The organism is Mesorhizobium sp. WSM1386, from assembly GCF_055901595.1.
This window is the reverse complement of sequence record NZ_CM148373.1, coordinates 2,998,503-3,052,367: the sequence shown is the minus strand read 5'-3', so window position 1 is coordinate 3,052,367 and position 53,865 is coordinate 2,998,503. Positions and strand designations below refer to the sequence as shown.

At 63.9% G+C, this 53,865-nt stretch carries 59 protein-coding genes and 1 pseudogene (2 of these 60 running past the window's edge); 28 read left to right on the top strand and 32 right to left on the bottom strand.

The features are described 5' to 3' along the window. Positions 1 to 328: the end of a PleD family two-component system response regulator gene (locus tag AC0NIH_RS14970; protein ID WP_352709747.1), read on the top strand. It extends 626 nt beyond the left edge of the window; 328 of the gene's 954 nt are visible here — the last part of the coding sequence; its start codon lies beyond the left edge, outside the window; its stop codon occupies positions 326 to 328. A 765-nt stretch (positions 329 to 1,093) separates the two neighbouring features. Beyond that, entirely contained in the window at positions 1,094 to 2,053 is a 960-nt protein-coding gene (locus AC0NIH_RS14965) for a DMT family transporter (RefSeq protein ID WP_473465585.1), read from the top strand. A 100-nt stretch (positions 2,054 to 2,153) separates the two neighbouring features. On the opposite strand, the gene AC0NIH_RS14960 is transcribed toward AC0NIH_RS14965, so the two are convergent. The 8 genes from AC0NIH_RS14960 to AC0NIH_RS14925 all read right to left on the bottom strand — a co-directional run bounded on the left by AC0NIH_RS14960 (position 2,154) and on the right by AC0NIH_RS14925 (position 6,543). Then, entirely contained in the window at positions 2,154 to 2,303 is a 150-nt protein-coding gene (locus tag AC0NIH_RS14960) for a hypothetical protein (protein ID WP_352709751.1), read from the bottom strand. After that, positions 2,300 to 2,629, bottom strand: a complete 330-nt coding sequence (locus AC0NIH_RS14955) for a DUF2934 domain-containing protein (RefSeq protein ID WP_473465587.1) — start codon at positions 2,627 to 2,629, stop codon at positions 2,300 to 2,302. Before AC0NIH_RS14955 ends, AC0NIH_RS14960 begins: the two co-directional genes overlap by 4 nt. 103 nt (positions 2,630 to 2,732) lie before the next feature. Then, entirely contained in the window at positions 2,733 to 3,320 is a 588-nt protein-coding gene (locus AC0NIH_RS14950) for a BA14K family protein (protein WP_473465590.1), read from the bottom strand. A 186-nt stretch (positions 3,321 to 3,506) separates the two neighbouring features. After that, a complete protein-coding gene (locus AC0NIH_RS14945) occupies positions 3,507 to 3,764 on the bottom strand; it encodes a hypothetical protein (RefSeq protein ID WP_473465593.1) in 258 nt (85 codons plus the stop codon). Between the two features lie 306 nt (positions 3,765 to 4,070). Next, a complete protein-coding gene (locus AC0NIH_RS14940) occupies positions 4,071 to 4,595 on the bottom strand; it encodes a DoxX family protein (protein WP_473465596.1) in 525 nt (174 codons plus the stop codon). A gap of 121 nt (positions 4,596 to 4,716) precedes the next feature. Beyond that, complete coding sequence (locus tag AC0NIH_RS14935) at positions 4,717 to 5,196, bottom strand: tetratricopeptide repeat protein (protein ID WP_473465599.1); 480 nt, start codon at positions 5,194 to 5,196, stop codon at positions 4,717 to 4,719. A 29-nt stretch (positions 5,197 to 5,225) separates the two neighbouring features. After that, complete coding sequence (locus AC0NIH_RS14930) at positions 5,226 to 6,197, bottom strand: MBL fold metallo-hydrolase (RefSeq protein ID WP_473465602.1); 972 nt, start codon at positions 6,195 to 6,197, stop codon at positions 5,226 to 5,228. 130 nt (positions 6,198 to 6,327) lie between these two features. Further along, positions 6,328 to 6,543, bottom strand: coding sequence for a DUF680 domain-containing protein (locus tag AC0NIH_RS14925; protein ID WP_013894371.1), 216 nt, complete (start codon positions 6,541 to 6,543; stop codon positions 6,328 to 6,330). A 463-nt stretch (positions 6,544 to 7,006) separates the two neighbouring features. Between AC0NIH_RS14925 and AC0NIH_RS14920 the strand changes: the two genes are divergently transcribed. From AC0NIH_RS14920 to AC0NIH_RS14910, 3 genes are read left to right on the top strand one after another with little or no spacing between them, the layout of a single operon-like run. Continuing rightward, complete coding sequence (locus tag AC0NIH_RS14920; RefSeq protein WP_473465605.1) at positions 7,007 to 11,113, top strand: Pls/PosA family non-ribosomal peptide synthetase; 4,107 nt, start codon at positions 7,007 to 7,009, stop codon at positions 11,111 to 11,113. Positions 11,114 to 11,129: 16 nt separating this feature from the next. After that, entirely contained in the window at positions 11,130 to 11,588 is a 459-nt protein-coding gene (locus AC0NIH_RS14915; RefSeq protein WP_473465608.1) for a GNAT family N-acetyltransferase, read from the top strand. Next, positions 11,585 to 12,253, top strand: coding sequence for a 4'-phosphopantetheinyl transferase family protein (locus AC0NIH_RS14910; protein WP_473465611.1), 669 nt, complete (start codon positions 11,585 to 11,587; stop codon positions 12,251 to 12,253). The genes AC0NIH_RS14915 and AC0NIH_RS14910 overlap by 4 nt, the downstream gene beginning before the upstream one ends. Positions 12,254 to 12,280: 27 nt before the next feature. Here AC0NIH_RS14910 and AC0NIH_RS14905 read toward each other — a convergent pair whose 3' ends face one another. The 3 genes from AC0NIH_RS14905 to AC0NIH_RS14895 form a co-directional block, all read right to left on the bottom strand. Then, positions 12,281 to 13,381 carry a KamA family radical SAM protein gene (locus AC0NIH_RS14905; RefSeq protein ID WP_473465614.1) on the bottom strand — a complete coding sequence of 367 codons (1,101 nt, stop codon included), beginning with the start codon at positions 13,379 to 13,381 and terminating at the stop codon, positions 12,281 to 12,283. A 160-nt stretch (positions 13,382 to 13,541) separates the two neighbouring features. Beyond that, complete coding sequence (locus tag AC0NIH_RS14900) at positions 13,542 to 14,438, bottom strand: NmrA family NAD(P)-binding protein (protein ID WP_473465617.1); 897 nt, start codon at positions 14,436 to 14,438, stop codon at positions 13,542 to 13,544. Beyond that, positions 14,435 to 14,626, bottom strand: a complete 192-nt coding sequence (locus tag AC0NIH_RS14895) for a DUF1127 domain-containing protein (RefSeq protein ID WP_473465619.1) — start codon at positions 14,624 to 14,626, stop codon at positions 14,435 to 14,437. The genes AC0NIH_RS14900 and AC0NIH_RS14895 overlap by 4 nt, the downstream gene beginning before the upstream one ends. A 216-nt stretch (positions 14,627 to 14,842) precedes the next feature. On the opposite strand from AC0NIH_RS14895, the gene AC0NIH_RS14890 reads away from it, so the two are divergent. Further along, the gene (locus AC0NIH_RS14890) at positions 14,843 to 15,754 is read left to right on the top strand and encodes a transcriptional regulator GcvA (RefSeq protein ID WP_473465622.1); all 912 of its coding nucleotides are present in this window, start codon (positions 14,843 to 14,845) and stop codon (positions 15,752 to 15,754) included. Between the two features lie 186 nt (positions 15,755 to 15,940). On the opposite strand, the gene AC0NIH_RS14885 is transcribed toward AC0NIH_RS14890, so the two are convergent. Further along, the gene (locus tag AC0NIH_RS14885) at positions 15,941 to 16,153 is read right to left on the bottom strand and encodes a tautomerase family protein (protein ID WP_023767238.1); all 213 of its coding nucleotides are present in this window, start codon (positions 16,151 to 16,153) and stop codon (positions 15,941 to 15,943) included. Between the two features lie 85 nt (positions 16,154 to 16,238). After that, complete coding sequence (locus AC0NIH_RS14880) at positions 16,239 to 16,979, bottom strand: SDR family oxidoreductase (RefSeq protein WP_473465626.1); 741 nt, start codon at positions 16,977 to 16,979, stop codon at positions 16,239 to 16,241. A 104-nt stretch (positions 16,980 to 17,083) separates the two neighbouring features. On the opposite strand from AC0NIH_RS14880, the gene AC0NIH_RS14875 reads away from it, so the two are divergent. After that, positions 17,084 to 17,977: a LysR family transcriptional regulator gene (locus AC0NIH_RS14875; protein WP_473465628.1), complete on the top strand. Its 894-nt coding sequence runs from the start codon at positions 17,084 to 17,086 to the stop codon at positions 17,975 to 17,977. A gap of 186 nt (positions 17,978 to 18,163) precedes the next feature. Here AC0NIH_RS14875 and AC0NIH_RS14870 read toward each other — a convergent pair whose 3' ends face one another. Beyond that, positions 18,164 to 18,946, bottom strand: a complete 783-nt coding sequence (locus AC0NIH_RS14870; RefSeq protein ID WP_473465684.1) for an inositol monophosphatase family protein — start codon at positions 18,944 to 18,946, stop codon at positions 18,164 to 18,166. A 229-nt stretch (positions 18,947 to 19,175) separates the two neighbouring features. Between AC0NIH_RS14870 and AC0NIH_RS14865 the strand changes: the two genes are divergently transcribed. The 5 genes from AC0NIH_RS14865 to htpG all read left to right on the top strand — a co-directional run bounded on the left by AC0NIH_RS14865 (position 19,176) and on the right by htpG (position 25,497). Next, positions 19,176 to 20,231 (top strand): LacI family DNA-binding transcriptional regulator, encoded by a 1,056-nt coding sequence (locus tag AC0NIH_RS14865; RefSeq protein ID WP_473465686.1) that lies wholly within the window; start codon positions 19,176 to 19,178, stop codon positions 20,229 to 20,231. Between the two features lie 37 nt (positions 20,232 to 20,268). Then, a complete protein-coding gene (locus tag AC0NIH_RS14860) occupies positions 20,269 to 20,454 on the top strand; it encodes a hypothetical protein (RefSeq protein WP_473465631.1) in 186 nt (61 codons plus the stop codon). 120 nt (positions 20,455 to 20,574) lie between these two features. Next, positions 20,575 to 22,230: an acyl-CoA synthetase gene (locus AC0NIH_RS14855; protein ID WP_473465634.1), complete on the top strand. Its 1,656-nt coding sequence runs from the start codon at positions 20,575 to 20,577 to the stop codon at positions 22,228 to 22,230. A gap of 69 nt (positions 22,231 to 22,299) precedes the next feature. Then, the gene (locus AC0NIH_RS14850) at positions 22,300 to 23,187 is read left to right on the top strand and encodes a hypothetical protein (protein WP_473465637.1); all 888 of its coding nucleotides are present in this window, start codon (positions 22,300 to 22,302) and stop codon (positions 23,185 to 23,187) included. A gap of 423 nt (positions 23,188 to 23,610) precedes the next feature. Then, positions 23,611 to 25,497: a molecular chaperone HtpG gene (htpG, locus tag AC0NIH_RS14845; RefSeq protein WP_473465639.1), complete on the top strand. Its 1,887-nt coding sequence runs from the start codon at positions 23,611 to 23,613 to the stop codon at positions 25,495 to 25,497. Positions 25,498 to 25,539: 42 nt separating this feature from the next. Here the strand turns inward: htpG and AC0NIH_RS14840 are convergent, their stop codons facing one another. Continuing rightward, complete coding sequence (locus AC0NIH_RS14840) at positions 25,540 to 26,178, bottom strand: class I SAM-dependent methyltransferase (protein ID WP_473562698.1); 639 nt, start codon at positions 26,176 to 26,178, stop codon at positions 25,540 to 25,542. A gap of 215 nt (positions 26,179 to 26,393) precedes the next feature. On the opposite strand from AC0NIH_RS14840, the gene AC0NIH_RS14835 reads away from it, so the two are divergent. The 4 genes and pseudogenes from AC0NIH_RS14835 to AC0NIH_RS14820 all read left to right on the top strand — a co-directional run bounded on the left by AC0NIH_RS14835 (position 26,394) and on the right by AC0NIH_RS14820 (position 29,801). Continuing rightward, positions 26,394 to 27,932, top strand: coding sequence for a bifunctional AfsR/SARP family transcriptional regulator/alpha/beta hydrolase (locus tag AC0NIH_RS14835; protein WP_473465644.1), 1,539 nt, complete (start codon positions 26,394 to 26,396; stop codon positions 27,930 to 27,932). Between the two features lie 70 nt (positions 27,933 to 28,002). Beyond that, a pseudogene (locus tag AC0NIH_RS14830) lies at positions 28,003 to 28,158 on the top strand (aromatic-ring hydroxylase C-terminal domain-containing protein); the annotation flags it as partial. 317 nt (positions 28,159 to 28,475) lie between these two features. Next, positions 28,476 to 29,147 (top strand): glutathione S-transferase family protein, encoded by a 672-nt coding sequence (locus AC0NIH_RS14825; RefSeq protein WP_473465647.1) that lies wholly within the window; start codon positions 28,476 to 28,478, stop codon positions 29,145 to 29,147. A gap of 21 nt (positions 29,148 to 29,168) precedes the next feature. After that, the gene (locus AC0NIH_RS14820; RefSeq protein ID WP_473465649.1) at positions 29,169 to 29,801 is read left to right on the top strand and encodes a glutathione S-transferase family protein; all 633 of its coding nucleotides are present in this window, start codon (positions 29,169 to 29,171) and stop codon (positions 29,799 to 29,801) included. Positions 29,802 to 29,812: 11 nt separating this feature from the next. On the opposite strand, the gene AC0NIH_RS14815 is transcribed toward AC0NIH_RS14820, so the two are convergent. After that, positions 29,813 to 30,175 (bottom strand): hypothetical protein, encoded by a 363-nt coding sequence (locus tag AC0NIH_RS14815; protein ID WP_023780706.1) that lies wholly within the window; start codon positions 30,173 to 30,175, stop codon positions 29,813 to 29,815. A 275-nt stretch (positions 30,176 to 30,450) separates the two neighbouring features. Here AC0NIH_RS14815 and AC0NIH_RS14810 point away from each other — a divergent pair, with 275 nt between their 5' ends. Next, positions 30,451 to 30,891, top strand: a complete 441-nt coding sequence (locus AC0NIH_RS14810; RefSeq protein ID WP_023767223.1) for a lipid-binding SYLF domain-containing protein — start codon at positions 30,451 to 30,453, stop codon at positions 30,889 to 30,891. A gap of 3 nt (positions 30,892 to 30,894) precedes the next feature. Here AC0NIH_RS14810 and AC0NIH_RS14805 read toward each other — a convergent pair whose 3' ends face one another. Next, positions 30,895 to 32,517 carry an ABC-F family ATP-binding cassette domain-containing protein gene (locus AC0NIH_RS14805; RefSeq protein ID WP_473465653.1) on the bottom strand — a complete coding sequence of 541 codons (1,623 nt, stop codon included), beginning with the start codon at positions 32,515 to 32,517 and terminating at the stop codon, positions 30,895 to 30,897. A 365-nt stretch (positions 32,518 to 32,882) separates the two neighbouring features. On the opposite strand from AC0NIH_RS14805, the gene AC0NIH_RS14800 reads away from it, so the two are divergent. Beyond that, entirely contained in the window at positions 32,883 to 33,194 is a 312-nt protein-coding gene (locus tag AC0NIH_RS14800; RefSeq protein WP_473465655.1) for a hypothetical protein, read from the top strand. A 179-nt stretch (positions 33,195 to 33,373) separates the two neighbouring features. On the opposite strand, the gene AC0NIH_RS14795 is transcribed toward AC0NIH_RS14800, so the two are convergent. After that, complete coding sequence (locus tag AC0NIH_RS14795) at positions 33,374 to 33,973, bottom strand: YdeI/OmpD-associated family protein (RefSeq protein WP_473465658.1); 600 nt, start codon at positions 33,971 to 33,973, stop codon at positions 33,374 to 33,376. 184 nt (positions 33,974 to 34,157) lie between these two features. Here AC0NIH_RS14795 and AC0NIH_RS14790 point away from each other — a divergent pair, with 184 nt between their 5' ends. The 5 genes from AC0NIH_RS14790 to AC0NIH_RS14770 all read left to right on the top strand — a co-directional run bounded on the left by AC0NIH_RS14790 (position 34,158) and on the right by AC0NIH_RS14770 (position 38,079). Further along, positions 34,158 to 34,502 (top strand): VOC family protein, encoded by a 345-nt coding sequence (locus AC0NIH_RS14790; RefSeq protein WP_473465660.1) that lies wholly within the window; start codon positions 34,158 to 34,160, stop codon positions 34,500 to 34,502. A gap of 87 nt (positions 34,503 to 34,589) precedes the next feature. Continuing rightward, positions 34,590 to 35,201 (top strand): hypothetical protein, encoded by a 612-nt coding sequence (locus AC0NIH_RS14785; RefSeq protein ID WP_473465662.1) that lies wholly within the window; start codon positions 34,590 to 34,592, stop codon positions 35,199 to 35,201. Positions 35,202 to 35,312: 111 nt separating this feature from the next. Next, positions 35,313 to 35,924: a hypothetical protein gene (locus tag AC0NIH_RS14780; protein WP_473465665.1), complete on the top strand. Its 612-nt coding sequence runs from the start codon at positions 35,313 to 35,315 to the stop codon at positions 35,922 to 35,924. A gap of 209 nt (positions 35,925 to 36,133) precedes the next feature. Then, positions 36,134 to 36,862 (top strand): SDR family oxidoreductase, encoded by a 729-nt coding sequence (locus AC0NIH_RS14775; protein ID WP_473465666.1) that lies wholly within the window; start codon positions 36,134 to 36,136, stop codon positions 36,860 to 36,862. A 268-nt stretch (positions 36,863 to 37,130) separates the two neighbouring features. Next, positions 37,131 to 38,079 (top strand): IS630 family transposase gene (locus AC0NIH_RS14770; protein WP_352571196.1). Its coding sequence is split into 2 segments (ribosomal slippage): positions 37,131 to 37,466 and positions 37,468 to 38,079, totalling 948 coding nucleotides; the frame shifts between segments, so codons are not numbered across the junction. Here AC0NIH_RS14770 and AC0NIH_RS14765 read toward each other — a convergent pair. The 4 genes from AC0NIH_RS14765 to AC0NIH_RS14750 form a co-directional block, all read right to left on the bottom strand. Next, complete coding sequence (locus tag AC0NIH_RS14765) at positions 38,058 to 38,498, bottom strand: cupin domain-containing protein (protein ID WP_473467787.1); 441 nt, start codon at positions 38,496 to 38,498, stop codon at positions 38,058 to 38,060. The genes AC0NIH_RS14770 and AC0NIH_RS14765 overlap by 22 nt on opposite strands. Before the next feature lie 193 nt (positions 38,499 to 38,691). Then, a complete protein-coding gene (locus tag AC0NIH_RS14760) occupies positions 38,692 to 39,849 on the bottom strand; it encodes a sulfite oxidase (protein WP_473467785.1) in 1,158 nt (385 codons plus the stop codon). A gap of 317 nt (positions 39,850 to 40,166) precedes the next feature. After that, positions 40,167 to 41,126 (bottom strand): LysR family transcriptional regulator, encoded by a 960-nt coding sequence (locus AC0NIH_RS14755; protein ID WP_352714759.1) that lies wholly within the window; start codon positions 41,124 to 41,126, stop codon positions 40,167 to 40,169. A 22-nt stretch (positions 41,127 to 41,148) separates the two neighbouring features. Continuing rightward, entirely contained in the window at positions 41,149 to 42,054 is a 906-nt protein-coding gene (locus AC0NIH_RS14750) for a S1C family serine protease (protein ID WP_023780715.1), read from the bottom strand. Positions 42,055 to 42,278: 224 nt separating this feature from the next. Here AC0NIH_RS14750 and yghU point away from each other — a divergent pair, with 224 nt between their 5' ends. Continuing rightward, complete coding sequence (yghU, locus tag AC0NIH_RS14745; RefSeq protein ID WP_352714762.1) at positions 42,279 to 43,145, top strand: glutathione-dependent disulfide-bond oxidoreductase; 867 nt, start codon at positions 42,279 to 42,281, stop codon at positions 43,143 to 43,145. Positions 43,146 to 43,248: 103 nt separating this feature from the next. Here the strand turns inward: yghU and AC0NIH_RS14740 are convergent, their stop codons facing one another. Together AC0NIH_RS14740 and AC0NIH_RS14735 are read right to left on the bottom strand one after the other, a co-directional pair. Then, positions 43,249 to 43,551 carry a DUF1236 domain-containing protein gene (locus tag AC0NIH_RS14740; RefSeq protein ID WP_352714764.1) on the bottom strand — a complete coding sequence of 101 codons (303 nt, stop codon included), beginning with the start codon at positions 43,549 to 43,551 and terminating at the stop codon, positions 43,249 to 43,251. A gap of 597 nt (positions 43,552 to 44,148) precedes the next feature. Then, entirely contained in the window at positions 44,149 to 44,367 is a 219-nt protein-coding gene (locus tag AC0NIH_RS14735) for an exopolysaccharide production repressor protein (RefSeq protein WP_023767209.1), read from the bottom strand. Between the two features lie 244 nt (positions 44,368 to 44,611). On the opposite strand from AC0NIH_RS14735, the gene AC0NIH_RS14730 reads away from it, so the two are divergent. Together AC0NIH_RS14730 and AC0NIH_RS14725 are read left to right on the top strand one after the other, a co-directional pair. Then, the gene (locus tag AC0NIH_RS14730; RefSeq protein WP_473467781.1) at positions 44,612 to 45,352 is read left to right on the top strand and encodes a sulfotransferase family protein; all 741 of its coding nucleotides are present in this window, start codon (positions 44,612 to 44,614) and stop codon (positions 45,350 to 45,352) included. 109 nt (positions 45,353 to 45,461) lie between these two features. Further along, entirely contained in the window at positions 45,462 to 45,749 is a 288-nt protein-coding gene (locus tag AC0NIH_RS14725) for a hypothetical protein (protein ID WP_352714766.1), read from the top strand. Between the two features lie 573 nt (positions 45,750 to 46,322). On the opposite strand, the gene AC0NIH_RS14720 is transcribed toward AC0NIH_RS14725, so the two are convergent. The 3 genes from AC0NIH_RS14720 to AC0NIH_RS14710 all read right to left on the bottom strand — a co-directional run bounded on the left by AC0NIH_RS14720 (position 46,323) and on the right by AC0NIH_RS14710 (position 48,883). Continuing rightward, positions 46,323 to 46,538 carry a hypothetical protein gene (locus AC0NIH_RS14720; RefSeq protein WP_352714768.1) on the bottom strand — a complete coding sequence of 72 codons (216 nt, stop codon included), beginning with the start codon at positions 46,536 to 46,538 and terminating at the stop codon, positions 46,323 to 46,325. 257 nt (positions 46,539 to 46,795) lie between these two features. Next, a complete protein-coding gene (locus tag AC0NIH_RS14715) occupies positions 46,796 to 47,248 on the bottom strand; it encodes a hypothetical protein (RefSeq protein WP_352714770.1) in 453 nt (150 codons plus the stop codon). An 81-nt stretch (positions 47,249 to 47,329) separates the two neighbouring features. Next, on the bottom strand, positions 47,330 to 48,883 hold the full coding sequence (locus tag AC0NIH_RS14710; RefSeq protein ID WP_473467778.1) for a WD40 repeat domain-containing protein: 1,554 nt from the start codon (positions 48,881 to 48,883) through the stop codon (positions 47,330 to 47,332). A 159-nt stretch (positions 48,884 to 49,042) separates the two neighbouring features. On the opposite strand from AC0NIH_RS14710, the gene AC0NIH_RS14705 reads away from it, so the two are divergent. Further along, positions 49,043 to 49,141 carry a hypothetical protein gene (locus tag AC0NIH_RS14705; RefSeq protein ID WP_023767201.1) on the top strand — a complete coding sequence of 33 codons (99 nt, stop codon included), beginning with the start codon at positions 49,043 to 49,045 and terminating at the stop codon, positions 49,139 to 49,141. A 50-nt stretch (positions 49,142 to 49,191) separates the two neighbouring features. After that, positions 49,192 to 49,299 carry a hypothetical protein gene (locus AC0NIH_RS14700; RefSeq protein ID WP_023767200.1) on the top strand — a complete coding sequence of 36 codons (108 nt, stop codon included), beginning with the start codon at positions 49,192 to 49,194 and terminating at the stop codon, positions 49,297 to 49,299. 1 nt (position 49,300) lies between these two features. On the opposite strand, the gene AC0NIH_RS14695 is transcribed toward AC0NIH_RS14700, so the two are convergent. The 5 genes from AC0NIH_RS14695 to ku all read right to left on the bottom strand — a co-directional run. Further along, positions 49,301 to 50,494 carry a hypothetical protein gene (locus AC0NIH_RS14695; RefSeq protein WP_473467776.1) on the bottom strand — a complete coding sequence of 398 codons (1,194 nt, stop codon included), beginning with the start codon at positions 50,492 to 50,494 and terminating at the stop codon, positions 49,301 to 49,303. 141 nt (positions 50,495 to 50,635) lie between these two features. Continuing rightward, positions 50,636 to 51,406 carry an exodeoxyribonuclease III gene (locus AC0NIH_RS14690; protein ID WP_352714776.1) on the bottom strand — a complete coding sequence of 257 codons (771 nt, stop codon included), beginning with the start codon at positions 51,404 to 51,406 and terminating at the stop codon, positions 50,636 to 50,638. Between the two features lie 7 nt (positions 51,407 to 51,413). Continuing rightward, positions 51,414 to 52,058 (bottom strand): alpha/beta hydrolase family protein, encoded by a 645-nt coding sequence (locus AC0NIH_RS14685; RefSeq protein ID WP_473467774.1) that lies wholly within the window; start codon positions 52,056 to 52,058, stop codon positions 51,414 to 51,416. 228 nt (positions 52,059 to 52,286) lie between these two features. Next, a complete protein-coding gene (locus AC0NIH_RS14680) occupies positions 52,287 to 53,411 on the bottom strand; it encodes a tetratricopeptide repeat protein (RefSeq protein WP_473467772.1) in 1,125 nt (374 codons plus the stop codon). Further along, positions 53,408 to 53,865, bottom strand: partial view of a non-homologous end joining protein Ku gene (ku, locus tag AC0NIH_RS14675; RefSeq protein WP_473467770.1) — the 3' portion only. 448 nt of this gene lie beyond the right edge of the window; only the last 458 of its 906 coding nucleotides appear in the window; the start codon falls outside the window, past its right edge; the stop codon is at positions 53,408 to 53,410. Before ku ends, AC0NIH_RS14680 begins: the two co-directional genes overlap by 4 nt.

Sequence of the window (53,865 nt, the reverse complement as noted above, 5' to 3'; positions counted from 1 at the left end):
GCTCAAGCAAATCGCCCGCGTAATCCAGAGCGGTTCCGGGCGCTCCACCGACCTCGCTGCGCGGTACGGAGGCGAAGAGTTCGTGGTCGTGCTGGTCGACACTTTGTTGGAACAATCCAGTGCGATCGCAGAGCGGCTCGTCCAGGGCGTGCGGGAGTTGAACATACCCCACGGCCCGGACCGTGTGACCATCAGCGTCGGCGTTGCAACAGCGGTGCCCACCGCGGACGAGACGCCAAATGATTTCGTCAATGCCGCCGATTTGGCTCTGTTTCGTGCCAAATCGGAAGGACGAAATCGTGTTGCGCTTCATATATCCCGCAGCTAGAGACGCTCAAAGCACCTCCGAAGTGCGGGTGCGTAATTTTGAGCTAGGATGGGCCCAGAGCGGCACTCGATTTAGTAGGAGCCGGACAACAGGCTTGACGACTAGTTAGCCAAACGATTGGGAATGTCGGCGACAGTGAAGCGTGCTGCCTTGCTCACTCTCGGCTGAAGATCGAGCTCGTCGCTGATGACCGCTGGGCGTCGGTTCTAGGTGCAACGCACCGATTAGCCTGTTCGCTCGAATTTCCGCTTCTGGGATTCCCCTGGGGCTAGCTCAACGACTGACTTGGGGCGCAAAGCCGGCATTGTACTCAGCGGAGATAACCAGTCGCAGCAGGATGGTCCGTCACCATCGCGACAGCCAGAGACAAGCACGAAATCACGCCTCAATGCCGCTTGAAGTACTGCTCATGCTTCTCCCCGCCCCTCCGTATCGAACGTCCCCAGATTCCGCCTTTTCCCGGTCTTCTCATCCTTCTTGCGCGAATAAAGCCGGTATTTTCCACCCTTCAGTTTGCGGATCATCTCGCTCTCCCGATTAGGGCTGATCAGGATTTAGCGCGCTTTCTGGCCTTGAGGCTGCAGGCGGCTTGTTCGATTGCCGCTACGGTCGTCGCATCACCCTCGCGGGAAGAACCTTCCTGCTCCATCGAAAGACATATGGCGGCCGTGAGCAGATTCCTTTTCGGCCTTTCAAAACGGATGCACGACCCAACGACGCAAGCTATATTGCCCCCGTCGGGCGTCATCCAAGGGGAGGCATGACATGCAGGCAATGCCGATAGCGCATCACGCCGCGCAACCCGTGGCCGGCCCCGTATCCTCCCTGGCCGGCTATCCGGCCGCCGTCCTGTGCTGGCTGCTTTCGGCCGGTGTCTATATCGCGGCCAAATGGGTGGCGCCTGAAATGCCGCCCTGGGGCCTCTGCTTCTGGCGGCTGACGCTTGCCTGCGCCATCCTGCTGCCGATCGTGCACCGTCATCACGACGCGATGATCGGGCTTTTGCGAACGCGCGCCGTGGAGGTCGTCGCCGTGGGGGCGATCGGCCTCACGCTGTGCCAGGGTATGATCTACCACGGCCTCAACGACACCGATGCCACCACGGCCGGCATCATCATGGCGCTGTCGCCCGTCATGACGATGGTGCTCGCCCGTTTCGTGCTTGGCGAACCGCTCGGACTGTGGAAGTCGCTGGGCGCGCTGGTCGCGCTTGCCGGGATGATTTTCATCGTTGCCCACGGCAACCTGACGGCGCTGCTGCAACTCAAGGTCAACGCCGGCGAGTTGTGGATCGTCGGCAGCGCGTTCTGCTGGGGCCTCTACACCGTGCTTTTGCGCCGTGCCAAATTCGGCATCGAACTCCTGCCGATGGTCGTGCTGCTGCTTGGCGCCGGTGCGCTGGTCGCCTTGCCTTTCCATGTGTGGGAATTGTTCAACGACGAACGCTCCGCCATGGATGTCGACAGCCTTCTCGCGCTCGCCTATCTGGCGGGTCCCGGCGGCGCCTTGATGTACTATCTCTACAACAAGAGCGTGGAAACGCTCGGCGCGAGCCGGGCGAGCATGCTGCTCTATTTGCAGACGGTGTTCGTGGCCATGCTCGCCTATCTGCTGCTCGGCGAGGGCTTGCACGATTACGATCTGGTCGGTGCTGCCTTCATTGTCGCCGGCATCGTACTCGCCACCGTGGTCAAATCCAGGCCAGCTCAACCCCGCGTGGCGTAGAAATCCTGACGGGATCGGACGCAAAGCCGCCTTTGTATTCAGCGGAAGTAACCGGTCTCAGTAGCGTGTGGTCACCGTCGTGACAGCCATCAGCACCCCTTCAATGCCGCTTGAAATACTGCACCTCGCGCTCGTGCTTCTCCGCGGCCTCGCGCGTTTCGAACGTGCCAAGGTTCCGCCGCTTGCCCGTCTTCTCATCCTTCTTGCGCGAATAAAGCCGGTATCTTCCGTCCTTGAGTTTCCTGATCATTTCGCCTGGCCCTCCTGAGGCGTGCGCCGCCTTTTGAGACTGCGGGCGGCTTGTTCGATTGCCGCGCGGTCGTTGCCCAGGCGGTCGATCAGTTCCTGTGCCTCGTCGCCCGATATGCCGGTGCGCACCGCCAGTTCCTCGACCGTCAGCACGTCGGCACTGGCGATCTCGCGCGGCAACGCGTCACCGGCCGTCAGCGGCAGTGCCGCCTCGCGGTCGATCTCGGCTTCGGCCCGGTGCCAGTGATCCTCCGGATCGCCGCCGCATTCACGCTGCCAGATCTGGTATGCGCGCTGCTGGATCTTCTCGTGCCGGTCGTCATCCATGGTCGTTCCTCCTCTGGGCATTGAGGCCGATCCGAACGATCCCAGAAATCGCGCGGTCGCAATCGCTCCCGGCGGCCTTCGTCGTGCGCCAGGCCGCTGCCGGCTACTCGCATTGCCGTCTCGGCCCGCCGGAATAGGGTTGGTAGCTGTTGTCTTCCGGCCGGTAGGAGCGGTAACGGCTGAAGCAGGAGGCAACATGGTCGTCATCGCCGGCGGCCGCGTAGGCGCCCAGCCCCGGGCCCTCGGCATAGCTGGCCTCGGCGGCGGGCGGCGCGGTGCGGTCGGCGGCGAGATAGGGTGAGACGCAGGTGCGCTGCTGCCCGCTATAGGACATGTAGCTGTTGTCATCGGGATTGTAGGAGCGGTAGCGGTTGGCGCACCAGGCGAGATGCGGCGGCGGCAGTTCGGCCGGCGCGATGGCGCCAGTGACGGTGGGATCTGGCTGCTGCTTGGCTGGTTCCTTGGCGGCGATGTCGGCAGGCGCGGGCTGCTCGGCCGGCACCCGTTCGAGGTTCTGTGCCGCCTTGTCCACCGGCCGCGCCTTCTTGGTCCACAGTTCCGCCACGCTGACGGTGGGCCTTGCCTCGCGCGCCGGCTTGGCGGCGAGCAGCCAGGCTGCGAAAACCAACCCGCTGCCGAACACCGCAAGGGTCAGCACGAAGCCGCAGACCAGTCCCAAAAATGCTTTCACGCCACGCTCCTTGCGCCCCTGCTAATAGAATGCGGGACGTCAAGGCTTGTTCCAGAAAAGCACGCGCGGCAGGCGCATCGCTGATTGGCCGCTGGAGAAGGAATGGAGCGAACCATTCAGGCGGAGAAATGATCCAGGCGGCGAGTTGTCCCGCCGCCTGGATGCCGGCCATGGCCGCCGGTTTCGTTATCGATTGCCCCAGATCCCCTGGCCATAGCCCGGCGCAGGCATGCCGGAGTTCGCATTTCCTTCAACCGAGCTGCCGGTGATGCTCTTGGTGCCGCTCATGTCGGGCGCATCGCCGGACATCATCGAATGGGTCGTCGCGGTCGGATAGCTGCCGGCGGCCGGGACATAGTCCGTGCCAAAAAAATGGTCGCTGCCGGCAAAAGCCGTGCCGGAAGCAAACAGAACCGCGGCAATGGTAAGAACGGTCTTTTTCATTTCAATTCTCCATCTTTCCAAAGGTGATGACAGGACCTCAACGCGCCGCCCGCACCGCGTTCCCGAGGCTGTCTCTACATTTTCATCAGGCGAAACCGGCCAGCCGCTATCCCCACGGGATCCGCGGCGGCAGGTTGCTCAGCGCATGATCGTCTTGGGTTCGTCGTGCGCTGTTGCCGCTTCATAGGGCCGTGGTGTGTACGCCAGCGTGGTAGCCGGCGTGGTAAGAACCGCCGCAGCAGTGGAATTTTGCGTGGAATGCAGCCGGAAAGCGCTGCGCGCCTGGGCCGCGAGGGTTCGCGCGCCTCAAATCGGCAGCTTCACCTCGCCCACCCACATATGGTTCTCCACCGCCAGCAGCGCTGCCGTCATCTCCTTGTCGCGCTGTCGCTTGTGCAAATAGAGCGCCACCAGCCGGTCCAGCGAGAACCTGCCGGCACCGACGGCGGCCAGCACGAACATGCCGCCGGCGATGGCCAGGTCCTTTTCGAAATGCAGCAGTTCATTCTGGCTGGCGAAGTTGGTGTGAAACAGCATGGCCGTCGCAAGGCAGAACAGGCCGAGCCCGATGGCGCCCAGCCGCGTCAGCAGGCCGGTTGCGATCGAGAGCCCTGCCCCCAGTTGCAGCGCGACGGTGGCGACGAACAGCGGCAGGCCGACGCCCAACGCCGCCATCGCCTTGGCGGCGGCATCGAAATGGGTGGCCAGTGTTGCGCCCTCATGCAGGAAGATGAGGGACAGCAGCAGGCGGCCGGCAAGCAGGGTCACATCCCCAGCGTGGTATTTCGTGGCGAGGCCGGCGAGCTTCGCGGCGATGTCGTTCGGTGTCATGGGTCAGCCTCCATTTTGAAAGGGCCGGAGCCGGCTCGAGGGAGAGACGCCGGCTCCGGCAACGGGCGTCAGCCACGAGCGCCCAAACTGCCCCCGAGGGGAGATGTGGGTGAGGGGGAACTTACTGCGTCACCTTGGTGTCGATGGCTTTCTGCAGGTCGGAAAGCTCCTCGCAGCCGGCGGGGCAGAGTTTCTGCAGCGATGCCAGTTGCTCCTGGGCCTTGCCCATGTCGCCGGTCTCGACATAGAGCTCACCTAGATATTCGCGGGCGGCCTTGTGGTCGGGCTTCAGCTCCAGCGCCTTGTTGTAGTAGGTCAGCGCGGTGGTGGTGTCGCCGGTCTTGCGCAGCGTGAAGCCGAGCAGATTGTAGACATCGGCCTGCTGGTTGTCCTGCGCGAGATCACGCAAATCGGCCAGCGCGCCCTTGTAGTCCTTGGCGGCGATCTTGGCCTGCACGGCGGTGAGGTCGGGGGCATCGGTGCCCTCGATATCGTCGACTGCATAGGCCGGTATGATCGTCGCGACGGGAACCACGGTCAGCACGGCGATGGCGCCGAGCAGGCCGTACAGGGCGTTTCTGCCCAAGAATGATTGTTTCATTGTCTTTCTCGCTTGTCGGTTTGCCGTGATTAAATCTGCACGGGCGTGAAAGCGTAGGCGCTGCCGTCTTTCACGAAGACGCCGGTGCCGGGGAATGGGAAGTGCGACCCGGAAATGCGGATGTTGTCCGCGATCACCCGGTCGATAATCTTGTGGCGCGTGGCGATCGCGGTCGGCCCGTCCTGGTCGTAAGCGCCCTGCCACTTCGGATGCGGCGCCAGAAGGGCCGGCACATACATGGTGTCGGCCGAGATCATCAGCTGCTCCCCACCGGAATTGGCGAGGTACACCGAATGGCCGGGCGTGTGGCCGGGGGCGGCGATGATCTGGATGCCGGGCGCGACTTCGGCGCCGTCCTGAACCAGCTTCCAGTTCTTCCATTTCGGAAAATTCTCGGCGATGCGCTTGCCCGCCGGCTTGCGGCCTTCGGGCAGCTTGGCCAGCCGGCTGGGGTCGGTCCACCAATTGTACTCGGTGGCGTTGACGATCAGCTCGGCATTGGGGAACACCGGCGTGTTGGTGCCCTTCTCCATCAGGCCCCAGACATGGTCGGGGTGAAAATGCGAGATCATGATGGTGTCGATCGCCTTGTAGTCGATGCCGGCGGCGGCCATGTTGGCCGGCAAATGCGTGGCGTTGGCCTGCCACTGGCCGACACCCGAGCCGGCATCCATCATGATCAGCCGGCCGCCCATCTTGAGCACGACGACGGTGAGCGGGATGGGCATGAACTCGGTGGGCAGCCCGGCTTTGGCAAGAGCCGCCTTGGTGTCGTCGACCGATACATCCTTGATGAAGGCCGGGTCGTGCGGCTTGCGCCAGATGCCGTCATAGACGGCGGTGACCTCGATATCGCCGACCTTGTATTTGTAGAAGCCGACTGTCGGCTCGACCGGTGTTTGCGCGAAAGCCAGGCGTGTGAATTCCAGCTTTCCGGCAAGGCCGAAAGCGGCGGCGGCGGCGGCTGATTGCAGCACTGTGCGACGTGTCATGCTGAACATGGTGGTCTCTCCTTTGGGTTGCGTGGCGGAAGGCAAAAAATCGTAAGAAATGACGGAGGGCCAAGCCCCTGGCCCTCCGTCCTGATGCGGTTGAGGCGCGCCGACGGGATCCGGCGCGACGCTCATGAACTCAGCGGCCCCAGATGCCCTGGCCGGGTTCTTCCGCATCGGATTTCATCGACGCCTGCGTGTCGTGCCGAACCATGTCCGCCTCGCGAGTGGAGGCAGTGTAGGTGTTGTCGGTGGTGGCGGTGGCCTGGGTGCTCGTGCCGAAATGGTCGCTGCCGGCAAAGGCAGAACTCGAGGCAAGCAACATCGCAGCCACGCTGAGAGCGAGCTTGGTCATTTCCGATAAATCCTTGTTCCGTTTCTTCAGGTCGCGGGCCGCTGGATTGGCCCCGCTGAAATGAAGACCCGGAAGGGCGGCGCTTTATTCCCGGGCCTCGCAAGATTCTTTGGGAGGAAGGAATCCGGGGCAAAAAGAGCACCGAGACACAATCCAGAAACAATATTCAACAGTTCGGAAAAACTGGCGAAAAGATCGGATGGCATAAGCGTGTCCCAGCGGCCGGAAATCGGCCGCACAGCGCATGGGATTGGGCACGGGCAATGCAACGCGGTTCGAACGGATGGATGTCGCTCGCCGCCGGCGGTGCGTCTGCCTCCGCCCCGCGCCCTGCACGCCGGTCATTCCACCGTCACCAACAACGTCAAATTGCAGCGGCCGCACAGCCGACAATGCCTGCTTGAGCGGCGGCACGATCGACATGTGCCTGGCACGGTTCGGCTAGGATAAGAAAGTTTTGGAAATGGACCACGGTGTCGATATCGCCGAACTGGACAGGGAAGCGGCAAGATCGGGCAGAGAGCCCGATCAGGCGGGCCTGGACAGCATTGAAGCCCTTGTGAGGATCACCCCGCGGACAGTGGCGCGCAGCCAGATCCTGGCGGGCGCCGATTTCGCCCTGGCGGGTCAGCCAGATGAGCGGCTCGATGCGGTCTTCGAGCAGCTCGCCGAAAATTTTGCAACGCTGCCGGCGGTGATCAGCGAGGGACGTGTATGGACCTATCGCGAGCTCGACAGGCGGGCCAACCAGTTCGCCCGCCTGCTGGTCGAGCGTGGCGTGCGGCCGGGTCACCGGGTCGGTCTCATCCTCGACCGGTCGGCGGAGACCTATGTCGCGGTGCTCGCCGTGATGAAGGCCGGAGCCGCCTTCGTGCCGCTGGCCACCGCTTTCCCGCAAGAGCGCATGACCCTCATCATCGAAGACGCCGGCGTGAGCCTGATCGTCACCATCGTCGCCTATGCGGAGCGAGCCGGTCTGCTGCCGGTTCCCCATGTGATGATCGACGGCGCCACCGCCGACATCTCCACGCGCTCCGACGCACCGCTGCGGCTCGACGCGGCGCCCGCCGACGACATCTGCTACATCCTCTACACGTCGGGCACGACAGGCAGGCCGAAGGGCGTCGCCATCCGGCACCAGAGCTTCGTCAATTTCATCCGCGTCGCCGCCGCATCCTATGGATACCGGCCGGGCGATCGCGTCTACCAGGGCATGACCATCGCCTTCGACTTTTCCTCCGAGGAGATCTGGGTGCCCTTCGTCGCCGGCGCGACGGTCGTGCCGGCGCCCGGCCCGCTGACGCTGGTCGGCGAAGAGCTGGCCGATTTCCTGCGTCACCATGAAATCACCTGCATGGCCTGCAGCCCGACCCTGCTGTCGTCCATGGCGAGCGACGTGCCGAGCCTGCGCACGCTCCTGGTGGGCGGCGAGGCCTGCCCGCACAATCTGGTGGTGCGCTGGTCCAGGCCCGGCCGAAAGATCCTCAACACCTATGGCCCGACCGAGGCGACCGTCACCGCGACGATGGGTGAACTGACGCCCGACAGGCCCGTGACCATCGGCGCGCCGCTGCCCACCTATTCCATCGTTATCCTCGACCCCGAAGTGCCGGCAGTGGCCAAGCCGGGCGAGCTGGGCGAAATCGGCATTGCCGGCATCGGCCTAGCGATCGGCTATCTCAACAGGCCCGACCTCACCGAACAGAAATTCATCGCCGATTTCCTCGATCTGCCCAACAACCCGTCGCGGCGCATCTACCGCACTGGCGACCTTGGCCGGATCAACGACGACGGCGAGATCGAGTATGCCGGCCGCATCGACACCCAGGTGAAGATCCGCGGCTACCGCATCGAGCTCGGCGAGATCGAGGCCGTGCTGCTGGACCAGCCGGAGATCGCGCAGGCCGCCGTCACCACCTGGGAGATCGAGCCCGGCCGCGTCGAACTCGTCGCCTATTTCGCGCCAAAGGCCGGCCTGCCGCCGCTCTCGCGCGCCGACATTGCCAGCACGATGAAGCGGCGCCTGCCGGATTACATGGTGCCCTCTTATCTGGAGGAACTGCCGGCGATCCCGATGACGGTTTCCAACAAGGTCGACCTTCGCCAGCTTCCGAAGCCGACCAGCATCAGGCTTTCCACCGACCGCGAGATGGTGGCGCCCGGCAATGACGACGAGCGCTTTCTCGCCGAGGCACTGGCCGCGGTGCTGAAATTCGACGCGGTGTCCGTCGAGGACAATTTCTTCGACGACCTCGGCGCCAACTCCCTGCTGATGGCCCATTTCTGCGCGCGCGTGCGCACCAGGAAGGAATGGGCGACGGCCTCCATGCGCGACATCTATCTCTATCCGACCGTGGCGCGCCTGGCCAAGCACCTGCGCGTGGCGGAAGAGATGACGACCGCCACCAACGAACCTGTCCTCACCCGCCAGGCGTCGAGCCTCGTCTACTGGACCTGCGGTGCCGCGCAGCTCGCCTTCTACGGCCTCTACAGCTATGTCGCGCTGTGGGCGATCAATGACGGCCTCAACTGGGTCTATGACGCGCTCGACGAGCCGCTGCAGCTCTACATCCGGTGCGTGGCGCTCTCGGCCAGCGTGTTCTTCGGCATGTCGGGCTTTGCCGTCGCCGCCAAATGGCTGCTTGTGGGCCGCTGGAAAGCCGAAACTTTCCCCATCTGGGGCCTGCGCTACTATCGCTTCTGGGTCGTCAAGACCTTGATCCGCACCGCGCCCGTGGTCCTGTTCCGCGGCAGCCCGCTCTACAGCATCTACCTGCAGCTGCTTGGAACCAGGATCGGCAAGAACGCGGTCATCGAATCCAAGTCCGTGCCCGTCTGCACCGATCTCATTTCGATCGGCGCCCAGACGATCCTGCGCAAGGAATCGATGATCCTCGGCTATCGGGCCCAGGCCGGCTATATCCACACCGGGCCGCTGACCATCGGCCGCGACGCTTTCGTCGGTGTTGGCTGCACCATCGACATCGACACCAAGATCGGCGACGGCAGCCAGCTCGGCCACTCGTCTTCGCTGCAGCGCGGGCAAAGCATCCCGGACGGCGAACACTGGCATGGATCGCCGGCGGTGCCGACCACGGCGGATTATTGCAAGGTGCGCGCCGTCGATCCGTCCAATGTCCGGCGCGTCCTCTACGAAGCGGTTCAGTTGATCGGGCTGTTCGCCATTGTCACCCCACTGCCGCTGCTGTTCCACAGCTATTGGGAAAATGTGGGCGACGACTATCAGGAGACCATCGGCCTGGTCGCGATCGGCACCACGGTCACGCTTCTCGGATACATCGCCGCGGCCTTCCTCGCCGCGACGGTCGTGCCGCGCCTGATAAGCCTGGTGCTGAAGCCCGGCCGCACCTACTCGCTCTACGGTTTCCGCTATTGGCTGCAGACCGTCGCCGAATTCTCGAGCAACTCGCGCGTGCTCGGCCTGCTGTTCGGCGACAGTTCGGCCATCGTCCACTACATGCGTGCCATCGGCTGGAACCTCAACAAGGTGGTGCAGACGGGTTCCAATTTCGGCTCCAACCAGCAGCACGAGAACCCTCTCCTGTGCGAGATCGGCACCGAGACCATGGTCTCGGACGGGCTCTTCATGATCAACATGCACAAGTCCGCCACCGCCTTCAGGCTCGAGCCGACGCGCATCGGCGAACGCAACTATCTCGGCAACAACATCTACTATCCGCCGGATGGACGCACGGGCGACAACGTGCTGCTCGGCACCAAGGTGATGGTCCCCATCGATGGACCGTTGCGCGAGAATGTCGGGCTTCTGGGCTCTCCGGCTTTCGAGATCCCGCGCATGGTGAACCGCGACAAGGAACTCATCGCCGGCGTCGACGAGGCCGACCGCCGACAGCGCATCCCTCACAAGAACCGCCACAATCTGGTGACCATCCTGCTGTTCGTGGCAACGCAATGGGTGATGCTGTTCGCCACGCTGGCGATCTGGGACCGGGCGCTGAACTACTACAGCGAGTGGGCGGAGGTCGCGCTTTTCGTGGCCGTGCTCCTGACCTCGGCCATCACCATTCCGTTCTACATCCTGGTCGAGCGGGCAAGCCTTGGCTTCGGCAGGCTCAAGCCCCAGATCACGACGATCTACGACGTCGCCTTCTGGCGCCACGAACGCCACTGGAAGCTTGCCGATTCACCGATCGTGCGCCTGTTCAGCGGCACGCCGTTCCGGCCGGTGATCCTGCGCCTTTTGGGCGTCAAGGTCGGCAAGCGCGTCTATGACGGCGGCAGCAACCTGACCGAACGTTCCCTGGTGGAGATCGGCGACGACGTCACCCTCAACGAAGGCTGCGTCATCCAGGCCCATTCGCTGGAAGAAGGTGCCTTCAAGTCCGACTACATCCGCATCGGCAATGGCTGCACGCTCGGGCCTTCGGCCTTTGTCCACTATGGCGTGGTGATGGGCGAAGGCTCGGTGGCCGACACCGATTCCTTCGTGATGAAGGGCGAGGAGCTGGAGCCCAACTCGATCTGGCGCGGCAACCCGGCCAAGCTGCATCGGTTCGTGACCCCGGTCGCCGACGAAGGCGAAAAGTGACGGAACGTCGCACGAGATGGTGGAAATCCGTGTCGTCCCGGTGACCAGGGCCAACCGGGGCCTGGTCGCGTCCCTGCAATTGGCGCCGGAGCAGATCGATTTCGTCGCCAGCAATGCGGACTCCCTGGATGAGGCCCGGTCCGACAGGGACGCACGGCCACGCGCGGTGATGGCCGGAGACTGTGTCGTTGGATTTCTGATGTACGAGGCGCCGCGCGATGACGACGAGGCGCGCATCTATCGCTTCATGATCGACCGCTCCAGCCAGGGCAAAGGCTACGGCAAGGCCGCGCTGCGTGAAGTGCTGGGCGAAATCCGGGGGCTCGGCCACGTCAGACACGTTTCAATCTGCTACGAGCCGGAGAATGAGGCGGCCCGGCAACTCTATCGCACCGCCGGTTTCGTCGAGGAAGGCCTCGACGAGGACGGGGAAATGATCGCCGAGCTCGTGCTGCCCGCACCAAGCGGCCGATGACACTTCCCGCAATTCCGTCCGCCCTGGAGCAGCTTGAGGAAATCTCGCTCGCGCGGGCGCTGGCCGCTATCGCCCCCAACGGCGTCCGCACCGGATGCCGAATGATCCATGGAGGGGACGAGGCACACCTCTTGCCTGCCGAGGCGCAATCCATCCCGGCTCGCCAGCCGGCCATGCGGCGCGCGAGCGGCGCCGCCCGGTGGATCGCGCACGGGCTGCTGGCGGAAATCGGCGTCGGCGACGTTGCCATCTTGCGCGCACCGTCCGGCGCGCCTGCCTGGCCCGGCCGGGTAACCGGTTCGCTCGCCCATGACGACGAGATGGCCGTGGCCGCGGTCGCGCCGCTTGGCGACGTGGCCTCGCTCGGCATCGACGTCGAGCCGGCGCTGCCCCTGCCCGACGAGCTCCTGGCGCTTGTTCAAACCGCAGCGGATGAAACCGGTGCGGCGCCCTTACATCTTGCCGGCCGCATCCTCTTTTCAGCCAAGGAAGCGGTCTACAAGGCGGTGTATCCGCTCGACCGCGAAATCCTGGGCTATGAGGACATCGCCGTGGATCTGGCCGCAGGCAGCGCAGTGACGAAGACGGGCCGTCGCGTCCGCCTCGTATACTGCATCGTTCCGCGCGTGGTCGTGCTGGCGTTCGTCGTGGCGGATGCGGACTAGCTGATCCGGCGCCGATGCGCCTGCTTCTTACGCTTCGGTGATCTCCGTATATCCCCTCACCGCGCCATCCTGCCCGCGTATCCGCCAGCTCTCCCCGTCGCGTCCCTCGATAGGACAAGGCCCGAGCGGCACCTTGCCGCCGCCCTCCGGCAGGTCGAGCACATAGACGGGATTGCAGATGCCCGACAGCCGCGTCCTGAGCGCCTCCACCAGCGCCTGGCCCTGCGCAATCGTGGTGCGCCTGTGCGCCATGCCGCGCGCGAGGTCGCCATGGTGCAGGTAATAGGGCTTTACCCCCAGCCGGTACATCAACTCGCGGCAGAGTTCTTCCAACACCTCGACGTTGTCATTGACGCCCTTAAGCAGAACGCTCTGGTTGAGCAACACGAAGCCCGCCTGGCGCATTGTCCGGCAAGCCGCCTCGGCAGCGTCGGTGATCTCGCGTGCATGGTTGAAATGGGTGACGACGGTGACCATCAGCCGGCCTTGCAGCGCTTCGACCAGCCCCGGCGTGATGCGTGACGGCAGCGCCACCGGCACGCGAGTGTGGATACGCAGCAGCCGCACATGGGGGATAGCCTCGATGCGCGTGAAGATTTCGGCCAGTGCCTTGTCCGGCAGCGACAGCGGATCGCCGCCGGTCAGGATCACCTCGCGTATCTCGGAGTGGTCGGCGATATAGGCCAGCGCCGGCTCCAGCGCCTCGCGCGTGTAGCCGCGGCCGATCGAGGTCAGGGATTCCTTGCGAAAGCAGAACCGGCAATAAACGGCGCATTGATAGGTCGGGAACAACAGCACCCGGTCGCCATGGCGATGCGTCAGCCTGGGCACCGGGCTGAAGTCGTGATCGGCGATCGGATCGCCAAGCTCGCCCTCCGCTTCCACCAGTTCGTCCGGCGACGGGATCACCTGTGCCCGGATCGGGTCGGCCGGGTCGTTCCAGTCGATCAGGTCGAGATAGGTTTTTGGCACGCGCACCTTGTGAAGCGTCGCGGCTTGCTGGGCGGCTTGGCGCTCGGCGGCCGACAGCGGCAAGGCGGCCAGATCGCGGACATGCCGCACGCCCTGGCGGACATCGTCCTGCCAGGTAGCGCCGGTGGCATGGGTTGCATCTTTGAGGTCGGTCATTGCGGGTCTCGGGCTGTTCGCGCGGACCTATCGGCCGGATGGGCGGCGCGGTCAACCGCTGTAGAAGCCAACGACGCCCGCCCCGCCTACGACGCCCCCCTCTGTCGGGCAGGACAGAGGGGGGCGTCGTAGGGCACCAACCTCGCAAGGCATCCGACTTTCACACCGTCCGCCCGCCTCCTGCAGTCACCTCCACAAAGGCGCTCTCGATCGTCTCGAACCTCAACTCCGGATAAAGCGCACCGGCCTCGGGAGTGGCCGTCTCCAGCGCGGTCTCGCCGCGGATCCAGAATGCGCGCAGCAATGCGAGGCCAGGGACGGCCGCGATCAGCGCCTCCAGCTCGTCAGCGTTCATGTGCTTGATGCCAGGCGAGCGGCCGCTCACCTTGCGCCACAGCTCGATCATCTCGTTCTGCGTGATCCTGTTCTGCGCGATGCGGATTTCGCGGCGGACGGCACCCGGATCCTCCAGCGCACGCATGGTGACGGCGGCGATGTCCTTTTCGCTGACGAAGGTCGCCGGCACATTGCGATCGCCGTAGAGCGTGACCTCATCCGGCGGCAGGGACGTCGAGCCGAACCGCGTCAGGTCGCCAAGCGTGGCCACCCAGGTCGAGAAGAAACCATTGGTGTAGATCACCGTATAGGGCAGATCGGCTTGCCTGACCGCATCGAACACGGCTCGCTTGATGTCGAGCGGTTCGATCGAGCCGGGTGCGGCGGCGGCGAAGTCGAGGCCGAAGCCGGCGGAGGGCACATAGCGCGAGACGCCGGCACCCTTGATGGCGCGCACCAGCGTCATCTCGCTGGCCGAGCCAACATGCACCGAGCTGATGACGCGATCGACCTTGCCGACGGCGCGGACAAGGCTGTCATAGTCGTCGAGATCGCCGACATGGGCCGTGGCGCCGAGGTCTCGCAGCGGGCGCATCCGCTCCTCATTGCCTGCGGTTGCCGGCCGGACAAGGACATGCAGGCTGTCGCCGTTGCGCGCACTCGCCTTCGCCATTTCGCTGCCCAGAAGTCCCGTCGCGCCGATGATCAAGGTGCTGGTCATATTCCCCTCCCATTGCCCAAAATTCCGTTGCCAAGAACGGAACCGTCCCAGTCGCGCTCCAGGCCGATGTCGCGCAGGCGGCGGTCCGAGAGGCGTGAAACCTGGCGCAGGGTGCGGCGGTGCTCGAATGCTGCTACGCTTCGCATGGCAAGGCCACCTATCGCGGCGCCGATATATCCAACGGTCATTGTTCGTCTCCTGTGTTCGTTTGGGCGCAAGGATGTCGGTGCCGCCCAGCGGACGAGCATGACGATCGCTCACACTCATGTTTGGTCTTCAGCGCATCGGCGAACCGGAAAGCTCGATGTGGATGCGCGGTACGCCTTGAATATTGGCCATCTTTGGGCTGGACGACAAACGACTCTTTGTGCAGGATTTGTGAGCAATGCTCACAGGTCGAGACCATGCCGCGCAGACTGCCACCCCTCACCGCTTTGCCCGCCTTCGACGCCGCCGCCCGGCATTTGAGTTTCTCCAAGGCGGCGGAAGAGCTCAACGTCACCCATGGCGCGGTCAGCCGCGCCATCCGCAACATCGAGGACAGGCTGGGCATCCAGCTGTTCGATCGCGGGACAAGGTCGGTGCGCCTGACGCCCGTAGGCGCGGCCTATGCGGCGGAGGTCGGCAAGGCGCTGGACCAGATCGCCGCCGCCACCATCGCCGCCACGCCCGACCGCTCGACGCGCGTCCTGAACGTCAGCACCTCGGACGGCTTCGCCGGTCGCTGGCTGGTGCCGAGGCTGCATCGCTTCCACCGCGCCAACGCCGATATCGACGTGCGGTTGTCGACCTCGGGCGTGTTTGCCGATTTCGTCAGCGACGGCATCGACATCGCCATCCGCTATGGCCGGGGCGACTACAGCGGGGTGACCGCCGAGTTTCTCGCCGATGAGGAGGTCTTCCCGGTCTGCAGCCCGGAACTCCTGGCGGGTGAACATCCGCTGCGCCGGCCCGAGGATCTCAGGCATCACAAGCTGATCCACGACGCTTTCCGCATCGACTGGGCGACATGGCTGGACCAAGCGGGCGTCACGGACGTCGACGCCAAGCGCGGCGTGCGCTTCGATTCCGCCACCTTCGCCGTCGAGGCGGCGGTTCATGGCGAAGGCGTGCTGCTCGGCCGCAGCGCGTTGGTCTCGGCCGATCTTGCGGCGGGGCGTCTGGTCCGGCCGTTCGACCTCGCGCTGAAATCGGCGGCTCGCTACTACGTCGTCTATCCCGAAGGCGCGCTGCGCCAGAAAAAGATCAGGGCGTTCCGCGACTGGCTGTTCGCCGAAATCGCGGCCGACTGGGTCGGGATGCCCAGGAGTGATTGAGCGGCGCCCCCCACCCCGCTGCTTCGCAGCGACCCTCCCCACAAGGGGGAGGGTTAGGGAGCGCCTTGTTCACCTATGCGACCGTGCTTTTATGGAAATGCAGAAAAGCTCGGCTCCCACCTCCCCCTTGTGGGGAGGTCGGACCGAAGGTCCGTGTGGGGGTACTGGCGCAAACCTTTCCCGGAGCTACTCCTTGGCGCGATAGGCTTCCGGCACGACGAACACTTCGTCGGCGCGACCATAGCCGCCGTCGGCGACCTCCTCGACCAGCACCATCGTGTAGGGCCGTACGCCCTCGCCGAAAAAGTCGACGAACATGGCGGTGATCCGATGGATGAGGTCTTCCTTCTGGGCCTTGGAGAGGGCCGCCTGCGGCATCTTGATGTTGGCGAATGGCATGATCGTTTCCTTTTGTGTTGAAGTTGGATCAGGTTTTGGGATGGAGCAGCCGTCGGGCGGCTGGAGACGCCGTCGACAGCCTCCTTCAGATCACGCCGCCATTGGCGCGGATGATTTGCCCGTTGACCCAGAAGCTGTCCGGCCCGGCCAGGAACGAGACCACGCCGGCGATGTCGTCGGGCTGGCCGAGCCGGCCGAGCGGAATCATCTTGCCGATCGCCTCGATCTGCGCCGCGCTCTTGCCGTCCGTGAACAGCGCCGTCTCGACCGGTCCGGGCGCCACCGCGTTGACGGTGATACGGCGCGCGCCAAGCTCCTTGGCCAGGATGTGCGTCATCGCCTCGACCGCCGCCTTGGTGGCAGCGTAGACACCATAACCCGGCTGATAGAGGCCGACGACGCTGCTGGAGAATGAGATGATGCGGCCACCATCACGAAGCCGCCGCGCGCCTTCGCGCATTCCACGGAACACGCCGCCGAGATTGGTGGCGACCTGGTTGTCGAAGGAGGCGTCATCGGTCTCGGCGACCGGCGAAAGCTTCATGATGCCAGCATTGTTGACGAGAATGTCGACGCCGCCGAACGCCTGTTCACCGGCATCGAAAAGCATGACGATACCAGCCGGATCGGCGATGTTGGCCTGGACAGCGATTGCCTTGCCGCCACCGGCTTCAATGGCGCTGACGACCGCTTCGGCCTCGGTGCGGCCTCGCGAGTAGTTGACGACGACGGCCATGCCGTCGCGGGCTAGCCGCTGCGTGATCGCCGCGCCGATGCCCTTGGAAGCGCCGGTTACGATCGCAGCTCTGGTCGGAATGGGTGTCATGGAAGTCTCTCCGTGTTGTCGGTGACACGGGATATAGACCATGCCATCTTCCGGATAATCAGCTTCCTATTGACATCACTATTCGGAATTTGCGAACAAAGACCATGGATCGCCTGGACACCATGCGGCTCTTCGTTCGCGTTCTCGAGCGACGCAGCTTCACCGCTGCCGCCGCCGATCTCGGCCTGCCCCGTTCAACCGCCACGGAAGCGATCCGGCGGCTGGAAGAACATCTCGGCGCGCGGCTCCTGGAACGCACGACGCGGCAGGTGAATGCCACGCAGGATGGCGAGGCCTATTACCGGCGCTGCCTGTCGATCCTGGCTGAGATCGAGGATGCGGAAGCCGCCTTCCGCAATGCGGAGCCATTCGGCCTCCTGCGCATCGACGCCAGCACGCTGCTCACCCGGACATTTCTTCTGCCTCGCTTGCCGGAATTCCTCACCCGCCATCCTCGCATCGACCTGCAGATCGGCCAGAGCGACCGGCTGGTCGATCTGGTGCGCGAGGGCGTCGATTGCGTCATCCGCGTCGGCGAGCCACCCGACAGCGGCATGATCATGCGGCGGTTGGCCATGATCCGCGAAATGACCTGCGCCAGTCCCGCCTATCTCGAACGCCACGGCACACCCGCCTCACCCGACGCGCTCGACGGCCACCAGGCGGTCGGCTTCGTCTCGTCGCGCACCGGCGAAGTGCTGCCCTTCGAATTCACCGTCGGCGGCAAGACCCGCGAAGTCAGGCTGCCGGGCCGCGTCGCCGCCAACAATTCCGACACCGCCGCCGACCTGGCCAGGCTTGGCCTGGGCCTCATCCAGGCCCCACGCTATCGCTTTGAAAAAGATCTTGTCGACGGCACGCTCGTCGAGGTGCTGGCAGACTACCCGCCGTCACCGACGCCACTGTCGGCGCTCTACCCGCAGAACCGGCAGCTTTCGCCCCGGCTGCGCGTCTTCCTCGACTGGGCCGCGCGCATCTTCGCCGAGGCGAACCTCTAGAGGTGAGATCCAGCCCTATTCGCCGGCGATCAGCACGATCTTTGCCGGGTCAAAATCGATGCCTACGACGGTTCCTTCCGCCACGGCGGGCGAATGGCGAGTGCCGCGAGACCAAGCCATGCCCTGCCCCGCCTGCGATCAAATGGACCTTTCATCGATATTCCTCCCTTAACCTGCTCTTGCAATTCAACCGTCGTCGAGCGGCACTCCGATCACCTGGGACAGCGTCGCCGCCACGCCCGGCGCTGCGGCAAGCACGGGATTGCCCTTCGTCATGCCCTCGCCGTCGAGAAACCGGTTCACCCGGCCCCCGGCCTCCTCCACCAGAAGCAATCCGGCCAGGCAGTCCCATGAATTGATATGAAGCTCGGCGTAGGCGTCCGAGCGGCCGTCGGCGACATAGGCCAGCCCAAGCGCCCCCGAACCGGAGCGCCGCACATTGGCGCCGAGCGACCAGACCAGCGCGACCTTGTCCAGATAGACGCGGTTCGGGATCCTGGGCGACCAGCCGAACTCGACAAAGGCGCGGTCGAAAGCTTGCGTCGGTGAAACATGGATCGCCGCGCCGTTGCGCGTCGCGCCACGCCCCCGGCGGGCGAAATACGTCTCGCCGACGGCCGGATTGGCGATGCCGCCGATCTCGCTGCGGCCGTCCTGGACGAAGGCGATGGAGATACAGAAATGCGGAACGCCGCGCATGAAATTGGCGGTGCCGTCGATCGGGTCGACCACCCACATGCGGGCCGAGCCGGTGCCGCCGGTCTCCTCGCCCAGAAACCCGTCCTGCGGAAAGGCCTCTGCCAGCGTCGCGCGGATGTGCTCCTCGACCTTGCCGTCGGTTTCGGTGAGAAAATCCTGCGGCCCTTTCATCGCCACCGGCTGGGTGGCGTCGAGCCTGGAGTATCCCTCCATCGCCAACTCTCCCGCCGAGGCGAGCAGCTTGCGGCAGACATCGGCACGCCTGTCCATTTCGGCATCGGACAGCCGGTCCGCCCCGGGATGCGCCACTGCCGTGCTCACGCAGCCGGTCCGGACAATCGCACCCTCGATGCCGTCGTCGCTGAAATGGACAGGATATCCTCCAGTGCCGTCGCATTTGTTGCACGGCTGTGCAAAGCTGTTTCATTCTGGCGCAGGTGTCAAGTACGGCAGTGGCAATAGCTCGGAACGTGCGCTATGTTGCACTGCCGTGCAAGGAATCACGAGAAACAGCAGCGAGACGTTTCGGCTGACCGTCCAGAGAGCCCGCAACGGTTTTTCCAGCGCCCAGCAGGTCGCCGACCTTGCCGGCGTTTCGCGTTCGGCCGTGTCGCGAACCTTCACCCCCGGCGCCAGCGTCTCGGAAGAAACCCGCGAGCGTGTGCTGCTGGCGGCCGAGCAGCTCGGCTATCACGTCAACCATCTGGCACGCGGCCTGATGCGGGCCTCCACGGGCATCGTCTGCCTTATCGTTGCCGACGGCGACACGCCCTATCACGCCCGGCTGCAGCGGATGCTGACGCAGCATCTGCGGGATGCCGGCAAGGTGGCCATGGTGTTCAACACCTCCGGCCCCAACCACCATGTCGATCAGGCATTGCGCAACACGCTGAATTATCGCGCCGATGCGAGCATCGTGCTGTCCGGTTCGCCGCCGCAAGTCCTGATCCGTACCTGCCTCGAGAATGGCCAGCGGCTGATCCTGATCAATCGCGACGACCGCTTCGACGGGCCGCACAACATCGGCGTCGACAACACCGCAGCCGCCGAGGCGGCATTGCACGCCTTCATCCGCGCCGGTTGCACGAGGCCTGCCCTGGTCACGTCGGCCGCCGGCACACCCAGCCTTCTGGCCCGCGAGACGGCTTTCATCGCCGCCGCGCGGAAGGAAGGGCTGGAGGTGATCCTGTGGCGCGAGGGACGCACCGGCTATGCAACCGGCATCGAGGGCGCCAGGCGCCTGTTTTCCGGCCGGCAGCGTCCTGATGCGGCGTTCTGCGTCACCGACCTCATTGCCTGCGGCTTCCTGGACGCGGCGCGCCGTGAGTTCGGCATCAGCGTGCCGCGCGATCTCTGCGTCATCGGCTTCGACGATATCGAACAGGCCGACTGGGCTTCGTACCGGCTGACGACATTCGCACCGCCCATCGAGGAAATCGCCACGCACGCCGTGCGGCTGGCCACCGGTGCGCGGGAAGAAGGCGGTGCCGGCAGCCGTATGATCTACCATGCCCCGATGATCTGGCGTGGCACCGTAAGGCCGGGGCAGAGCTGATGCGAAGCATGCCCCGGCCAGATTGGGATGCGCACTGATGCCAAAGAAGAAGGCCATGAAGATGCGTCATGCGGCAAGACCGGTCGAGGTCACGGTGAGCCCCGAGATCCGGCGGATGATGCGCAAGTTCGGCCTGACCGAGGAAGAGGCGCTGCGCATGATGCGCGAGGGCAACGCCGCCCTCTATGGCTCCAGCGCCGGACACGGCCGGCAAGGATCCTAGCTCCGCCCGTTCTTCTGCCTGCACAATCGGCTTCCTTCATTGCCCATCCACGCCATCTGATGTCATTGTCGCCGCGACGGCGCTCCGTGGGGAGATGTGGCGCCGCCAGGGAGGACTGCCATGACCAGGACCGGCTTGCCGCGCTACGACGACGCTGTTCAGCGCTTTCGCATCGAGGATGAGATCGCCAGGCTCGACGGCGACCCGGCGACCGGCATCAATGCCTATGTCGAATGCTGCGGCCGCCATACCGGCAGCAACCGTCTGGCGCTGCGCGCGATCTCGGCCGGCGGCGAGCTCAGGCGATTCAGCTTCGACGATCTGGCCGACATTTCGGGCCGCGTCGGCAACCTGCTCAAGGATTTGGGCGTCGGCCCCGGCGATGTCGTCGCCGGCATGCTGCCGCGCATTCCCGAATTGGTGGCGTTGATCCTCGGCACCTGGCGCATCGGTGCCGTCTACCAGCCGCTGTTCACCGCATTCGGCCCAAAGGCGATCGAACATCGGCTCGGCTACAGCGGGGCGAAACTGGTGGTGACCAATCCAGCCAATCGCGGCAAGCTCGACGAGATCGAGAGCTGCCCGCGCGTGGCAACCATTCTCGACCGCGACGACACCTTGCCCCAAGGCGACACCGATTTTCGTGCCGCCATTGCCGCCGTCTCGCCCGACTGTGAGCCGGTGATGCGCAAGGGTTGCGATCTATTCATGATGATGTCGACCTCGGGCACGACAGGCCTGCCCAAGGGCGTGCCGGTGCCGCTCGGTGCGCTGCTGGCCTTCGGCGCCTATATGCGTGACGCGATCGGACTTCGTCCCGACGACATCTTCTGGAACATCGCCGATCCCGGCTGGGCCTATGGCCTCTATTATGCCGTCACAGGCCCCCTGCAGCTTGGCATTGCCACGACCTTCAACGAAGGTCCCTTCAATGCCAGGAGCACCTATGAGGTCATCGAGCGGCTCGGCGTCACCAGCCTGGCCGGTTCGCCCACCGCCTTCCGCCTGCTGCTCGCCGAAGGTCCCGACGCCGCCGCCCGCATCAAGGGCCGGCTGCGCGTGGTGAGCAGCGCCGGCGAGCCGCTCAACCCGGAAGTGATCCGCTGGTTCGACGCGCACCTCGGTGCGCCCATCCACGATCATTACGGCCAGACCGAGAACGGCATGATGGTCAACAACCACCACGGCCTCGCGCATCCTGTCCGCGCGGGCTCCGCCGGCTTTGCCATGCCCGGCTACCGCATGGTGGTGCTGGACGAGGCCGGCAACGAGCTCGGCCCCAACCAGCCCGGCATCCTTGCAGTCGACATCGCCAACTCGCCGCTGCGCTGGTTCGACGGCTATCACCAGGAACAGACACCGGCGATATCAGGCGGCTATTACCGCACCGGCGACACGGTGGAATACGAGCCGGACGGCTCGGTTTCCTTCATCGGCCGCGCCGACGACGTCATCACCTCATCGGGCTACCGCATCGGCCCCTTCGATGTCGAAAGCGCGCTCATCGAACATCCCGCGGTCAACGAGGCCGCAGTGGTTGGCGTGCCCGATCCGCAGCGCACCGAGATCGTCAAGGCCTTCGTCATCCTGGCACCCCCTTTCAAGGGAAGCGAGGCGCTCGCCGAGGAACTGGCGCAGCATGTCCGCAAGCGGCTTTCTGCGCATGCCTATCCGCGCGAAATCGATTTCGTGACGGAATTGCCGAAGACGCCGAGCGGCAAGATCCAGCGCTTCCTGCTGAGGAAGGCGGATGTGGAGAAGCGAAAGCAAACCTGACCATGTTTTCACCATGCTCGTTGCACAATGTCTCCAGCACAACACCCTGGAACTGGAGAGATTCCCATTATGCGGCTGGTCTGGACGGTCATGTTCGCGCTGGCGAGCAGCGCGGCTTTCACGGCATCGCCGGAGGACGACTATATTGCCGCGCGCGACAAGGCGATTGCAGCGATCGCAGCGCTCAACAGCGCGAACGCTCCCGTGGAAGACCTCGATGCCGCCGATGCCAAGGCGCGGACCGATCTCGAAGCGCGCCTTTCCGCGCTTCTTGGCCCCCTAGCGGTCAAGGATTTCCCGGCAACCGGCACCATCAATCTGGAAAGCCTGAGCGACGCCGATGTCGGATATGGCATGCTCGACGGGCTGCGATACACCAAGAGCGATGACGGCCCGAGCCTCTTGGCAACGACGCGGGGTCTTCTCGACCGCTGGCTCCAGGCTCGGTCCGCCGAGACCGACCCGGCACTCAAACTGCCCACCGATATCAACGAAGCGCTGAAGCTCGACGCCTTCTACACCCAGGCGATCAACAGCGACGCCGCCTTCATGGGAACGCTCGATTTTCCACTGAAGAAGCCTGATGGCGCCGACATCGCCATCGCGCGGCTCGGCGGGTGGACGCAGGATGTCGGCCCGATCTACGAGCAGCAGGTCGTCGTCACGCTGGTCAAGGGCAACAGCGTCATGATCGCCTCGGCGCCCGCCACACCACCTGTTCCCAAGATCGCGGCCTGCGAGGCCTTGTGGACCGCGGCCGACGAAGCCGCCCAGAAACTCGCCGCGCAGGCGTCCGGGCAGCAGGACGAAACGGCCTATGATGCCGCCAATGCCGCCTGGGAAAAAGGCGACGACGACTATCGCAAATGCATGGGCGAACAATTGCCGAAAGACGCGGCCTTCCCGGCTCTGGTCGGCGAGGCGCAGGCGCTTGCCGACCAGATGGCGGGGAAGTAGGCGCGGACGCCGAAGCTGCCAATCTCCCCACTCGTGGGGGGTGAGGAGCGGCCAGCGCAGCGGACGGAAAGCCAATTGCTTGGCTTTCCGAGCGACGAACGCCGGCAGGCCAGAGGGGGGCGCCGTAGGGCGCCAACCTTGCTCTTCTGCCGATACGAGAGAACACATCGCGATTGGCGAACGGACGGGGAGAGTCGGCGGGACAGCGCCCCCCTCTGCCCTGCCGGGCATCTCCCCCACGTGGGGGGAGATTGGCAGTTTTGCTGCGGGCGCCCAGTTCTCACCCCTTGTTGCCTTCGTATCCCATCGATATTGTCGCCGCGTTGGCAACTGCCGAGTTGCCACATCAGTTGAAAATGGTTGAAAGGAAATCCCGAATGCGCCTCGGCGCAGCGGGCGAACGAACATTGTGGGAAAATCTGAATGACGACGGATACGAAAGCGACGGAAACCAGGGCGTTCGAGGCGGATGTTTCGCGGCTGCTGCACATGATGGTGCATTCGGTCTATTCCGATAAGGACGTCTTCCTGCGCGAGTTGATTTCCAATGCCGCCGACGCCTGCGAGAAGCTGCGTTTCGAGGCCGTCAGCCGGCCCGAACTCTTGGGCGACGACCCCAAGCCACGCATCTCGATTTCGGCCGACCCCGACAACAAGCAGATCACCGTCGAAGACAACGGCATCGGCATGAGCCGCGACGACATGGCGGAGGCCCTTGGCACGATCGCGCGGTCGGGCACGCGCGCCTTCATCGAGCGGGTTGGTTCCAGCACCGAAGACACCCAGCTTATCGGCCAGTTCGGCGTCGGCTTCTACTCCGCTTTCATGGTGGCCGACCGGGTCGATGTCGTCAGCCGGCTGGCGGGAAGCGAGGAAGCCTGGCGCTGGTCGTCCGACGGCAAAGGTTCCTACGAGATCGCGCCCGCCCCGCTCGAAGCTGCACCCAGGCGCGGCACCCGCGTCGTGCTGCATCTGATGGACGATGCCGTCTCCTACACCGGCTCCTACCGGCTCGAGCAGCTGGCCAAATCGCAATCGGGCCATGTGCCGGTGCCGATCACGTTCGTTGAAAAACCTGGCGCCGAGGCGCGCGACATCGCCGATGGTACGGCACTCTGGGTCAGGCCGAAGAACGAGATCAAGCCGGAGGAATACACCGACTTCTATCGCGGCGTCGCCGGCCAGTATGACGAGCCGGCTGCCACCATCCATTTCCGCGCCGAGGGTCGGCAGGAATACTCAGTGCTTGCCTTCGTGCCCGGCTCGCGCCCGTTCGATCTCTTCGACCAGGACCGAAAGGGCCGCATGAAGCTCTATGTGCGCCGCGTCTTCATCACCGACGACGCCGACCTCCTGCCGCGCTATTTGCGCTTCGTGCGCGGGCTGGTCGATTCCGCCGATCTGCCGCTCAACGTTTCGCGCGAGATGATCCAGGAAAGCCCGCTGCTGGCCGCGATCCGCAAGGGCCTGACCAATCGCGTGCTCGGCGATCTCGTCAAGCTGGCCGAGAATGAAGCCGAGGCCTATGCGAAAATCTGGGAGAATTTCGGCGTCGTCCTCAAGGAAGGGCTCTACGAGGACCATGAGCGCCGCGAGCAATTGCTGAAGCTTGCCCGTTTCCGCTCGACCGGCTCGGGCGAAGGCTGGCGCGGGCTTGCAGACTATGTCGCGGCGATGAAGGAAGGCCAGAAGGCGATCTTCTTCATGGCCGGCGACGACCGCGCGCGGCTCGAAGCCTCGCCGCAGCTTGAAGGTTTCAAGGCACGCGGCATCGAGGTGCTGTTGCTTACCGACCCGGTCGACAGCTTCTGGGTGACGATGGCACCGGACTTCGACGGCAAGCCGTTCAAGTCGGTGACACAGGGCGTGGCGGAGCTGTCGGACATCCCGCTGCCCGACAGCGCCGCCAAGCCGGACACGGCGACGACACCGGAAGTCGACGGCTTCCTGGCTTTCGTCAAGGCGGCGCTCGGCGATGCTGTGTCGGACGTGAAGGCATCAGATCGCCTGACCGAAAGCGCCGTCTGCCTGGTCGCACCCGAACATGGCCCCGACCGTCAGTTCGAGCGGCTGCTCAACGCCGCCGGCCGCCTCGACAAGGCGGCGAAGCCGATCCTGGAAATCAATCCGCGGCACCAGCGCGTGCTGGCGCTCGCCGGCCTTGGCGAGGAGGAACAGGCCTTCAAGGACGACGCGGCCCATCTCCTCTATGACGAGGCGCGCGTGCTCGACGGCGACAAGCCGGCCGACGCCAGGGCGTTTTCCGATCGCCTTGCCCGGCTGATCGCACGCGGCATTTCGAAGGGCTGAGCCCACGCTCAGCCCGAGTTGATTGCTAAGCTTCGGCGGCGATCAACCTGTCGGCGCCGCCACGCCGGCATGGTGGCTCCCCAATTGCCAGAAGGGCAGCGGAAACCGCCTGCGCTCTTCTTCGATAAGGTGGAAGCCCGCCGCCCGGATCAGGCCCAACGGATCGCGGTTGAGGTGACAGCCGCCGGCGAGCCGTCGCCACAGGCGGTTCAGGCGCTCCTGCCACCTGCGGCAGCGCGGCCCCTCGGCCTGGCCGTGCTCGATGAAGATCAGCCGGCCCGTGGGCTTCAGGATGCGCCGGATTTCGCTCAGCGCCGCCTCGGGGTCCGGAATGGTGCAAAAGGCATAGGTGACGACGACCGTGTCGGCACAGGCATCGGCCAATGGCAGGCTTTCGCCGCCGGCCCGCAGGCATTCGACATCGAATGGCGAGGAGCGGCACTTCGGTCCGGCCAGGCCGAGCATCGTGCCGTCGGGATCGACGCCGACCAGCCGCTTCACCCGGGCAGCGTCGTAATAGGGAAGGTTCAGGCCCGAGCCGAAGCCGACTTCGACGACGATGCCCTCTGCCCTCGGGATCATGCGCCTTCGCATATGCGCGAACGCATTCGCCGAACAGCCGGCGTGGACGAAGTAGGGAGCAACGCAGCGTGCGTACCAGGAAAGACAGGATTGGCACATGTGTCAGCCTCCCTGCCGTGTGGTTGCGGCACGAACAAGGGTGCCGGCATCGATCTCGAACGTAGAGTGATGGGCGGACGTATTGACCAGTGGCATTTCTCGCTCCAAGGGAGTCTCCTGATCGGGCCCAATCGGCCCGGCGTCGTGGGGTAGATAGAAGGCCGGCGTCCCCTCAACGTCCTCTCAAACCCCTTCGGCGGCCGCACACGGTTTCGATGGAACGATTGGCGTTCCGATTTCTGGGGTTTCCGGAGTTCCGCCTGAACGGGCGGCGGGTGGAGCTTGCCTTGCGCAAGGCGGCTGCGCTCCTGGTCTATCTCGCAGAGGCCGGCGGACCCGTGGCGCGCGACGTCGCCGCCACGCTTCTGTGGCCTGAAACCGACGAAGAATCCGCACGGGCACGCCTTCGCCGCACACTGTATAAAATCCGCATCGCTTTCGGCAGCGAGGTCATCGCCGCCACCGGAGCATCGCTCGTCCTTCACCCGGAGCTATCGGTCGAGGTCGACTCCAGCTTTTTCGAACATGCCTGCAATGTCGGTCCCCTCGACGCGGCGGCCGATACATACCGGAGCGACTTTCTCGCCGGCTTCTCAGTTCCGGATTGTCCGGAATTCGAGGAGTGGGTTTTCTTCAGGCGCGAGGCCTTGCGCAGCCGCCTGGTGCAGGTGCTGGAACGGCTGGTCGAAGCCAAGATCGCCGATGGCGAGCCCCGTGCTGCCGTCGTGAGCGCGACACGCCTGGCCGGGCTGGATCCTCTGAGCGAAAGCGCGCACCGTCACTTGATCCGTGCCCATCTGGCGGCTGGGGACAGGGCGGCGGCCGAGCGCCAGGTCGAATCCTGCGTGCGGCTGCTGAGGGATGAACTCGGCGTCGCGCCGGACCCCGCCACCCTTGCCCTGCTGCAGCAGCAAACGCACGATGCCGCCGTCCCCGCAACGCGCTACGTCGAAGTCGACGGCATCCACATCGCCTACCAGATCGTCGGCACTGGCCCGATGGACATCGTGCTTGTTCCCGGCTTCATTTCACATGTCGAGCGCGTTTGGGAAGACGGACGCTGTCGCGCCTGGCTCAACTCGGTTTCGCGGCTAGGTCGCCTGATCCTGTTCGACCGGCGCGGCATGGGGCTTTCCGACCGCGTCGGCGCCCGCTCCACCGTCGAAGCAACGGCGCAGGATATTCTGGCGGTCATGAATGCGGCAGGAAGCCGTCGCGCCCTGCTCATCGGCGCCTCGGAGGGTGGACCGGGTTGTGTTCGTTTTGCCGTGGATCACCCCGATCGCCTCAGCGGCCTTGTCCTCTGGGGCTCGCTCGCGAAAGGCAGCCACGCCCCCGACTATCCCCTCGCCCTGACCGCCGCGCAATATGATCTGTGGAAGCGACGCCTGCTCGCCGGCTGGGGTGGTCCGGCGGAGATCGAAACCTTCGCGCCGAGTCTCGCCGGTGACCGCCAGGTTCGGACCTGGTGGGCCGGACTGCTCAGGGCGGCCTCCAGTCCCGGCGCGGTCGCGGGTCTGTTGGAGGCACTGCGTGATACCGATGTCCGTCATCTCCTGGCAAAGGTCTCGGCCCGGACGATGGTGCTGCACCGCACCGGCGACCGCGCCGTGCGCATCGAGGCGGGGCGGTTCCTCGCCGCCCGGATTCCGGGCGCACGGTTCATCGAGGTTGCCGGTGACGACCACTGGTTCTGGGTCGGCGACCAACAGCCGCTGCTCGACAGCATCGGCGCGTTCGCACGAAGCGGCTGATCGCCAGTCGCCGATCCAGCCACGCTCGCCATCCAGAAAATCGTCGAGTTCGCCCTGTTGCGGATCAGCCACCTATGTCGCCGGCGACGCCAAGGAGAGGTTGGGCCTAAGCGCCCTGCTCGTGCGCCCCGATGGCATCGTCGCCTGGGCCGCTGACGCTGTGCCCGACCTTGAGGAGCTGAGCCGGACCGCGTCACGATGGTTTGGCGACGCGGCGACGCTGTAATCTCCCCCCTCGTGGGGGAGATGGCCGGCAGGCCAGAGGGGGGCGCGAAGGAACGCCAACCTCTCTTTGCCGGGCACTGCGTCCGCATGTGGCAGACCCGACGAAACAAGCGTGAGAGCATTGCAGATTGGGGACAGGATCGCGGGGCAGCGCCCCCCTCTGTCCTGCCGGACATCTCCCCCACAAGAGGGGAGATCGGCAGCTTCGGTGCCGCCCTCACCCCATGGCTGAAAAAGGAGGATGGCCTGTCGGGAGTGACGTCGCTCATTCGTCCTTTGGACGCAACCAAAAACCATACCCGACACCGGAGCCTGCCAATGACCCCCACCATCACAGCCTTTGAACGATCGCCCGATGGCGGCAAGGGACTGGCGCGCGATACGCGCGTTCGCTGGGCGCTCGAAGAAGTGGGCCAACCCTATGAGGTTCGTCTCGTTTCCTTCGCCGAGATGAAGGCGCCCGAGCATCTGGCCATCCACCCCTTCGGCCAGATCCCCACCTATGAGGAAGGATCCCTGTGCCTGTTCGAGACCGGCTCGATCGTCTTTCATCTCGCCGAACGGTACGCCGGCCTGCTGCCTGCGGATAGCGATGCCCGCGCGCGTGCCATCACCTGGATGTTTGCCGCGCTCAACACCGTCGAGCCACCGATCCTCGAATTGATGACGGCAAGAATATTCGAACGTGACAAGCCTTGGAGCGAAGAGCGCCTGCCGCTGGTAAAGGACCGTGTTCGCGCGACGCTGGACAAGCTCTCTGTCCACCTGGACGCCGCCGACTGGCTTGACGGCGCGTTCAGCGCCGGCGATCTGTTGATGGTATCAGTGCTGCTGCGACTGAGAATGTCAGGCATCTTGGACGAATATCAAAACCTGGCCGCCTATGTGGCCCGCGGGGAAGCTCGGCCCGCTTACATCAGGGCTTTCGCCGCGCAATTTGCGATCAACGCTGACATACCAATGTCCGGCTCTTCCAGTCTAGACACCTGACCCATTGCCCGGAGCCTGCCAATGCTTCCCACCATTACCGTCTTTGAACGATCCCCCGATGGCGGCAAGGGACTGGCGCGCGACATGCCCGTTCGCTGGGCGCTCGAAGAAGTGGGCCAGTCTTACGGCGTTCGCCTCGTGTCGTCCCGCGCCATGAAGGAACCCGCGCATCGGGCGCTTCAGCCTTTCGGACAAATCCCGACCTATGAGGAAGGCGATCTCGCTCTGTTCGAGTCGGGGGCGATCGTGTTCCATATCGCAGAGCGTCATGCGGGCCTGCTGCCGGGCGATGCGAATGCGCGCGCACGCGCGATCACTTGGGTGTTCGCTGCGCTCAGCACGGTCGAACCGCCAATCGTCAACCGCGGCTTCGATGAGCCTTGGTACGAGCAGCGCCGGCCTGTCGTCGAGGAAGGCATCCGTATTCGACTGGGCGACCTTTCCAGTCGCCTTGGCGATGCCGGCTGGCTCGACGGTGCATTCAGCGCCGGCGACCTTATGATGGTGTCGGTGCTGCGCAGGTTGAAAGGATCGGGCATTTTGGAGGAATATCCGAACCTCTCGGCCTATGTCAGCCGCGGCGAAGCGCGACCGGCCTTCCAGCGCGCTTTCGCCGCCCAACTGGCGGTTTTCACTTCCGTATCCGCAGATTGATGAAGGCGCGTCTACGGATATTTCGTCTGTGCGTTCGCAGGGCTGAAATCGCCTTCCAATTCCTTCGGCAGCGGAAGGCTTGAGCATTGTAGGTGCACCTCGCGGGCGAACAGCTTCCGTTGCTTCTGTTCGTGCTCCTTGGTGGCCGCGATGATCCCCAAACCGTACGGGCCAAGCGCGACGAATTCCCACCCCGGATGGTGTTTTTCGCGCGCCTCGTAGTCCGAAGCCACAGCCCGCGCCTGCTGGCATTGCGGCGACGCCCATTTCTGGTCCTGCTGCGAAAGCGACGCCCCGTAGTCAACCGGCGAGGTCGCGCATCCAGCCAGCGTCGCGGCCAATGCCGACGTCGCAATTCCCATCGCAATTCTCATCCTGAAGCTCTTCCCCTGAATCGCACCTTGAATCGCATCATCCTAAATTCCGCGCTATCGTGCCTGGCCGGCGGCTTCGCCTTACCAATCACGTATACGCGATGTGCCGCCCTGGCGCTTGCCATAGACCTCACTTCGTGTCGACCTTCTCGCAGCCAGATTCAAGCCATGTGCTTGGAACCAATGACGGGCGAGACTGTTCAGTTGTAACTTTGACATGACGCTGACAGCCCCGCCGATTGGGCAAAGCGGCGGCCTTTTGAGGAGCTTTCATCATGAACATTTCGTCCGGATTGCGTTCCATCGCGGTTGCCGCCATCGCCACCGCGGGCATCAGCTTTGCCAGCGCCGCGCATGCCGACAGCGGCACGATCCGCTTCGCCGTCTACAAAGCCGCCTTCTTCATCGGCGGCTCTGGCGGCGAAGGCACGCTGACCTTCCATGGCAAAACCTATCCCATCTCGGTCGGCGCCGTCTCGGGCGGCCTCGCCTTCGGCGTTTCCAAGACCTATTTCCGAGGCACCGTGCGCCATATCCGGCGCGCCCGGGATGTGACCGGAGTCTACGGCGCGGCGGGCGGTGGCGGCGCGATCGGCAAAGGCGCCCAGGTGATCGTCATGACCAATGACAAGGGCGCCCAGCTCGAACTCACAGGCAGACAGGTGGGCATGCAGGTCAACGCCGATCTCAGCGGCATGAGCATCTCGCTGAAGTAGCGTCTAGCTCCTCAGCCCCGGCGCCTCCTGCCCCGTGCGCTCGACATATTCGGTGTAGCCGCCACCATAGGTGTGGATGCCTTCGGGCGTCAGCTCCAGCACGCGGTTGGACAGGGCGGCTAGAAAATGCCGGTCGTGCGAAACGAACAGCATGGTGCCTTCATACTGTGACAGCGCCTCGATCAGCATCTGCTTGGTGGCGATGTCGAGGTGGTTGGTCGGTTCGTCCAGCACCAGGAGGTTGGGCGGATCGAACAGCATCAGCGCCATCACCAGGCGCGCCTTCTCGCCGCCTGACAGCACCCGGCACTTCTTCTCGATCTCGTCGCCGGAAAAGCCGAAGCAGCCGGCGAGCGCGCGGAGCGGCGCCTGGCCGGCCTGCGGGAAATTGTCTTCCAGCGTCTGAAACACGGTGCGCTCGCCTTCCAGCAGCTCCATGGCGTGCTGGGCGAAGTAACCCATTTTCACGCTAGGCCCCCGCGCCACCGTGCCCGTGTCGGGATCAGAAGCGCCCGCCACCAGCTTCAGCAGCGTCGACTTGCCGGCGCCATTGACGCCCATGATGCACCAGCGCTCACGGCGGCGAACCTGGAAGTCGAGCCCGTCATAGATGGTACGGCTGCCATACGCCTTGTGCACGTTCTTCAAGGTCACGACATCCTCGCCGCAGCGCGGCGCCGGCTGGAACTCGAAATTCACGATCTGGCGGCGCTTGGGCGGCTCGACGCGGTCGATCTTGTCGAGTTTCTTCACCCGGCTCTGCACCTGTGCGGCATGGGAAGCGCGCGCCTTGAAGCGTTCGATGAAGGCGATCTCCTTGGCCAGCATCGCCTGCTGGCGCTCGAACTGCGCCTGCTGCTGCTTGTCGGCGATGGCGCGCTGCTGCTGGTAGAACTCATAGTTTCCCGAATAAGCGGTCAGCGAACCGGCATCGATCTCGACGATCTTGTTGACGATGCGGTTCATGAACTCGCGGTCGTGCGAGGTCATCAGCAGCGCGCCGTCGTAGCCCTTCAGGAACTGCTCCAGCCAGATCAGGCTTTCCAGGTCGAGATGGTTCGACGGTTCGTCGAGCAGCATGACGTCGGGCCGCATCAACAGGATGCGCGCCAGCGCGACGCGCATCTTCCAGCCGCCGGACAGCTTGCCGACATCGCCGTCCATCATCTCCTGCGAAAAGCGGAGACCGTCCAGCACCTCACGCGCCCGGCCGTCGAGCGCATAGCCGTCGAGCTCCTCGAAGCGATGCTGCGCTTCTCCGTACTTCTCGATGATCTCGTCCATCCGGTCGGCCTGGTCGGGGTCGGCCATGGCAGCCTCGAGTTCCGCCATTTCGGCCGCCACGTCGCTCACCGGCCCGGCGCCGTTCATCACCTCTGCGACGGCGCTGTGGCCCGCCATGTCGCCGACATCCTGGCTGAAATAGCCGATGGTGACGCCGCGATCGACCTGCACCTGGCCCTCATCCGGCTGCTCCTGGCTGGTGATCATGCGAAACAGCGTCGTCTTGCCGGCGCCATTGGGCCCGACAAGACCAATCTTCTCGCCCTTCTGCAGGGAGGCCGACGCCTCGATGAAGACAAGCTGACGGCCATTTTGCTTGCTGATGCTTTCAAGTCTGATCATGCGGTTTCCGGACTGTGCCTGCGCTGAAAGGATTTGCCCGGCGCCTTACGCGAAGGATGGCGGCAAAGGAAGAGGCACAAGCGCCGCAGTGCTTCACCCTCCCCCTTGTGGGGAGGGTCGGCGCATCGGTGTTGCGAAGCAAGGCCGGTGCGACGGGGTGGGGGTGCGGCGCCAAAGCTAAAAAGTCCCCCACCCCGCTCCGCTGCGCGGAGCGACCCTCCCCACAAGGGGGAGGGTGAGAGCCAGAAACACTCCAGAAACAAGATTCAACACGCCGGAAAAACTGGCGAAAAGATCGTCTGCGATAACCATCCCGTGGCAGCCGGACAGCGGCCGCCACACGGCGCAATGAGATGATCCCGAAAATGCAACGACGTTCAACCCGATGGATGGTTGCCCTCGCGGGCGTTTCGCTCGCCATGCTTGCGGTCGCACAGTCGGGTGCGGAAGCGGCGGCGACCCGGAGCGAATATTGCAGCCGGCTCGGTCTTCAACTCGACAGCGTCATCCAGACCCAAGCCGAGCCCCGCGCCAATCCCAATGAGATCGCCGAGGCAACGGCGCTCCAGGACAAGGCGAACCGGTTTTGTGCCGAGCGCAAGCAGGCGCAAGGCATCCGGGCCTACGCCAACGCCCTGAAACTTCTGGGCGTGACACCGGTCGATCTCAACCAGTGACAGCGACTTCTCTCTGACTTCCTCCCAGGGAAAGGCCGCCACTCGCGCAAAGCGAGAGCGACTTTGTGTGCAAGGTGCATGGTCGATCCCGGCTATGTCTCGGCTGGACTACCCTGCCCGGGCATCGTCGTCAGCGCCCTTGCCGCCCCAAACGCCGACCCGCGTTCTCGCCTGAACGCCTACTTCTTCCCCTGCGGATGGATCGTCTCGCCGCGCTTCAGCATTTCGACGAAGGCCTCGATCTTCTTTTTGCGGCCAGCCTCGGTCTTCATGTTGTGGGTGCGAAAGGCGAGCGCGAAGCGGTTCTGCGCGCTGAGTTTTTCCAGCATCGCCTTCGCGGCCGGCTCGGCGTCGATCGCCGCCTGCAGATCGTCGGGGATCTTCATCTCCCTGCTGCCGCCATAGGCCCGCGCCCAGCGCCCATCGGCCTTGGCTGCCCCGACCTTTTTCAGCCCATGCTCGGTCATGCGGCCCTCCTCGATGAGCCGTGCGACATTGTCGATGTTGATCTTGCTCCAGATGCTCTTTCTGCCACGCGGCGTGTAGCGCTGCAGAAAGCTTTTCTCGTCCAGCCCCTTACGCACCGCGTCGATCCAGCCGAAGCACAGCACGACATCGATGGCTTCCTTCGGCGTGATCGACTTCAGCCCCGAACCCACCTTGTGCACCTTGATCCACACCTCGGTCTCCGTGGCATGGTGCCGGCCGAGCCAGGCGTAGAAGCTGGCCGCGTCGGGGAATTCCCGGACCTTGTCGGGATCGACCTTGACCGGCGCCATCAGCGAACCTGTCCGTTCAATGCGGTTGCCACCATGTCGCCCGCCATCATCGTCCCCTCATCGGCCATCATGGCATAACCCACGGCCAGTTTTCGTCAGCAGCCGACGCACCGGCGCCAGTCAGCGGAACGCACCACCCATCGCCGCGTTCCGGCATCAGTGCAACCGCCGGATGGAGGTTCCGATGGCGATCCAGACGATTTTTGCCCATGTCAGCTGCTCCGATCTCGAAGCCAGCATCGGCTGGTACGAAAAACTCTTCGGCAAGGCGCCACAGCGCCGGCCGATGCCTGGACTGGCCGAATGGCAGTTCAGCGACAGCGCCGAGGTGCAGCTCTTCGAGGACAAGGGCAAGGCCGGCACCTCGACGCTGACGCTCGGTGTGCTGCCGCTGGCGCCCGAACGGCTGAGGCTGGTGGATGCGGGCCTCGAACCTGATCCTATCGAGAAGGCCGACCATTTCTGGATCATGCGCATGCGCGACCCGGATGGGAACCTGATCGTGTTTGCCAGCGCGGAACGCGACTAGCACACCTTGACACTCCTTCAAGGGAAGCGCTGGCGCCTCCCCGCGCCGTGCTGTACGACAGCCGGTGCCACACTCGGGGAACGCGCCATGAAATGTCTGCTCCTCGCTTTTGCCCTGGTGCTCCCGACAGCCGCCCTCACCGAACCGATCGAAACCCAGAAAATCATCACGGCAGCCGCCGGCGATTGGAACGGCGACGGCGCCACCGACCTGGCGATGATCGTCGAGACGGAACCCGGCGCTGCCATGGACATGCATTTTTTCCTCAGGGACAAGGAACACAATTTTCTCAAGCCAGCCGGCATCGTGCAGGAGCAGATGTATGGCGAGTGGAACGGCTACGACCGGCCGGGCTATGAGGTATCCTACATCGAGCCGGAGCTGACCGCGCTGCCAAACGGCTCGATCAAGCTCTACATACCGGGGATACCGTCCAACGGCGCGCGGACCGACCAGACGCTGACAATCGCCTGGCGCAACAATGGCTTCGTCGTCGCCGGCTTTTCCTATGACTATCATGACTACATGAAGGACAATGTCGCCAGCGACTGCGACTACAATCTGCTGACCGGCAAAGGCAAAAGCAGCAAGATGCAGCCGGATGGCACCCGTCTGCACAGGACCGTGGCAGTGGAAGGCAAGGTCGTGCCGTTCGCCGAGTGGGATAGCGGGGCCAGCTTTACCGACTGCGGAGAATGAGCAGCCTCGCGTTGCGCAAGGCAACGCACGATCGCCCGCCCTGCTGTAAAATCCCGCAAGACCAGCCATGATCCTGTCGGACGCGTCTCCCTCCCACCCCCGGAACACGCCATGCGATCCCTGCTCTTGGCTCTTGCTTTCCTGCTCCCCACCACGGCGCTGGCCGAACCGATCGAAACCCGGAAGATCATCACCGCGCTGACCGGTGACTTCAACGGCGACGGTGCGCCGGACCTTGCCATGGTGATCGAGACCGAGCCCTCCGATCCGATGGACATCCATTTCTTCCTCAGGGACATGGAGCACAATTACCTCAAGCCGGTCGAAACCGTGCACGAGCAGATCGGTGGCGAGTGGAACGGCTACGACCGGCCGGGCTACGAGAACTCCGACACCGAGCCGGAGCTGACGATGCTGCCAAACGGCTCGATCAAATTCTATCTGCCGGCGCCGCCGATCGGCAGCGAGCGCACCAACCAGACGCTGACCATCGCCTACCGCAACGGCGCCTTCATCGTTGCCGGCTTCGCCTATGATTCGCAGGATTACCTCAAGGAGAATGTCGCCAGCGCCTGTGACTACAATGTGCTGACCGGCAAGGGCACCAGCTCGAAGCAGCAGCCGGACGGCAGCACGAAGCACAAGACCGTGTCGGCCGAAGGCCGGATCGTCGCCTTCAAGGACTGGAATTCGGGCGACGCCTTCACCGCTTGCCAGGAATAAGGGGCGCCCTGCCTCCGGCCGGCGTCAGACCGGCGGCGGTGCTGCCGGTGTTCGTCGTCTGCGACAGCCCTCTGGTGCGCTGAACGAGACCGCTGCGCGGCTGGCACTATCGGCATCTCCGATAACCCCATCGGTTTCTTCCGTTTCCCCTTGGCGCCATGACCTGCCAATCCCCTGCCCTTGTCCAAATCCAGCAAAGGCAGAGCGAAATGAGCATTTCAAAACAGAAAATCCTGATCGTCGGCGGCGGCTCCGGCATGGGCCTGGCACTGGCCAGGCGTTGTGTCGAGCGCGAGGTTGAAGTCATTATAGCCGGGCGTAGCGAGGCCAGGCTGCAACAGGCGCGTGAGGCGCTGGGCAATCCTGACAACCTGGATGTGGCCGTCGTCGACCTCACGCGGGAGGACCAGGTCGCGGCGCTGTTCGCGCGCGTCGGCGGGCTCGACCACATCGTCAGCACCGCCGCCGACATCGAAGGCGCCTACCGTCTGCTGCCGGAGCTTGACCTCGAGGCAGCGCAACGCGTGGTCGACAGCAAGCTCTTTGGTCCGCTGCTGCTGGCCAAGCATGGTGCGCCACAACTTACACCTGCCGGCTCGATGACCTTCCTTTCCGGCATCGCCGCCTACCGCCCGGCCGCACGCGGCTCGGTCGTCGCCGCTGTCAATGCCGCGCTCGAAGGGCTGGTGCGGGCGCTGGCGGTGGAACTCGCGCCCATCCGCGTCAACGCCGTATCGCCAGGCTGGGTCGACACCACGATCTGGACGCAGGTCGCCGGCGACAGGAAGGCCGAGATGCTTGGTGCGATGGCCGAGCGGCTGCCCGTCGGGCGGATCGGCCAGCCCGAAGACAGCGCCGATGCCATCGCCTTCCTGATCGGCAACGGCTTCACGACGGGAACGACGCTGCATGTCGAGGGCGGGCATCGGTTGGTTTAGTTTGAAAATCCGCTCGGACCCACAGCCTGAGTCCCACCTTGGGTATCCACTTCAACCTGCCTCGGCCATGGCACCCCGCCGCCGGGCGCGGCGGGGTAGCTCGATCTAAGCCCTCGCAGCTATTTCGTCTTTCGAGGATCGTCGGCTGGATTAATGTACTTTATGCCCCACGGGCCATTAGAGCGTTTCCTGTTTTGAGAGAATCGTAGGATTCCCAAAGAGGGGTGTTTGTGATTCAAGATGCTGGCTGGATGGAGGCCAGCATCTGATGACGCGAGCCCTTTCAAATGATCTTCGTGAGCGTGTTGTTGAGGCAGTTGGAGCGGGTGAGAACTGCCGTGCAGTGGCATCGCGCTTTGGCGTTGCGGTTTCCTCGGTGGTGAAGTGGTCGCAGCGTTACCGTGCCACCGGCTCGGTAGTCCCGGGCAAGATGGGCGGACATCGCAAGCGCGTTCTTGAGCCGCATCGGGCTTTCATTGTGGAGCGGATCAATCAGGCCTCTGATTTGACGCTGCATCGGCTGAAGGATGAATTGGATGTGCGCGGGATCAAGGTCTCGCACAATACGGTGTGGCTGTTCCTGCGCCGCGAGGGCCTGAGCTTCAAAAAAAACGCTATTCGCCCTTGAGCAGGCGCGGGCTGATGTTGCCCGCAGGCGTCAGCGATGGCGGTCCTGGCAGGCGGGCCTCGATCCGCAGTGCCTGGTCTTCATTGATGAGACCTGGATCAAGACCAACATGGCTCCGCTGCGAGGTTGGGGACCGAAGGGCAAGCGGCTGCGCGGCCTGGCTCCGCACGGCCACTGGCGCACGCTGACCTTCCTTGGCGCGCTGCGATGGGATCGGCTCGCAGCACCTTGTGTCTTCGACGGACCGATCAACGGCCAATGCTTCCGCGCCTATGTCGAACAGCAGCTCGTCACCGTGCTGAAGCCTGGCGACATCGTCGTCATGGACAATCTGGGAAGTCATAAGTCGGCGGCCATCAGGCAGATGATCAAGGCTGCCGGCGCCAGGCTTTGGTACCTGCCGCCCTACTCTCCCGACCTCAATCCGATCGAGCAGGCCTTCGCCAAGATCAAACATTGGATGCGCCAAGCCCAGAAGCGCACCGTCGAGGACACTTGGCGCCACATCGGCCACCTCGTCGAAACCATCGAGGCAGCCGAATGCAAGAACTACTTCGTAAACGCCGGCTACGCTTCCGTCAAAACGTGAAACGCTCTAGTGGTGAGCTGGAGTACCGTCTCTTCGTCGAAATAAGCAAAATGCGCCATGCCCGGCGGCAAAGCGAAATAGCTGCCCGCAGGAATTGCTTTGGCGGTGCTCCGGTCGGCGGTCTCGCCCATGCCAAGATTAACGGTTCCCGATATTACTGTGTCAACTTCAAGCCCTGGATGCGTGTGGGGCGCGATCGCATACCCAGCCGGCAATTTAAGCCGAAGGGCAAACGGACCTTCTTTGGTCGGATCGCCGTACAGGATTGCCAACTGGGCTCCAGCAGGGAGCGTTTTGGGTCCAGGACCCCACTTAACCTCGCTGGGAGTGATCACAGTGTGCGCGTCCTCTGCCGAAGCAAAGGGGGCGATTGCGCAGGATACGATCCAGCCGACTGCAAGTAGCGATGCAACTTTCATGGTAGCCTCCCGTCTAAGCGGGCTACCCATTCCGGCGGCGTGCCGGGTTGGGCTCGCCAAAACTGTTTAGAGTAGGTCCGCGCGCCACGTCTACGCAAGCGATTTGTCGGCTCAGTATCGCCGCTGCCCTTGGCGAAAGCGCACGCGAGTCTCGCGCATGCGCTTCGCCCAAGGGAATCTCGAGCACGGCTTCTCAAACGATATTGACGTGCCGCGTTACCTGGCCATTGCTTTCCCAGTACGTATGCTTCTTGGCGATGATGGGATCGTCCATTGCGGGTTGGACCTGCCCTTCAGTGCTAACCGCACGCGAGGTGACGGTGTGCTCCCCGGCCGAGGGCTTGGGCCAGTCGACGGACCACATCTTCCAGGCGAAGTCCGCCTTGTCGGTGTCGTCGATTGTCGCTCGCATCCACGGCCCGTCGTCGACTTTCACCTCGACCCGGTCGATGGGCGAGCCCCAGGCGGCGCCGACAATACGATAGTCATTGCTGATATGAGTGACCCGGGCCGGTGCCGATTTCAACCGCGCCCGCCCGACAGAAGTTTCCACCCATACTGTCTCTCCGTTGTGATCTTCCTCGCGGAGCGTGACGTAGTCGCGTCCCATGAAACGGTTCTCGAAGCGCTGGTCGCGCACGTCGATACGCTGAAGCCATTTCGCGTTCGCGATCCCATACCAGCCGGGCGCTATCAGCCGCAACGGGAAGCCATTGTCAGGGGGCAAGGGAGTACCGTTCATCTCGTAACAAAGGATGTTTTTGGGATCCATGGCGTCGGCGAGCGACATGCTGCGGGCGAAATTCTGCGTGAACTTGACATCGTCGGCTCGCTTGATTTCCCCTTTATCAGCACCCCAAAAGACAACCTCGATACCACTGTCAAGGACCCCCGCCTCCTTAAGGATCGGGGCCAGCGGCGTGCCGGCCCAACGCGCATTGCCGATGCCGCCGTTGAAAAACGGCAGGCCGGTATTGCCCGAACACTCGACCGTGAATGTAACTTCCTGACGTGGGCGAGCCTTAATGTCGGCGAGTGTTAGCGCTGTCGGCTTGTTGACCAGACCACTGATTTCGAGTTTCCACTTGCTTTCGTCGATGACCGGACGGTTGAAATGCGCGATTGAAAAGAACCTGTCGTTGGGCGTCACCCAGGAATCGAGATCCTCCCAGACAAGCTGATTTTTGATGACCTCTGGAACCGGGTTTGGCGGGAGCTGATCGAGCCATTTGATGACTTTCTCGCCGGCCCGAGTTGGAAAAGCGTGGGCAACCCGTGATTGAAAGAACGCCAATGCCGCGAGAGCCGCGCCGCCTTGACCGATGAATTCACGTCTCGGAAGATGATGCATGATGACTTCTCCTCCAGTGAAAAGTTGAGATCTCCTTCAGTGGTGAATGCAATAGCGGCCGGAGTCGCGCTAGGAGAGGCCGGCCGAGGTGGCAATTGTGTGAGAGCGCACGGAATAAACCTAGAAGCGCGCTTTGGTTAAAGCGGAGTCTTCTTCTCATTCGCCAGCTAAGGTCCGGCAAGCGATCGGGAACCATATTCCCTATCTGTCCTTGTGGCGAGGGTTGCGGCTTGGAATCTTCCGAATCACCGCACCTTCAATCCAACTCCTCAGCACGCGAAATGCTTTGGCAGATTTCGAACTAGCATGGCCCGACATCAGGAACTGTTTGCAAACAAGGCATTGGAGCGTTTCGCCGATTCAGATCCTGAACGCGCAATTGGCACAAGCGTATCGCGGGCGGCGGCAAGCAATTGCCGGAGCGCCGCCGGCTGGACGCGCCGGCGTCGCCAGATCATCGTCAGCGGCGCCGCCCGCGCCGAACCGGGCCATGGCAGTTCGACGATGTCGCCACGTGCGATCGCATCGCTGACAGCAATGCGTGGAACGAGGCCGAAACCTGCGCCGGCGGCCACCAACCGCGCAATGACGCCGATGCTGCCGACTTCGGCGGCAATTTCTGGCGCATCGACACCCGCCTCGACAAAGGCAGTGTCGACCATGTGCCGGTAGATGCATCCGGGCTCGGTCGCCACGAACCGCAGTTTGGCGAGCGCGGCAATGTCGCCTGGAGCGGTGCCCTGCCCCGAAGCCGCGACCAGTGCCAGCGGTTCGGCCATTATCGTGCGCCTGGCGAAACGCTGATCGGAAGCGTCCTTCGCGAAATGACGAGGCTCGAAGCAGAAGACGACATCGATATCGCCGTCCTCCAGCTGGCGCAGCAGCGCGCCGCTGCCTGCCACCTTCATCCGCACGATGATGCCGGGGTGGCGGGCCTGGAACCCGGGCAGCCACGGCGCCAGCCGAGCCGAGGCGATCGTCTCCAGCGCACCGACGGTCACCTGCCCGCTCGTCTGCCCGGCCGCCGCCTGCACAGCCGCACGCGCCTCTGCGTCGAGCCGCAACAGCTCTTCGGCGACGGGCTTCAACGCCAGTCCCGCCGGGGTCAGCTCCAGGCCGCCCTTCGAACGCGTGAACAAGGCAGCGCCAAGCTCGGCCTCGAGCGACTGGACCTGGTCGCTGACGCTCGACTGTGCGAGACGGACGGCCTCGGCGGCGCGCGTGATGTTGCGGGTTCGCGCCACCGCGAGGAAGGTCTTGAGCAGTCTTGGATGCATCGCCTGGCCGCAATCGTAGGGCCTACTGCAGCTGCGGCTTTTTCAGGAAACTGCCGCGGTCGGCTGATTTGACGCGCAGCCAGGTCTCGCGGCCGTCGCGCACCACCCGCATCGGGATCTCGGCGCCAGCCGAGCCGCTGTCCCACAGCTTGCGATAGAAATCGGCGAGCCCATCGACCGCGCCGTCGCGGACCTCGGAGATGACGTCGCCCTCGCGCAGGCCGGCCTTGGCTGCCGGGCCGCCTTCGGTCACGCTCATCACCACCACCTGGCCGTCGCTTTCGGCCGACAGGGCGCCAAGCCAGGGCCGCGGCGGCTTGGCCACCTGGCCGCGCGTCAAGAGATCGTCGAGGATCGGCGGCAAAAGATCGATCGGCACGATCATGTTTATATCGGCGACCTCGCCGGCGCGGCTCATCTGCAGGCGCAACGAGCCGATGCCGAGCAGCGCGCCATCGGCGCCGAACAGCGGCGCGCCGCCCCAGGACGGATGCGCGGGCGCGATGAAGATCGCCTCGTCGAGCAGATACTCCCAATAGCCGGCGAATTCCTGCTTGGTGACGATCCTGGCCTCGACGGCCCGGCCGATGCCGTCGGCAAGCACGACCGCGTCGCCGATCCTGGCCTTGCCGGCGTCGCCCAGCGCCACCGCCGGCAAGCCGGTCGGCGCCAGCGCCTGGACCAGGCCGAAGCCCGATTCCTGGTCGTATGCCAGCGCATGCGCGGGGACGACACGGCCGTCATGTGTGGTCAGCCAGACCTCCTCGGCCTCGGTGATGAGATAGCCGATGGTCAGCACCAGCCCATCGTCGCGGATGACGACGCCGCTGCCTTCCCTGAGCGTGCCCAGCGCGCCCGCCGTGAAGGCGTCTTCCGGAACGGTGGCGCGCACGGCAACGACGGAGCGCGGATTGGGATTGGCGGTCATGATTTTGTCCTGCGATGCGAATGCCCTGGCGGCTTGTTCTATAGGTATGCCTTGGAGGGGATGGTGCAAGGGGTGGAGCGGTGGCGCTTCCCCTCTCCGTAGGAATGGGAAGCGCATCACCGACATCGACATTAGTTCAACGCAAGTTGAACTTCGTCGTTGGCAGCCCTAGTTGTAAACGGACCTGCCCATCCTTTCACAACCTCCCACGCCCGAGGCCCGACATGACCGACTATACCCCGCCGAAAGTATGGACCTGGAACAAGCCGAGCGGCGGCGCCTTCGCCAGCATAAACCGGCCGATCGCCGGACCGACGCATGACAAGGAACTGCCCATCGGCAAGCACCCGCTGCAGCTTTATTCGCTGGCGACGCCGAACGGCGTCAAGGTGACTGTCATGCTGGAGGAGCTTCTGGCGCGCGGCCACGAAGGCGCCGAATACGATGCATGGCTGATCCGCATCAACGATGGCGACCAGTTCGGCAGCGGTTTCGTCGAGGTCAACCCCAACTCCAAAATTCCGGCCTTGATGGATCGCAGCGGCGCCACGCCAGTGCGCGTCTTCGAATCCGGTTCGATCCTTGTCTATCTCGCCGAAAAGTTCGGCGAATTCCTGCCCACCGAACAGCCAGCGCGGGCGGAGGTGCTGTCCTGGCTGTTCTGGCAGATGGGCTCGGCGCCGTATCTGGGCGGCGGCTTCGGCCATTTCTACGCCTATGCGCCGGAAAAATTCGAATACGCCATCGACCGTTTCTCGATGGAGGTGAAGCGCCAGATGGACGTGCTCGACCGCCGGCTGGCCGAAACGGAATATCTCGGCGGCAAGCATTACTCGATCGCCGACATGGCGGTTTGGCCCTGGTATGGCGGGCTGGCGCTTGGCCGCATGTACAATGATTCCGCCGAATTCCTCTCGGTCCACGAATACAAGCACGTGCAGCGCTGGGCGAAGGCGATCGACGAGCGCCCGGCGGTCAGGCGCGGCCGCATGGTCAATCGCGCCTTCGGCGAACCGGCTCTGCAGTTGCACGAGCGCCATGACGCCAGCGATTTCGACACGAAGACGCAGGACAAGCTCGCCGCCGAATAGGCTCAAAAGAAAGCCCGCCACGAAGCCGCGGCGGGCTTTTCCCAAGAGTTGGGCTGGTGTCAATTGGTCGGTGTCGCACCCTCTTTCATGGCCAAGCCACGGATCAGTGCAGCACTTCGACGATTTCGCGCGTGTCGGGGTCGACCAGGACGGTCTGGTCGTTGATTACTGCGACGCGGTACCTGACGTTGGGTACCTCGCGCAATTCAACCCTGTCCGGCACAGGCGAGCCGAGCTTGAGCTCGACGCCCAAAAGGTTCACTGACGCCAGCGGCTCCTTCTGCACGTATTCGCGGACGACTGTCTCATCCTGTGGCTGCACGACGACAGTTTCCGCCAAGGCCGTGCCAATACCACCCATCAGGACGATCGCGGCAGCCGCACTCGTAGCAAGATAATGTTTCATAACAACCTCCATGGTTGGCTATCTCAAACCCGCCCTGCAGGAAAACTCTGCCACCGTCGCGAGGTTCCATCTCTATTTTTGGAATAAACGCGCCACTCAGGCAAACTGATGAGAATTCCTACCGTTAACAACATCGTGATCATGTATGAGTCATACAGACAAAAACTCAGAGTTATTTTCATAGATTCCATTTTTCGTGAAAAATATATGCAAAAACACTTTCCCAGTGAAGCACGGGGCCGTACTTTTTCACGGAGTGAATTCAATCTGGTCTGCCTATTGCCTTAGCAACAGCTAACGTGGAGCGCGCCGCGTCGTTCCCGGATACCCCTCCGCCGCGCACGAAAAAGGCCCGCCCTGCCGGGAGCAGGGCGAACCCTTAACGGCGCCGGCGGAGGTGGCAGCCTCACCGGTCACATCAGGAAAACGCCGGCTCTGGCACCTTGGTTCCAGCAATCGAGCGGCGTGGCTGACATTTGTCGTTATCGCGCTGATAGCGCCCTTTGCCGGCTTGCCCTGCGCACCCGCGAATGGAAGGGCCGGTAGCGAAAAGCACTCCTGATCCACCCTGGCATCATCGATCCCGGATGTCAGCCTTCAGAACCAGACACCATCCCGATGCAGCGGCGGAACAACGTTCACCGTATCCTCGCTTGTCGCGGCATGATGCGCGCGCCTGTAGATCAGCCGCACGACGAGCATGAAGTATCCAACCTGCAGGACAAGCAATGTCACGACCGTCCAGGCGAGCGCCTCCCAGAAAGAACCGGTGGCCAGATAGGTCCAGACCGCGATAACGACGGTCGTAACTGACATCCCTACGAGAAAATGTCCAAAATACATCGATCCCAAAATCGCCCGAACCGCCCCGGTTCAAACGACTCCCCTGCCTGAATTCCCATTGCCCGCGCACAACGTTTCATTATTTTAGCGACTTCGCAACTATGTGATCGCCCGATCCGGAACAGCTTGCGAAATTTGTTGCGCGACCGCTTGGTCGGGAGCAATTTAATGCTCACGGACCGGGGTAATGGAGAAAACAAGTCCGAGGGATGGGGAAATGACGCTCAAGCTGATCGGGGCCGGCTTCGGCCGCACTGGCACGTGGTCGACCTTTGCCGCGCTCAACAGGCTCGGCCTGCCTTCCTACCACATGCAGGAAGTAATCCTGAACAAGGCCAACAAAGGTCATCTCGATTTCTGGCGCAAGGTGGCCAACAGTGCGCCCGGCAGCCAGCACGACTGGAACCGTGTGTTCGCCAACTATACAGCCACCGTGGACAATCCAGGCTGCTGCGTGTGGAAGGAACTGATGGTTGCCTACCCCGATGCCAAGGTCCTGCTGACGCTCCACCCGCGCGGCCCCGAAGCCTGGTACGAGAGCACGATCGACACAATCTACTTCACCGAGAATGTCTGGCAGTTCAAGATCCTGGAGTGGCTGACGCCGTTCGGCCGGAAATTCGGCGATATGTCGAGGAAACTGGTGTGGGGTCGCACGCTGAACGGTGTAATGGAGGACCGCACCAAGGCCGTGGCGCGCTACAACGCCTATGTCGAGGAGGTCATGGCAGCGGTGCCGCCGCAGAAGCTGCTGGTCTACAAGGTGACCGAAGGCTGGGCTCCGCTTTGCGAATTCCTCGGCGTGGCGCTGCCCAACGAGCCGTTCCCCAACCTCAACGACCGCGAGACGATCAAGAAGATCATCCGCGATATCGTCAAGGGCTCCTACATCATGCTGGGGCTGACGATCGCGGCGATCGTGGCGGTGGTCGCAGCGGTATGGTGGTGGCTGGGCTGACGCGCAAGCCTTCGGCGGTCATTAGGCGCAACCCCTACCGCTATCAGGCGGGAACAAATGGCGGCACGCCGAGTTTCGCTTGCAGTCCTTTCAAGGGTTGGAGGCCGGCATGGCACCGCGCGAAAAACCACGCACCGACATGGAAGAAGACGGTCCCGAGGCCGATGGCCCGACCATCGAGCAGCAGGACTGGGACGCGGTCAAGGGCGGCCAGATCCTGCCCGACTCAGTGCCGGAAAATGGCGACATGCGCTACGGAACGGACAAAGAGGGCGAACTGCCCGAGGAAGACGACGACAACGCCTACCAGGACAGTGACGACGCCCTCCCTGACGACGACGAAGAAGCCGCGATCAGGCGTGATTTGAACCGCGAGGGAGGGTTCGACGAGACGTGAGCCGTGACTTGATCCGATCAGCCGTTGGTGAATTTGCCGCTTCTCGACGACCTTGCTTTTCGCCTCGCGAGTGCCGGCAAAAAGCTTCGTCGGCTATTTTTTTGACGCTTTCCTACCTCCGGCAGCGCCGCACCATTATATGTCGTTTGACTAAAATAACGGAACGTCCAATGGACATTGCCGGAACCGAACAGGGCCCCTCGGACCTTTGCGTTCGGCCGCTAAGACCTTGGTCCTACAGGGAAACGCAAACGGCCGAATAAGGCCCTGCTCCGGGAACATCTGGCCCTTGCCGCCGTTTTGCCGCGAGGTCTCCTGACCTGCCTCATCTCGGAGGAACGAGCGGTGCCCCATCGGTCCATCATCATCAACACAGGCCACGGTCCAGGTACGGCGATTGCCGTATTGACGGTCGGATTGGTGGCGGTGGCGATTGTCTTCCTCATTCTGGGCGGGGCGCTCTATCTTGGCGAGCAGCCGTCCAATCAACATGGTCTCTCTTCCGTGCCAGCCCGATCGATCCAAGCGGCCGACCGAGGGGCGAACCGATGAGGGCGTGGCCGGATTGTCGTCTCAGAACTTGCAGTTGACCTTGCCGAGGACGATTTTTTCCGTGTCGTGGTTGTCGACGAAGAAGCCAGGGCTTGCGTCGCTTTCCGCCGCCGAACGATTGCTGGCGTCGCCCTGGATCAGGAACCGGCCAACAGACATCCACGCGCCGAAGCCCAGATGGTCCTGCTTGGTCTGATGGCCCGAACGCAGCGGATAAGAAAAACTGTTTCGCGCCATTGCCCCGCGAAGCAGAGCGCCGAATCCGCACCGCAGCTCCTGCCTATTCCGCTTTCGCGGAAGTTTCGAGCGCCCCGCAATGTGTCATGTTGCGGTTGCGGCGGTACGAGCCGCCCTGGTTGACGCGGACGCCCGAGCCATCCCAACAATGCGCCCCCCCGTCCGCGTCGGCCATGGCAAACGCCTGGGGCCGACCGACGCAGCCGCCGCGCGAAGCGACGATGAATATGTTGTCGCTTTTTGATCTAGCAACTGGATCAGTGGCCCCGCTGAATATCGAGACCAAACAGGAACCCGGTACCAAGAATGCCTATGGCGATGGCAACCAAAACCATTGCGCAGGCAATAGTGCGAAAAGCTGCCATCGATCTTACCCCATGCTGCAAGCTGCCGATCTCACGAAGTGTTCTACAGGCCAGTACAAGAAATCCAAAGGCAGCGGCTGCGGTTGCTCCCCAAACAAAAAGCACTGCCAAACTTCTCAACGTTGGCGGATGACTGTAAACACCGACGATCGCCTCAACGAAGTGATGAAGGAAAATCGGCGCGTATCCTATTGCGGCTAAGACGCCGCCGAGCGCAAAGTAAGTCACTAGGCGCCAGGGCCATTCTGAGAGCCAGCGTTTGCCGGCCAGTTTTCGTGCGCGATGATCCAGCACTGCAAAGCAAATACTGCCGGCAATCCAGCAAAAGCCGATCCACCAATTCATGCAGGCACCATACAAGGCCTACCGTTAGTTAGGGATTAAACCGTCACTATGTCCGGCCATCGATGTCTTGGCCTTTACACCTCACCCCGGCGCCCCCGCAAACAGCACCACGCCGTCGCCCCCCGTGGCCGGCCAATCCCTGATGGTGCGGTCGTAGCCGCCGGTCAGCACCGTGCCGTCGGGAGCAAATGCCACCGCGTAGATCGGGCCGGTCTGGCTGTCGAATATGGCGATCTGGTTGCCGGTTTCCATATCCCACAGCCTAGCCGTGCCGTCGAGCGAGCCCGACAGCAGGCGCTTGCCGTCGGCCGACAGCGCCAGCGTGTAGACGGTGCCCTCGTGACCCTCGAACCGCTTCACCTCGCGGCCGCTGTCGAGATCCCAGACCTTGATCGTCAAATCGCCGCTGCCGGTGATCAGATGCTGTCCGTCGGCGGTGAACACGGCGCCGTAGGTGCCCTGCTCGTGGCCGTGCCAGCTGCGCAATTGCTTGCCGCTGTCGATGTCCCAGAGCTTGAGCGTGCCGTCGATGCTGCCGCTGAGCGCCTGCTTGCCGTCGGGCGAGACGGCGACCGCGCTGATCGACCAGTCGTGCCCGGGCAGCACATGCAGCACGGAATTGTTGACGAGATCCCAGACGATGACGTTGCCGGTGTCGTGGCCGCTGACGGCGCGCTTGCCGTCCGGGCTGATCGCCAGCTTGTTGACGCCGCCATTCTGGCCGGACTGGAAGACATGCAGCACGGCACCATCGGCGAGTTTTCTCAGCACGATCTCGCCGTCGTCGCCGGCCGTTAGCGCGCTGGTGCCGTCGGGCATGTAGAGCGCTGTCCGAGCCATGTCCTTGTGAACGCCGAGATTGCGGATCAAGTGCTTGCCGCCAACATCCCACAGCTTGATGACGTGGTCGGTGCTGGCGCTCATGATCGATTGGCCGTCGGGCGCGACCGCCAGCCAGACGACCGCGTCGCGATGGCCGTCGGGCTGGGTTGGGGCCGGAGGCGGCGGTGGCGGCAACGGCGCCACCGTGGGCGGCGGAGTGTCCGCGACCTCCGGCGGCGTCGGCACGGCGGGCGTCTGCGGCGGAGCGGGCGGCACCGGTGTCGACGGTGGGTTGGCGGCTACCGGTGGTGGAGCCGGAGGGGCTGGTTCTATGGCTGGCGGCGTGCTGGTGCCATCCTGGCTCTTCGGTTGATCAGGCTTGGGCTCGGCAAGCTTGGGTTCATCAGGCTTGGGTTCGTCCGCCTTGGGCTCGCTGGCCACCTCGCCGCCATCATGCCACGGGCCGAACTGGTCAACGCCCAGCGCCGCCAGCACAACCAATGGCAAGGCAAAAAAGACCTTGCGCAGGCCAGGCCTGCCGGTCTCCCGCGCCTCCGCCGTTCGGCCGAACAGGGGCGCGCCGGCAAGGTGCGCCGGCCGGCCTGGCAAAAGACCGGCCCAGAGCAGCAAGGCGCCAACAAGGCAGGCAAGTCCCGCCACGGAGAAAACCAGAAGCCGCAGGGAGGCCGCATCTTGCGAAACGGAGGCCCGACCCCAGGCGAGGGTGGCGACGAGCGGATAAATCCGCGCCAGGCAGCCGATGGCAACCGCGGCCAGCAGAAACGCCAGCACCCTGTCAGCAAGTCTGTTCATCGCACCCTCCGCCCGTCCCTTCGAGCCAGGTTATCAGCGACATCAATACATCGCAAAAATAGTGGGAAGCCCCGCGGCGGCGGCCTTCAGGCGAGCGTGATTGACACCAGCCGACGATGTGGCACACTTCCAAAGGGGATATTCTGGAGAGCACAAGCCTTGAAGAAGATTTATGAGCGGCCTGCTCTGGTCAAGAAAGGCAATTTGAAGTCGATCACCGCCTCGGTCAACGGCGGCGTGGTGGTTTCCGGGCGGTGACTTCGGAACGCATCTGATTTTTTGTGGCGAAATATTGGGGAGACGGAACCATGAAGAAGACCTACGCGCGGCCTGCTCTGGTCAAAAAGGGCAATTTGAAACTGATCACGGCCGGGACCAACGGCACGGCCGTGACCTCGAACCCGCTCCCGCAATAGTTCAGCGCGTCAGCACCAAATCGTCCAGCACCATCTGCCAATGATGTTTCGTCGAAAGACGGACACGGGTTATTTCTTTGAGCATCGGGGCGTAGTGCAGCGGTGAAAGCGCCGATAGCGCCAGCGCATCGCTGGCCACCAGTTGCTCACCCAGCCAACACTCGATCAGCGCCATCTCCCCTTCCGACTTTAGCCATGCAGCGCTCAAAAGCACGGAGTGGAAACCGAACGGCGTCTCGCTCCAAAACTCGGCCGGGTAGCCACTGCTGGTATAAGCCACGTGGTCGCCCGAGACATTGCCGTTGACATAGCCTTCGCTGCCCTTGGTGTGGTCCTGCGCCATGGCGTTCAGGTTGCGCCATTGCAGCCCGGCATGGCCGCATGGGATTTTGCGGAAGCCTCGCCCGGTGACGTCGTCGAAGCCGATCGTGCGCAACGCCGGCTTGCCAGCCAGCGTTTGCGGCGACATCAGCCCGAGATCGGTCGGATAGGGCGAAAGCGCGAGCTGCCGGTCGAGGCCGCCGCCGGCGATCACCACCGCGTCGGCCTCATCGGCAAGCTCGAGCCGGAAGGCCGTGTCCGGCGCCAGCGCCCGCCTCTCCAGCTCTTGCCCGCTCGCCATCACCGACAGTGTCGCGGCGCCGTCCGCCGCCATCCTGCCCGCCAGGCTGCGCGGCGGCGCCAGGCCGACCGGCCTCGGCAGGTCCTGCGACACCAGACCGGCGGGCGAGCCCGGCTCCAGCCAGAAACGCTGCGATTGCGTCACGTTGGCACTGGGCGACCGCCATCCCGGTGGCACCGAAACCGAGAACCCGTAGGCGCCGGGTAAGCGGATCGCGGCATTGGCCGAAGATGTCGACATGGCAAAATTGGCAAAGCCAACGTTGTTTGTCCTGGCGGAAGCCACAAAGCCACCCTGCTCGTCGAACAGCCGCACCATGATACCGGCCATCGGCCGGTCGCCCACACCATATTTACCGTCGCGGTCGACATCGAGATAGACAAAGGACGAATAGTTGACGGTGCCGGTGCTGCGCTCCCAATCGCCGCGCACGGCATAATCGTTGGCCGGATCGGCCCGGCGAGCCGTGCGGCGACGGGACCGCGCTTGCCGCAACACCCAGACGACGCATGCCGCGACCGCGATGATGGCAGCGGCCGAGAGCATGATTTCGACGAGGCCGAAATCATGCATGGCAGATACGCTTCGGTCGGCGATTGCTGTCGATGTTCATGGACAACCCGGCTGCAAGAGTAAGCAACGTAGCTTGTGACATCGCCGCTGCACAGATGGGTGCCGGCAGTGACGGCGTGGTGATGCCGCAAGGCGCGTGCTTCACCTCAACTCCACCCAGACCGGCGCGTGGTCGCTGGCGCCATCCTCGCCGCGCACGTCGCGGTCGATGCCGGCCTCTTTCAACCGGCGCGCCAGTGTCTTCGACAAAAGGATGTGATCCAGCCGCAGGCCCGCATCGCGCGGCCAGCGGTTCCGACGGTAATCCCAGAATGTATAGAGCGTCTCATGCGGGTATTTCTTGCGTAACGCATCGGTCCAGCCTTGCTCGAGAAGCGCGGCAAAGGCAGCCCGGCTTTCCGGCTGCACCAGCGCGTTGTCGTCATAGGAGCGGGTGGCGTAGATGTCGCGCGGCTCGGGCACGATGTTGTAGTCGCCGGCCAGCGCCACCGGCAGGCCGGTGTCGATGAGTTGCCCGGCATGTGCGTTGAGCCGCTCGTGCCAGGCGAGTTTGTACTGGAATTTCGGCCCCGGCCGCGGATTGCCGTTCGGCGCGTAGAGGCAGGCAATGACGATGCCGTTCACCGCCGCTTCGATGTAGCGGCTCTGCTTGTCCCCATCGTCGCCCGGCAAGGCATCGCGGGTCAGCACCGGCTCGGCGCCCCGCGCCAGGATGGCCACACCGTTCCAGGTCGGCTCGCCCTTCCACACGGCGCCATAGCCGGCATCTGCAAGCGCGGTGCGAGGAAACTGCATGTCGCGCGCCTTGAGCTCCTGCAGGCAGACGACATCGGGTCTGGCGGCAGCCAGCCACGCCAGCAGGTTTTCCAGCCGGCTGTTGATGTTGTTGATGTTGAAGGTGGCGATCTTCATTGGCGGGTCAGGAGGCGATCCTGCCAGCCCAATCCCTCACCGTCTCCGCCAGCGTCTTCAGATGATCGCCAGCCGAAAACCCCGAAATGCTCTTGCGCGGCTTCAAATCATGGTCGCCATCCTCCAGCCAGACGACCTCGATGCTGTCGGAAAGCCCATAGCCCGCCACCTCCTCCGGCGTGCCGAACTCGTCGCGCGTGCCCTGGAAGATCAGCGTCGGCGTCTTCAGCCCGATGAGATGCTTGGTGCGCAATTGCTCGGGCTTGCCGGGCGGATGGAAGGGATAGCCGAGACAAACCAACCCGACGATCTCGCCCTTGGCGAACATCTCGTCGGCAACCATCGAGGCGACGCGCCCGCCCATCGACTTGCCGCCGATGATCAGCGGCCCAGTCACACCCCTGGCGCGAAGATCGGCGATCGCCTTGATGTATTCCGGGTTGACCGTCTCGGCCCGCGGCGGCGGCTTGCGGTGGCCGTAGCGGCGGGCCGCCATATAGTGAAACTCGAAGCGCGCGACCTGGAAGCCGGCGGTGGCAAGAGCCTTGGCGGTGGCGGTCATCGAAGGAGAGTCCATCGACGCGCCGGCGCCATGAGCGAGCAGGATGCTGATGGGGGCGGTGTCGTGGCCGTCGAAGAGGAAGCTGGTCATGGGGTGAGGTCCAGCGCGAAGGCGACGCTGCCAATCTCCCCCTTGTGGGGGAGATGCCCGGCAGGGCAGAGGGGGGCGCCAAGGAATGCCGGCCTTTCAAATTTCCCCAAGGCGAGACGGTCTGCAATGAGCCGATCCGTCGGCGGGACAGCGTCCCTCTCTGTCCTGCCGGACATCTCCCCCACAAGGGGGGAGATCGGCTGTTGTCGCGGCCTTCGCCAATCATGATCACCCCGCCGTCCGCGCCAGCTGCATATCCACGAACTGCACGCCCTTGGCCGCCACCCCAGCCCATTCCGACACCGCATCAAGCTCAAGATAGCGCACCCACAGCCGGCGTGCCTCCGGCAGATTGCCGGCGTCGAATTCGAGCCGGGCGAGGTTGAACACCGGGTCGGCATATTTCTTGTCGAGCGCGATCGCCTTCTGCAAATGCCTTCGCGCCGAGGCCTCGCGGCCCTGCTCGCTCCTCAGCCCGGCGAGGTTGAACCAGGCTTCGACGAAGGCCGGGTCGAGTTTTATGGCGCGGGCGTAATCATGCGCGGCCTCCGCCGCGTGGCCGCCGGCGCGCAGGCAGTTGGCGCGGTTGAAGGCGGCGATGGCATCGGTCGGGTCGATGGCGAGGCAGCGCTGGTAGAGTGCCGCCGCCCCGTCATGGTCGCCGCCCTCCTCCGCCATTTCGGCCTCGGTGAACAGTTCCTCCAGCGTGTCGTCGCCACTGGCGGCGGCGCCGAGATCGAACAGCAACTGCCCGTCGAGTTCGCTCTGGCCGCCTTCGAGATAGATCGCGTCGGGCCGGCCGTGCTGCGAGCCGACATTGAGCGACTTGGCGGTCAGCGAGGCGACCGGGCCGGAGCGGTGCACGGAGCGCACGATCGCGCCCCAGGCCGCGCCGCCGGCCACCAGCCCGGCATATTTGCGCGCCAGGATCAGGTCGCGAAAGGAATAGGGTTCCGCGTCATGCTCGAAGGCATCGAACAGCGAGAGCAGGTCAAGATCGGCGCCGGACAGCCGCGATTGCTCGATCAGCGATTGCCTGGACAACGAGGACGCCTCCGGCGCCGTCATCAGCCCGAGCAAGCGCAGAAAGCCGTTTTCGCTGATCAGCGTTCGCCCAGCCACGCGCTCGGCGGCGACACGGCGCTCGATCTCGGCATCGCCGCCTTTCGTCAATCCGGCCCTGGCAAGAAGTGTGCGGCCAAAGACGACATGCGTGGTGCGCCGGGTGATGCCACGCCTAAGCTGGCCGTGCAGGCGCTCGACCTCGCGCGCGGCGAGCCTGAGCGGAAACGCCGCCAGCGCGCCGATCGTGCCGAAGACGGCGCCTGGAACCGAAACGGCTGGTGCCGTCATTTCTTGCTCTTGCCGACCGCCTTCAGCAGATTGGCCTTCAGCGGATTTTCAGCCGCACCGCCCGCTGCCGCCTTCTTGGCGGCCGGCTTGGCGACTTCATCGGCCTTGCTCTTCGACTTGGCCGGTGGCTTCGACTGCGAAAGGCTGGCCTTCAGCGCATCCATCAGGTTGATGACATTGCCGCGCTCGGGGGCGGCCGCGATGATCGGCTTATGCCCTTTGAGCTTCTCGCGGATCATGCCCATCAGGGCGATCTCGTAGCGGTCCTCGTAATTCTTCGGATCGAAGGTGGTTTCCTTCTGCTTGATCAGCGCTTCGGCGAGCTCGAGCATTTCCGGGTCGGGTTTGCCCTCCGGGATATTGCCGAAATATTCAGCCGTGCCGCGCACTTCGTTCGGGTTCCTCAACGTGCACACGAACATGCCGTTCTCGCGTGCGCCGATCGTCACCACCC

Bases quoted from the DNA above. Each gene is read 5' to 3' on its own strand.
- AC0NIH_RS14965 (WP_473465585.1), top strand. From the start codon at position 1,094: ATGCAGGCAATGCCGATAGCGCATCACGCCGCGCAACCCGTGGCCGGC.
- AC0NIH_RS14960 (WP_352709751.1), bottom strand. From the start codon at position 2,303: ATGATCAGGAAACTCAAGGACGGAAGATACCGGCTTTATTCGCGCAAG.
- AC0NIH_RS14955 (WP_473465587.1), bottom strand. From the start codon at position 2,629: ATGGATGACGACCGGCACGAGAAGATCCAGCAGCGCGCATACCAGATC.
- AC0NIH_RS14945 (WP_473465593.1), bottom strand. From the start codon at position 3,764: ATGAAAAAGACCGTTCTTACCATTGCCGCGGTTCTGTTTGCTTCCGGC.
- AC0NIH_RS14940 (WP_473465596.1), bottom strand. From the start codon at position 4,595: ATGACACCGAACGACATCGCCGCGAAGCTCGCCGGCCTCGCCACGAAA.
- AC0NIH_RS14935 (WP_473465599.1), bottom strand. From the start codon at position 5,196: ATGAAACAATCATTCTTGGGCAGAAACGCCCTGTACGGCCTGCTCGGC.
- AC0NIH_RS14930 (WP_473465602.1), bottom strand. From the start codon at position 6,197: ATGTTCAGCATGACACGTCGCACAGTGCTGCAATCAGCCGCCGCCGCC.
- AC0NIH_RS14925 (WP_013894371.1), bottom strand. From the start codon at position 6,543: ATGACCAAGCTCGCTCTCAGCGTGGCTGCGATGTTGCTTGCCTCGAGT.
- AC0NIH_RS14920 (WP_473465605.1), top strand. From the start codon at position 7,007: ATGGACCACGGTGTCGATATCGCCGAACTGGACAGGGAAGCGGCAAGA.
- AC0NIH_RS14915 (WP_473465608.1), top strand. From the start codon at position 11,130: ATGGTGGAAATCCGTGTCGTCCCGGTGACCAGGGCCAACCGGGGCCTG.
- AC0NIH_RS14910 (WP_473465611.1), top strand. From the start codon at position 11,585: ATGACACTTCCCGCAATTCCGTCCGCCCTGGAGCAGCTTGAGGAAATC.
- AC0NIH_RS14905 (WP_473465614.1), bottom strand. From the start codon at position 13,381: ATGACCGACCTCAAAGATGCAACCCATGCCACCGGCGCTACCTGGCAG.
- AC0NIH_RS14900 (WP_473465617.1), bottom strand. From the start codon at position 14,438: ATGACCAGCACCTTGATCATCGGCGCGACGGGACTTCTGGGCAGCGAA.
- AC0NIH_RS14895 (WP_473465619.1), bottom strand. From the start codon at position 14,626: ATGACCGTTGGATATATCGGCGCCGCGATAGGTGGCCTTGCCATGCGA.
- AC0NIH_RS14890 (WP_473465622.1), top strand. From the start codon at position 14,843: ATGCCGCGCAGACTGCCACCCCTCACCGCTTTGCCCGCCTTCGACGCC.
- AC0NIH_RS14885 (WP_023767238.1), bottom strand. From the start codon at position 16,153: ATGCCATTCGCCAACATCAAGATGCCGCAGGCGGCCCTCTCCAAGGCC.
- AC0NIH_RS14880 (WP_473465626.1), bottom strand. From the start codon at position 16,979: ATGACACCCATTCCGACCAGAGCTGCGATCGTAACCGGCGCTTCCAAG.
- AC0NIH_RS14875 (WP_473465628.1), top strand. From the start codon at position 17,084: ATGGATCGCCTGGACACCATGCGGCTCTTCGTTCGCGTTCTCGAGCGA.
- AC0NIH_RS14870 (WP_473465684.1), bottom strand. From the start codon at position 18,946: ATGGACAGGCGTGCCGATGTCTGCCGCAAGCTGCTCGCCTCGGCGGGA.
- AC0NIH_RS14860 (WP_473465631.1), top strand. From the start codon at position 20,269: ATGCCAAAGAAGAAGGCCATGAAGATGCGTCATGCGGCAAGACCGGTC.
- AC0NIH_RS14855 (WP_473465634.1), top strand. From the start codon at position 20,575: ATGACCAGGACCGGCTTGCCGCGCTACGACGACGCTGTTCAGCGCTTT.
- AC0NIH_RS14850 (WP_473465637.1), top strand. From the start codon at position 22,300: ATGCGGCTGGTCTGGACGGTCATGTTCGCGCTGGCGAGCAGCGCGGCT.
- htpG (WP_473465639.1), top strand. From the start codon at position 23,611: ATGACGACGGATACGAAAGCGACGGAAACCAGGGCGTTCGAGGCGGAT.
- AC0NIH_RS14840 (WP_473562698.1), bottom strand. From the start codon at position 26,178: ATGTGCCAATCCTGTCTTTCCTGGTACGCACGCTGCGTTGCTCCCTAC.
- AC0NIH_RS14835 (WP_473465644.1), top strand. From the start codon at position 26,394: ATGGAACGATTGGCGTTCCGATTTCTGGGGTTTCCGGAGTTCCGCCTG.
- AC0NIH_RS14825 (WP_473465647.1), top strand. From the start codon at position 28,476: ATGACCCCCACCATCACAGCCTTTGAACGATCGCCCGATGGCGGCAAG.
- AC0NIH_RS14820 (WP_473465649.1), top strand. From the start codon at position 29,169: ATGCTTCCCACCATTACCGTCTTTGAACGATCCCCCGATGGCGGCAAG.
- AC0NIH_RS14815 (WP_023780706.1), bottom strand. From the start codon at position 30,175: ATGAGAATTGCGATGGGAATTGCGACGTCGGCATTGGCCGCGACGCTG.
- AC0NIH_RS14810 (WP_023767223.1), top strand. From the start codon at position 30,451: ATGAACATTTCGTCCGGATTGCGTTCCATCGCGGTTGCCGCCATCGCC.
- AC0NIH_RS14805 (WP_473465653.1), bottom strand. From the start codon at position 32,517: ATGATCAGACTTGAAAGCATCAGCAAGCAAAATGGCCGTCAGCTTGTC.
- AC0NIH_RS14800 (WP_473465655.1), top strand. From the start codon at position 32,883: ATGCAACGACGTTCAACCCGATGGATGGTTGCCCTCGCGGGCGTTTCG.
- AC0NIH_RS14795 (WP_473465658.1), bottom strand. From the start codon at position 33,973: ATGGCGCCGGTCAAGGTCGATCCCGACAAGGTCCGGGAATTCCCCGAC.
- AC0NIH_RS14790 (WP_473465660.1), top strand. From the start codon at position 34,158: ATGGCGATCCAGACGATTTTTGCCCATGTCAGCTGCTCCGATCTCGAA.
- AC0NIH_RS14785 (WP_473465662.1), top strand. From the start codon at position 34,590: ATGAAATGTCTGCTCCTCGCTTTTGCCCTGGTGCTCCCGACAGCCGCC.
- AC0NIH_RS14780 (WP_473465665.1), top strand. From the start codon at position 35,313: ATGCGATCCCTGCTCTTGGCTCTTGCTTTCCTGCTCCCCACCACGGCG.
- AC0NIH_RS14775 (WP_473465666.1), top strand. From the start codon at position 36,134: ATGAGCATTTCAAAACAGAAAATCCTGATCGTCGGCGGCGGCTCCGGC.
- AC0NIH_RS14765 (WP_473467787.1), bottom strand. From the start codon at position 38,498: ATGAAAGTTGCATCGCTACTTGCAGTCGGCTGGATCGTATCCTGCGCA.
- AC0NIH_RS14760 (WP_473467785.1), bottom strand. From the start codon at position 39,849: ATGCATCATCTTCCGAGACGTGAATTCATCGGTCAAGGCGGCGCGGCT.
- AC0NIH_RS14755 (WP_352714759.1), bottom strand. From the start codon at position 41,126: ATGCATCCAAGACTGCTCAAGACCTTCCTCGCGGTGGCGCGAACCCGC.
- AC0NIH_RS14750 (WP_023780715.1), bottom strand. From the start codon at position 42,054: ATGACCGCCAATCCCAATCCGCGCTCCGTCGTTGCCGTGCGCGCCACC.
- yghU (WP_352714762.1), top strand. From the start codon at position 42,279: ATGACCGACTATACCCCGCCGAAAGTATGGACCTGGAACAAGCCGAGC.
- AC0NIH_RS14740 (WP_352714764.1), bottom strand. From the start codon at position 43,551: ATGAAACATTATCTTGCTACGAGTGCGGCTGCCGCGATCGTCCTGATG.
- AC0NIH_RS14735 (WP_023767209.1), bottom strand. From the start codon at position 44,367: ATGTCAGTTACGACCGTCGTTATCGCGGTCTGGACCTATCTGGCCACC.
- AC0NIH_RS14730 (WP_473467781.1), top strand. From the start codon at position 44,612: ATGACGCTCAAGCTGATCGGGGCCGGCTTCGGCCGCACTGGCACGTGG.
- AC0NIH_RS14725 (WP_352714766.1), top strand. From the start codon at position 45,462: ATGGCACCGCGCGAAAAACCACGCACCGACATGGAAGAAGACGGTCCC.
- AC0NIH_RS14720 (WP_352714768.1), bottom strand. From the start codon at position 46,538: ATGGCGCGAAACAGTTTTTCTTATCCGCTGCGTTCGGGCCATCAGACC.
- AC0NIH_RS14715 (WP_352714770.1), bottom strand. From the start codon at position 47,248: ATGAATTGGTGGATCGGCTTTTGCTGGATTGCCGGCAGTATTTGCTTT.
- AC0NIH_RS14710 (WP_473467778.1), bottom strand. From the start codon at position 48,883: ATGAACAGACTTGCTGACAGGGTGCTGGCGTTTCTGCTGGCCGCGGTT.
- AC0NIH_RS14700 (WP_023767200.1), top strand. From the start codon at position 49,192: ATGAAGAAGACCTACGCGCGGCCTGCTCTGGTCAAAAAGGGCAATTTG.
- AC0NIH_RS14695 (WP_473467776.1), bottom strand. From the start codon at position 50,494: ATGCATGATTTCGGCCTCGTCGAAATCATGCTCTCGGCCGCTGCCATC.
- AC0NIH_RS14690 (WP_352714776.1), bottom strand. From the start codon at position 51,406: ATGAAGATCGCCACCTTCAACATCAACAACATCAACAGCCGGCTGGAA.
- AC0NIH_RS14685 (WP_473467774.1), bottom strand. From the start codon at position 52,058: ATGACCAGCTTCCTCTTCGACGGCCACGACACCGCCCCCATCAGCATC.
- AC0NIH_RS14680 (WP_473467772.1), bottom strand. From the start codon at position 53,411: ATGACGGCACCAGCCGTTTCGGTTCCAGGCGCCGTCTTCGGCACGATC.